At 30.5% G+C, this 57,671-nt stretch carries 54 protein-coding genes and 1 riboswitch (1 of these 55 running past the window's edge); of the genes, 34 read left to right on the top strand and 20 right to left on the bottom strand.

From position 1 onward, the window contains the following. The first annotated feature begins 64 nt into the window (after positions 1-64). Together AC5M21_RS05515 and AC5M21_RS05520 are read left to right on the top strand one after the other, a co-directional pair. Complete coding sequence (locus AC5M21_RS05515) at positions 65-1,072, top strand: YeiH family protein (RefSeq protein ID WP_008787153.1); 1,008 nt, start codon at positions 65-67, stop codon at positions 1,070-1,072. A gap of 71 nt (positions 1,073-1,143) precedes the next feature. Beyond that, the gene (locus AC5M21_RS05520) at positions 1,144-2,562 is read left to right on the top strand and encodes a winged helix-turn-helix domain-containing protein (protein ID WP_373115780.1); all 1,419 of its coding nucleotides are present in this window, start codon (positions 1,144-1,146) and stop codon (positions 2,560-2,562) included. A gap of 36 nt (positions 2,563-2,598) precedes the next feature. Here AC5M21_RS05520 and AC5M21_RS05525 read toward each other — a convergent pair whose 3' ends face one another. The 6 genes from AC5M21_RS05525 to AC5M21_RS05550 form a co-directional block, all read right to left on the bottom strand. Next, entirely contained in the window at positions 2,599-4,728 is a 2,130-nt protein-coding gene (locus AC5M21_RS05525) for a sensor histidine kinase (protein ID WP_008787155.1), read from the bottom strand. 12 nt (positions 4,729-4,740) lie between these two features. Beyond that, complete coding sequence (locus tag AC5M21_RS05530) at positions 4,741-5,436, bottom strand: response regulator transcription factor (RefSeq protein WP_008787156.1); 696 nt, start codon at positions 5,434-5,436, stop codon at positions 4,741-4,743. A 77-nt stretch (positions 5,437-5,513) separates the two neighbouring features. Beyond that, positions 5,514-6,203 carry a TVP38/TMEM64 family protein gene (locus tag AC5M21_RS05535; protein ID WP_008787157.1) on the bottom strand — a complete coding sequence of 230 codons (690 nt, stop codon included), beginning with the start codon at positions 6,201-6,203 and terminating at the stop codon, positions 5,514-5,516. A 178-nt stretch (positions 6,204-6,381) separates the two neighbouring features. Continuing rightward, positions 6,382-7,317: an Rpn family recombination-promoting nuclease/putative transposase gene (locus AC5M21_RS05540; RefSeq protein WP_008787158.1), complete on the bottom strand. Its 936-nt coding sequence runs from the start codon at positions 7,315-7,317 to the stop codon at positions 6,382-6,384. A gap of 212 nt (positions 7,318-7,529) precedes the next feature. After that, positions 7,530-8,111 carry an HD domain-containing protein gene (locus AC5M21_RS05545; RefSeq protein ID WP_008787159.1) on the bottom strand — a complete coding sequence of 194 codons (582 nt, stop codon included), beginning with the start codon at positions 8,109-8,111 and terminating at the stop codon, positions 7,530-7,532. 49 nt (positions 8,112-8,160) lie between these two features. Then, positions 8,161-8,817 carry a YczE/YyaS/YitT family protein gene (locus AC5M21_RS05550; RefSeq protein ID WP_008787160.1) on the bottom strand — a complete coding sequence of 219 codons (657 nt, stop codon included), beginning with the start codon at positions 8,815-8,817 and terminating at the stop codon, positions 8,161-8,163. 85 nt (positions 8,818-8,902) lie between these two features. Between AC5M21_RS05550 and ybaK the strand changes: the two genes are divergently transcribed. From ybaK to AC5M21_RS05575, 5 genes are all read left to right on the top strand, one after another. Further along, positions 8,903-9,385 (top strand): Cys-tRNA(Pro) deacylase, encoded by a 483-nt coding sequence (gene ybaK / locus AC5M21_RS05555; RefSeq protein WP_008787161.1) that lies wholly within the window; start codon positions 8,903-8,905, stop codon positions 9,383-9,385. Between the two features lie 173 nt (positions 9,386-9,558). Next, positions 9,559-11,253 (top strand): phospho-sugar mutase, encoded by a 1,695-nt coding sequence (locus tag AC5M21_RS05560; protein ID WP_008787162.1) that lies wholly within the window; start codon positions 9,559-9,561, stop codon positions 11,251-11,253. Positions 11,254-11,331: 78 nt separating this feature from the next. Next, positions 11,332-12,009, top strand: coding sequence for a response regulator transcription factor (locus tag AC5M21_RS05565; RefSeq protein ID WP_017143957.1), 678 nt, complete (start codon positions 11,332-11,334; stop codon positions 12,007-12,009). Continuing rightward, positions 11,999-13,771, top strand: coding sequence for a sensor histidine kinase (locus AC5M21_RS05570; protein WP_017143956.1), 1,773 nt, complete (start codon positions 11,999-12,001; stop codon positions 13,769-13,771). The genes AC5M21_RS05565 and AC5M21_RS05570 overlap by 11 nt, the downstream gene beginning before the upstream one ends. Before the next feature lie 4 nt (positions 13,772-13,775). Further along, on the top strand, positions 13,776-14,108 hold the full coding sequence (locus tag AC5M21_RS05575; RefSeq protein WP_008787165.1) for a hypothetical protein: 333 nt from the start codon (positions 13,776-13,778) through the stop codon (positions 14,106-14,108). Positions 14,109-14,136: 28 nt separating this feature from the next. Here the strand turns inward: AC5M21_RS05575 and AC5M21_RS05580 are convergent, their stop codons facing one another. The 3 genes from AC5M21_RS05580 to AC5M21_RS05590 are packed head-to-tail and all read right to left on the bottom strand — an operon-like array spanning position 14,137 to position 15,967. Then, complete coding sequence (locus tag AC5M21_RS05580) at positions 14,137-14,919, bottom strand: hypothetical protein (RefSeq protein ID WP_008787166.1); 783 nt, start codon at positions 14,917-14,919, stop codon at positions 14,137-14,139. Further along, positions 14,913-15,611: an ABC transporter ATP-binding protein gene (locus AC5M21_RS05585; protein ID WP_008787167.1), complete on the bottom strand. Its 699-nt coding sequence runs from the start codon at positions 15,609-15,611 to the stop codon at positions 14,913-14,915. The genes AC5M21_RS05580 and AC5M21_RS05585 overlap by 7 nt, the downstream gene beginning before the upstream one ends. A gap of 2 nt (positions 15,612-15,613) precedes the next feature. After that, positions 15,614-15,967: a GntR family transcriptional regulator gene (locus AC5M21_RS05590; protein ID WP_017143955.1), complete on the bottom strand. Its 354-nt coding sequence runs from the start codon at positions 15,965-15,967 to the stop codon at positions 15,614-15,616. A 158-nt stretch (positions 15,968-16,125) separates the two neighbouring features. Here AC5M21_RS05590 and AC5M21_RS05595 point away from each other — a divergent pair, with 158 nt between their 5' ends. The 3 genes from AC5M21_RS05595 (at position 16,126) to AC5M21_RS05605 (ending at position 24,463) form a co-directional block, all read left to right on the top strand. Continuing rightward, entirely contained in the window at positions 16,126-18,033 is a 1,908-nt protein-coding gene (locus AC5M21_RS05595; RefSeq protein WP_008787169.1) for an NAD(+) synthase, read from the top strand. Between the two features lie 141 nt (positions 18,034-18,174). Continuing rightward, the gene (locus tag AC5M21_RS05600; protein ID WP_008787170.1) at positions 18,175-20,862 is read left to right on the top strand and encodes a PD-(D/E)XK nuclease family protein; all 2,688 of its coding nucleotides are present in this window, start codon (positions 18,175-18,177) and stop codon (positions 20,860-20,862) included. Then, positions 20,852-24,463 (top strand): UvrD-helicase domain-containing protein, encoded by a 3,612-nt coding sequence (locus tag AC5M21_RS05605; RefSeq protein WP_008787171.1) that lies wholly within the window; start codon positions 20,852-20,854, stop codon positions 24,461-24,463. Before AC5M21_RS05600 ends, AC5M21_RS05605 begins: the two co-directional genes overlap by 11 nt. A 401-nt stretch (positions 24,464-24,864) precedes the next feature. Here the strand turns inward: AC5M21_RS05605 and AC5M21_RS05610 are convergent, their stop codons facing one another. From AC5M21_RS05610 to asnA, 6 genes are all read right to left on the bottom strand, one after another. Next, positions 24,865-25,248 (bottom strand): hypothetical protein, encoded by a 384-nt coding sequence (locus AC5M21_RS05610; protein WP_008787172.1) that lies wholly within the window; start codon positions 25,246-25,248, stop codon positions 24,865-24,867. 91 nt (positions 25,249-25,339) lie between these two features. Continuing rightward, a complete protein-coding gene (locus AC5M21_RS05615; protein ID WP_017143954.1) occupies positions 25,340-25,759 on the bottom strand; it encodes an ATP-binding protein in 420 nt (139 codons plus the stop codon). Between the two features lie 57 nt (positions 25,760-25,816). Beyond that, positions 25,817-26,743, bottom strand: a complete 927-nt coding sequence (locus tag AC5M21_RS05620; protein WP_008787174.1) for a hypothetical protein — start codon at positions 26,741-26,743, stop codon at positions 25,817-25,819. Continuing rightward, a complete protein-coding gene (locus AC5M21_RS05625) occupies positions 26,736-27,557 on the bottom strand; it encodes an aminoglycoside 6-adenylyltransferase (RefSeq protein ID WP_008787175.1) in 822 nt (273 codons plus the stop codon). The genes AC5M21_RS05620 and AC5M21_RS05625 overlap by 8 nt, the downstream gene beginning before the upstream one ends. Positions 27,558-27,711: 154 nt before the next feature. Next, positions 27,712-28,332: a Crp/Fnr family transcriptional regulator gene (locus AC5M21_RS05630; RefSeq protein ID WP_017143953.1), complete on the bottom strand. Its 621-nt coding sequence runs from the start codon at positions 28,330-28,332 to the stop codon at positions 27,712-27,714. A gap of 161 nt (positions 28,333-28,493) precedes the next feature. Next, positions 28,494-29,510, bottom strand: a complete 1,017-nt coding sequence (asnA, locus tag AC5M21_RS05635; protein ID WP_008787177.1) for an aspartate--ammonia ligase — start codon at positions 29,508-29,510, stop codon at positions 28,494-28,496. 134 nt (positions 29,511-29,644) lie between these two features. On the opposite strand from asnA, the gene AC5M21_RS05640 reads away from it, so the two are divergent. The 4 genes from AC5M21_RS05640 to AC5M21_RS05655 all read left to right on the top strand — a co-directional run bounded on the left by AC5M21_RS05640 (position 29,645) and on the right by AC5M21_RS05655 (position 32,817). Beyond that, positions 29,645-29,962: a hypothetical protein gene (locus AC5M21_RS05640; RefSeq protein ID WP_008787178.1), complete on the top strand. Its 318-nt coding sequence runs from the start codon at positions 29,645-29,647 to the stop codon at positions 29,960-29,962. Positions 29,963-30,126: 164 nt separating this feature from the next. Next, a complete protein-coding gene (thrC, locus tag AC5M21_RS05645; RefSeq protein WP_008787179.1) occupies positions 30,127-31,611 on the top strand; it encodes a threonine synthase in 1,485 nt (494 codons plus the stop codon). Between the two features lie 2 nt (positions 31,612-31,613). Beyond that, positions 31,614-32,504, top strand: coding sequence for a homoserine kinase (thrB, locus tag AC5M21_RS05650; RefSeq protein ID WP_008787180.1), 891 nt, complete (start codon positions 31,614-31,616; stop codon positions 32,502-32,504). A gap of 181 nt (positions 32,505-32,685) precedes the next feature. After that, positions 32,686-32,817, top strand: a complete 132-nt coding sequence (locus AC5M21_RS05655) for a hypothetical protein (protein WP_017143952.1) — start codon at positions 32,686-32,688, stop codon at positions 32,815-32,817. 665 nt (positions 32,818-33,482) lie between these two features. Here AC5M21_RS05655 and AC5M21_RS05660 read toward each other — a convergent pair. Continuing rightward, positions 33,483-35,414: a BglG family transcription antiterminator gene (locus AC5M21_RS05660; protein ID WP_008787181.1), complete on the bottom strand. Its 1,932-nt coding sequence runs from the start codon at positions 35,412-35,414 to the stop codon at positions 33,483-33,485. 218 nt (positions 35,415-35,632) lie between these two features. Here AC5M21_RS05660 and AC5M21_RS05665 point away from each other — a divergent pair, with 218 nt between their 5' ends. The 14 genes from AC5M21_RS05665 (at position 35,633) to AC5M21_RS05730 (ending at position 49,960) form a co-directional block, all read left to right on the top strand. After that, a complete protein-coding gene (locus AC5M21_RS05665) occupies positions 35,633-36,079 on the top strand; it encodes a PTS sugar transporter subunit IIA (protein ID WP_008787183.1) in 447 nt (148 codons plus the stop codon). Positions 36,080-36,081: 2 nt separating this feature from the next. After that, entirely contained in the window at positions 36,082-36,399 is a 318-nt protein-coding gene (locus tag AC5M21_RS05670) for a PTS fructose transporter subunit IIB (RefSeq protein WP_008787184.1), read from the top strand. 96 nt (positions 36,400-36,495) lie between these two features. Further along, on the top strand, positions 36,496-37,596 hold the full coding sequence (locus AC5M21_RS05675; protein ID WP_008787185.1) for a PTS fructose transporter subunit IIC: 1,101 nt from the start codon (positions 36,496-36,498) through the stop codon (positions 37,594-37,596). Positions 37,597-37,645: 49 nt separating this feature from the next. Continuing rightward, positions 37,646-40,369 (top strand): mannosylglycerate hydrolase, encoded by a 2,724-nt coding sequence (gene mngB / locus AC5M21_RS05680; protein ID WP_008787186.1) that lies wholly within the window; start codon positions 37,646-37,648, stop codon positions 40,367-40,369. A 106-nt stretch (positions 40,370-40,475) separates the two neighbouring features. Continuing rightward, complete coding sequence (locus AC5M21_RS05685) at positions 40,476-41,234, top strand: histidinol-phosphatase (protein WP_008787187.1); 759 nt, start codon at positions 40,476-40,478, stop codon at positions 41,232-41,234. Positions 41,235-41,291: 57 nt separating this feature from the next. Beyond that, positions 41,292-41,657 carry an ACT domain-containing protein gene (locus AC5M21_RS05690; RefSeq protein WP_008787188.1) on the top strand — a complete coding sequence of 122 codons (366 nt, stop codon included), beginning with the start codon at positions 41,292-41,294 and terminating at the stop codon, positions 41,655-41,657. A 290-nt stretch (positions 41,658-41,947) separates the two neighbouring features. Next, entirely contained in the window at positions 41,948-42,193 is a 246-nt protein-coding gene (locus tag AC5M21_RS05695; protein ID WP_008787189.1) for a hypothetical protein, read from the top strand. A gap of 11 nt (positions 42,194-42,204) precedes the next feature. Further along, complete coding sequence (locus AC5M21_RS05700) at positions 42,205-43,422, top strand: hypothetical protein (RefSeq protein ID WP_008787190.1); 1,218 nt, start codon at positions 42,205-42,207, stop codon at positions 43,420-43,422. Further along, complete coding sequence (locus AC5M21_RS05705) at positions 43,419-44,318, top strand: alpha/beta hydrolase (protein WP_302280489.1); 900 nt, start codon at positions 43,419-43,421, stop codon at positions 44,316-44,318. Before AC5M21_RS05700 ends, AC5M21_RS05705 begins: the two co-directional genes overlap by 4 nt. A gap of 17 nt (positions 44,319-44,335) precedes the next feature. Beyond that, positions 44,336-45,784: a glycoside hydrolase family 1 protein gene (locus AC5M21_RS05710; protein WP_117768929.1), complete on the top strand. Its 1,449-nt coding sequence runs from the start codon at positions 44,336-44,338 to the stop codon at positions 45,782-45,784. Between the two features lie 101 nt (positions 45,785-45,885). Then, entirely contained in the window at positions 45,886-46,743 is an 858-nt protein-coding gene (locus tag AC5M21_RS05715) for a DUF2262 domain-containing protein (protein WP_008787193.1), read from the top strand. Between the two features lie 619 nt (positions 46,744-47,362). Further along, positions 47,363-48,109 carry an SDR family oxidoreductase gene (locus tag AC5M21_RS05720; protein ID WP_008787194.1) on the top strand — a complete coding sequence of 249 codons (747 nt, stop codon included), beginning with the start codon at positions 47,363-47,365 and terminating at the stop codon, positions 48,107-48,109. 32 nt (positions 48,110-48,141) lie between these two features. Continuing rightward, positions 48,142-48,188: riboswitch (PreQ1 riboswitch) on the top strand. Positions 48,189-48,260: 72 nt separating this feature from the next. After that, positions 48,261-48,737, top strand: coding sequence for a QueT transporter family protein (locus tag AC5M21_RS05725; RefSeq protein WP_008787195.1), 477 nt, complete (start codon positions 48,261-48,263; stop codon positions 48,735-48,737). Positions 48,738-48,814: 77 nt separating this feature from the next. Next, a complete protein-coding gene (locus tag AC5M21_RS05730) occupies positions 48,815-49,960 on the top strand; it encodes an AI-2E family transporter (RefSeq protein WP_008787196.1) in 1,146 nt (381 codons plus the stop codon). Here the strand turns inward: AC5M21_RS05730 and AC5M21_RS05735 are convergent. The 4 genes from AC5M21_RS05735 to AC5M21_RS05750 all read right to left on the bottom strand — a co-directional run bounded on the left by AC5M21_RS05735 (position 49,954) and on the right by AC5M21_RS05750 (position 53,199). Beyond that, positions 49,954-50,595 (bottom strand): bifunctional 2-keto-4-hydroxyglutarate aldolase/2-keto-3-deoxy-6-phosphogluconate aldolase, encoded by a 642-nt coding sequence (locus AC5M21_RS05735; protein ID WP_008787197.1) that lies wholly within the window; start codon positions 50,593-50,595, stop codon positions 49,954-49,956. The genes AC5M21_RS05730 and AC5M21_RS05735 overlap by 7 nt on opposite strands. Positions 50,596-50,608: 13 nt before the next feature. Next, positions 50,609-51,610: a sugar kinase gene (locus AC5M21_RS05740; protein WP_008787198.1), complete on the bottom strand. Its 1,002-nt coding sequence runs from the start codon at positions 51,608-51,610 to the stop codon at positions 50,609-50,611. Positions 51,611-51,737: 127 nt separating this feature from the next. Continuing rightward, complete coding sequence (locus AC5M21_RS05745; protein ID WP_008787199.1) at positions 51,738-52,373, bottom strand: RpiB/LacA/LacB family sugar-phosphate isomerase; 636 nt, start codon at positions 52,371-52,373, stop codon at positions 51,738-51,740. Positions 52,374-52,389: 16 nt separating this feature from the next. Then, entirely contained in the window at positions 52,390-53,199 is an 810-nt protein-coding gene (locus AC5M21_RS05750; protein ID WP_008787200.1) for a gluconate 5-dehydrogenase, read from the bottom strand. Between the two features lie 321 nt (positions 53,200-53,520). On the opposite strand from AC5M21_RS05750, the gene AC5M21_RS05755 reads away from it, so the two are divergent. The 6 genes in view from AC5M21_RS05755 to AC5M21_RS05780 are tightly spaced (at most 50 nt apart) and all read left to right on the top strand, a layout consistent with a single transcriptional unit that may run on beyond the window. Next, on the top strand, positions 53,521-53,943 hold the full coding sequence (locus AC5M21_RS05755) for a PTS sugar transporter subunit IIA (RefSeq protein ID WP_008787201.1): 423 nt from the start codon (positions 53,521-53,523) through the stop codon (positions 53,941-53,943). Positions 53,944-53,957: 14 nt separating this feature from the next. After that, a complete protein-coding gene (locus AC5M21_RS05760) occupies positions 53,958-54,737 on the top strand; it encodes a PTS mannose/fructose/sorbose/N-acetylgalactosamine transporter subunit IIC (RefSeq protein ID WP_008787202.1) in 780 nt (259 codons plus the stop codon). Further along, positions 54,730-55,524, top strand: a complete 795-nt coding sequence (locus tag AC5M21_RS05765; RefSeq protein WP_017143949.1) for a PTS system mannose/fructose/sorbose family transporter subunit IID — start codon at positions 54,730-54,732, stop codon at positions 55,522-55,524. Before AC5M21_RS05760 ends, AC5M21_RS05765 begins: the two co-directional genes overlap by 8 nt. 16 nt (positions 55,525-55,540) lie before the next feature. Further along, the gene (locus tag AC5M21_RS05770; protein ID WP_008787204.1) at positions 55,541-56,017 is read left to right on the top strand and encodes a PTS sugar transporter subunit IIB; all 477 of its coding nucleotides are present in this window, start codon (positions 55,541-55,543) and stop codon (positions 56,015-56,017) included. Between the two features lie 50 nt (positions 56,018-56,067). Next, positions 56,068-57,228: a glycoside hydrolase family 88 protein gene (locus AC5M21_RS05775; protein WP_008787205.1), complete on the top strand. Its 1,161-nt coding sequence runs from the start codon at positions 56,068-56,070 to the stop codon at positions 57,226-57,228. An 8-nt stretch (positions 57,229-57,236) separates the two neighbouring features. After that, on the top strand, positions 57,237-57,671 hold the start of the coding sequence (locus tag AC5M21_RS05780) for a glycoside hydrolase family 35 protein (RefSeq protein WP_008787206.1). 1,335 nt of this gene lie beyond the right edge of the window; the window shows 435 of its 1,770 coding nt (coding positions 1-435); its start codon is at positions 57,237-57,239; the stop codon falls past the right edge of the window.

The following is a 57,671-nucleotide window of genomic DNA, read 5'->3' on the forward strand; positions in this document are numbered from 1 at the left end:
ATTTATAGTTAAATTATGGTAGAATGCATCTGAAGAAAGAAGGATTTATGGAGATGGGAATAGAATGAAAAAATTAAAAGAAATATTGCCAGGTTTTTTAGTATGTTTAGTTATAGGGTTATTGGCACAACAAATTGCTCAGTTTTTTCCTAGTATAGGAGCAGCACTGTTTGCTATTGGAATTGGGATGTTAGCAGGTAATACATTTTTAAATAATGATATATTTAATATAGGAACAAAGTTTTCTGAAAGTAGATTATTAGAATATTCAATTGTCTTAACTGGATTAACATTGCATTTAGCTGATATTATGGGAATTGGATTTGAGGGTGTTGGATTTATTGCTATTCAAATGACATTAACAATTTGTATATGTTATTTTATTGGTAAGAAATTAGGTTTCTCAAAAAAGTTTTCACTTCTTATGTGCGCAGGAAATGCTGTTTGTGGTTCATCTGCTATTGGAACAGTTGCACCGATTGTAGATGCTGATAGTAAAGATAAAGGCATTTCTATTACAATTGTTAATGTAACAGGAACAATTCTTATGGTTGTTCTCCCCTTTTTAACAGCTTTGTTATATAATCATGAAACATTAAGGACATCAGCTATGATTGGTGGAACACTTCAATCTATTGGTCAAGTGATTGCTTCAGCAGTCATGGTTAATGGAGATGTTGTTGAGTTTGCAACAATCTTTAAAATTGTACGTATTATTTTTGTTGTTTTTGTTGCTATATCATATTCAAGAATAAATTTAGAAGAACATCAATCACTATTTGCTAAAAAAGAAGGTATATCAGCAAAGGTAAAAGCAAAAGTTCCATGGTTTGTTATTGGATTCTTTATTTTAAGTTTAATTGTTAGTACTGGTATTATTCCAACAGTTATTTCAACAACTGCCAAAATGATAAGCAGCCAATTTGAGATTATTGCATTAGCAGCTATAGGAATGCGTGTCAAATTTAAAGATCTTATTAAAGAGGGACCAAAAGCTATGTTATATGGCTGTTTAACAGGTGGTTCTCAAGTTGTTATTGCCTTTATTTTAATAGCATTATTATTCCACTAAAAGTATTCACCTTTTGAATACTTTTCTTTATTTTATTTACTAAACAGTATATACTATAAAGGGTATAGGTGGTGATTTGGTTGGAAAAGGAACATATGTTGTATATGTATGTTTATCGTATGGTATTAAGTGATATATATAATGGGAAATATCAATTTCAGGATAAACTACCTACATTATTAGAACTATGCAAAATATATAGTGTGGGACGTAATACAGTGCGTAGTGCTTTGATACAATTACAAAATGATGGCTATGTCATTATGCAAAAAGGAGTTCAGGCAACCGTTTGTTTTCAACTAGATAGTTTTGAAAATCAAAGGCAGTATAAACAAGCTATCCAAGATTCGAGACAGATGATAATAGATATTTTTGAAACAATGGAATATCTTTTACCTAATATTAGTGTGGTTTGTTTGCATCGCATGACACCTGAACAGTTTTTTGAACTTGAAAATAAAGTGAATCAATTTTCTATAGATTGCATTAAAAGTGAAAAAGAGATGATTCAGGAACTATATAATATTTATTTATATGCTTTTTCAATCTTAGATAACAGTCTTTTAAATGACTTATTCATTACATTTATGTCTTCAATTTATCAACCATTGGTTGATACAGAAGATGCTCATAGTGAATTAAAAAGAAATATTAAACTTATCCAAAGAACATTAAAGTTCTTATTAAAATTTGCAAATAGACAAAATGACTTTATGGTGAAACATATAATTGCCATTATGTGTAAATCAAATGCAAAAATTGCCCTTAAATATATTGATGAATTATGTGAAGATATGGATGTACAAAATGAGAAGCAGTTTGTATGGGTAGGTTATCGCAATCAGGATTATCTCTATGTGCAAGTTGTATTAAAAATACTAAGTGCTATTCAACATCAAACTTATGTAAAAGGAATCTCATTACCTTCGATTGCAAAACTATCTAAACAATATGATGTTAGTGAAAAAACAGTAAGGAAAGCTTTAGATGTTTTAAGGGAGTATTGTGTTATTGAGACAATTAATGGGGTTGGGTCTATAGTTATTGTTGATAATCATTATGATAAATCAGTACTGTTCAATAGCCCTTCTTTTCAGGAAAATATGAAAGTCTTCTCTGAGTCATTAGAGCTTATTTCATTAATATTACCAATAATGATGATGAAGGTTTTAGAGAGTGCTTCTTATCAAGATTTGGTAAGTATCAAAGATAAAACAGAAGCTGATTCATTATTAACCTTAGAACCTCTTTATGATTATGTTGCTGCCCATTGTAATCCTTGTCTTAAAACTATTTTTGAAGAACTCAAGAAACCAATGGGATGGAATATATTTGTAGGTCGTGTTGTTCATTATTCAGCTTATGATTTAAAAGAACATCATAATGAATATTTTAATGCTATTCTATCAAGAGATACTTATCGATTATGTCAAATTGTCGATTCTATTTTTCGATCATCATTAAAAACTTTACAGTTACATATGAAATAAGCAGGTATCATTCAGTGATACCTGCTTATTGTTTTACTATTTATAAAAAGTAATAATTGATTTGAAAAGGTCTCCATCTAACTCAACAGTAAAACGTCCACCTTGTAATTCTGTAAAGCTCTTCACAATAGCAAGACCAAGTCCAGAACCACTTGTATTACGCGATTGATCACCTTGAACAAATCTTTCAACTATTTCATTTTCATTAAATCTCATTTCTTCAGCTGAAATGTTTTTAAAAATAATTGTTACAGAATCATCATTTTCTATCACATCAATGTAAACCCTTGTATGCTCTAAGGCATATTTACTAATATTGATAAATAGATTTTCAAATATTCTATATGTTTTTGAACTATCTAGATGACAAATCATCTTTTCTTCTGTAAAAGTCGTTCTTAAATCTAAATTTTTCTCAGATAATTTATCTTCACACTCTAATTGTGCCTGTTTAATTAAAGCAACGATATCAACATCTACATAATCTAGTCTAATATCTCCACTATTTGCTTTACTAACTTCAAATAGGTCTTCAATGAGATTCTTTAATCTTAATGAATTTCTCTCAAGAATCTGTAAATAATGCTCATGATCATCATCAGTTAAATGAGGATTTTTTAATAAATCAACATAAGTAATGATAGATGTGAGAGGTGTTTTTAAATCATGTGAAACGTTAGAAATAAGTTCAGTTTTTGTTTTTTGCGACTTCACTTCCTCTTGCACAGCTTTTTCAAAACCATCTCTAATATGTGAAAACTCATCTTTTAAAGGATTAAAGATTCCAACATCTTCATTAATTTCCACATTAAAATTACCATTAGATAACTGTTGTGTTGCATTTAATAATACTTGATATTGTTCTTTGATTTGATTAAATTTCTTTTGCAGAATAACAAAGATGATAACAGAATAAATACATGCAAAGAATATTCCAAAAACAAAGAATATACTAATACCAGTAATAATAATAAAATTAAATAAAACAATTTTTAATACTGACTTATTCACTTCATCACTTAAATCAAAATCTATAACTTTGTCAATAATCTTTTTACTGTTTTTTATCAACCATCCTGTACACGTATTTTCCATGAAATATCTTTTAAAACCTTTGCAATAAAGATATTTAATCATATAAGCCAAAATCATAAACATGAGATAGAAGATAAACCAAAGTCCGATATTGAAAATAGGTGTTAATATATCAGAGAGATTTTGAATACCAAAGCGAGAAAAGAACTCGCCCATAAGATTTTGTGTAGTTGCTATAACCAAATAAGGAGATATAATGTAAAGCGTTGATGTTACCGTACACCAAATAAATGCCAATATAATAAATTTAATACGAGAAATAAATTGCAGAAATTTATTTTCATTAAGATAATGCATTGGTATTATAAAAATCATACACATCACAATAAATAGACAAGTTAATAAATATGGTAATGAAAATCTAAAATAATCAGTATTACCAGGATTATTTATATATAAAGATAATTGACTCCCAGATTGCAGTGTTTTTGGAACTGCATAGGTTATTGTTAAATTTTTAGGATTATTATATTTAATTGTTGAAATAATTTCATTATCATCTGAATAAAAATTTTCTTCATTACCTGAATGTGATTGATAATTCAATCTCTTCTCATAAGGTATTTCTATCCCATCTTTTGTAAAATTAACAAATAGAGAACCATCTTTATCAAATTGAATCTGAATATACCATTGGTATTTCTCTTGTAGTTCTTTGTTGCTCATAATTGAACTTAAATCATCATTAGTATTTGCAGAGTGAATTTGTGATTCATTATCAACAGCTTGATAATAAAGATCTGTTTGCTTCTCTAATTGACGTATGCTTTGCTTGATTTGATACTGAAAGTTCTCTTTAGCATCCATAACATCTTGAGTATTGTCTTTACCAATAATTTGCAAATACTCTGAAGTATTAAAATCTTTATTCTTTTGTGTTTTAAGTTGATAATCAATTGGATAATTATATTCTGATATCAGATCTACAACGTAAGAGGTTATAGTATTAGCATCTCGATTATCCTTGTTAATTGCTTCTTGTATCATTGGATAACACATATATGTTCCAATACTTGTTGCAAAAAGGATCAAGATCATAATCACATGAACAATATATTTTTTCTTTTTCATAGTTTTCCTGCCTTATTTTTCAATTTTATATCCTACGCCCCAAACAACTTTAAGGTAGCGAGGATTCTTTGGGTCAATTTCAATTTTTTCTCTTAGATTACGAACATGGACCATAACAGTATCTGTACTAATAGCATCTTCTTGCCATACACTTTCATAAATGTTATCAGCTGAAAAAACCTTACCAGGATATTCCATGAGTAATTGTAAGATCTTAAATTCTATAGGAGTGACTTTTATGATTTTTCCTTCAACAGTCACCTGTTTTGTATCTAAATTAAGTTCTAAGCCACCAACAACATAACTGTTTTCATGCTGCTGATCTAAAATAACGTTTAAATAACGAGAATAACGTCGCAATTGAGAGGAAACTCTCGCCAATAATTCCATTGGAACAAATGGTTTTGTAACATAATCGTCTGCACCAATATTTAAGCCAGTAATTTTATCTATATCTTCTGATTTGGCTGAAAGCATGATAATAGGGAAGTCATAGTTTTCCCTAACTTTCATAGTCATTTGTATACCATCCATTATAGGCATCATAATATCAACAATTGCTAAATGAATTGTTTGATTTGAAATAATATTTAATCCCTCTTGTCCATTATTTGCTTTATACACATGATATCCTTGTGTTTTTAAATAGATTTCTATTGCATCACAAATCTCAATTTCATCTTCAACAACCAAAACATTATATTCCATAATCATAATCCCTCACTTTTCTTCCTTATTATACTGAATTTCTGAGAAGAAATGTAGAGGCTAAAACGAAAGAATTTCTAAAGATTATAACCAATCTCTTTCTTTGTAGTTATTTTTCTATAAATATAAATTCCAATTAATGAAACTATTGCTGTGATTACAAAGACTATAATAGAAAATATATAATTTTCTACACCAATAGCATGACCTCCAATTGTACTTGTAATAATGGATGGAATTCTTGCTATGGTTGTAATAAATAAAAATGTAGATAATTTCATATCTGTGAGCGGTATGAAATAAGTCATTATATCTTTTGGTGTACCAGGTATAAAGAAAATAATGAAACATAATATATTTCTTTTTTCTTTATTTTTTAAAAATTCAACTTCATTGACTTTATCTAATCCTATAAGTTTATCAATAAAACGTATACCACATTTTTTAACAAATAAATAAATTATTGATGAACCAACTGCACTACCAATCATACATATAATCATCCCGACTATTGGACCATAGATAAAACCAGCCATAATTTCAATGATTTCACCAGGTAGAAAAACAAATACAACTTGTAAGGTCATAATACCTATAAGTAACAATTGTCCACCAATTCCATAACTTTGTAACTGTGTACGTAAAACTTGTGGGTCTTTAAGAATATCCATTAGTGGTTGATATAATAATAAACATGCGAGACCCATAACTAAAAAACATATGAATATAAAACTCAATTCTTTTTTCTTTTGCTTTAAATATTGCATTGTACATCACTCCTTACTGACAATGTTATTATGCACATTCTTTTGAAAGTTCAACTGGCTAATTTTGAAAAGAAATTCTTAAGAAAAAATAAAGAAAGCGGTTATCACAATTGTATTTTGAAAATAAAAAATCTTATGCCAGCCTATGAGAATAGCATAAGATCTTAATTCTATTTATTTAATTGAAGATATTCATGATATCTTCTTCAGTTCTTGCATTCAGTATAGTAAGTGTTACCTGATTAAGTTCATCAGTTGTACTGTTCTCTAATTTCATAATCAATTCATCTGATATGACTCCAAATTTGCTTTTTAGGAGTGTAAGTAATAGTGAAACTTTTCCCTTCATTTCTCTTTCTTTGACATATTCATCAAATACAGCACACATATTTATTTCCTCACTTTCTTCTTTTTGTATCTTGATACCAAATTTCTTGTTTCCTATAACTGTTGCTACAACAACTACGACTTCCTTTGTTAATATCATATCTCTTAGACTTTCTAAATTCCTATCCCATTGATAGAACTTTTGTACTGCCTCTATCATCATGATATTATCTGGATGATTTAACTGACTGACATCAATATCCTTAATATCATAGATATGTCCATACCAATCGTTTATTAAATACTTATATATGTATGGAATGACCATTCTTTCTGTTAAGGAATAAGGCTGTCTCCATTTCTTATCACCATAGTAAAGAACACAGGTCACAACAGGTATTGGATAGAATGATTTTCTAGAAGTAATGTTTACCATATGAAATTGCTGATTGTATGTAATCGTATCATAAACTAATATCCGAAAGGGCATGGTATAATCAATTGTCTGCTGATTTTCAAGTCCAATCAATATAGGAGCATCGGTATGATTGACTCTCATTATAATATCTCTGGCTTTGCTGACACTGATATTCATAGCTTTATGATGAAAAACAGTAGAACTATTAGAGTCATAGAGAGATAGGTTTTCATTGTACAATATAGTTTGTCCGTGAAAGAGAAGACAGTTGATAAGATCAGCAAAACGATCTTTTCGTTTAAAGAAGTCCTTAAGAGTTGGATCAGGTGTCGTGTCTGATAGAACATTATGATGAGTCACAGTATACATAAATACCTCCTTAATAAAATGAAAGAGGCATATTCTAGATATATCATAACACAAAGATTGCTAAAAGAAAATATATATAGAAAAGAAAATCATGCCTCTTACTATATATATTCATATTTTTTTTGTATTTTTCTTTTTTATTCTGTAAAAAGTTAAAAATAAAAAATGGTCAATCCTTTTACAGTTTGAACCATTATAACATATAAGAAAAATTAGTTTTTACCTTCAATAAAATATGTGGCTTCCATATCAGCAGTTGATAAAGCAAAGGCTAATGGGAACATCTCAAATGCAGCACCAACATTACGAGCATCTTCACTACCTGAAAAGCCCATATGGTAGCGAATTGCAAAAGCTTCTTCCCTTGTTAAACGCATATAGCCGCTAATCATATAGACACTTTTCTCACCATGTCCATATGGTAGAGTATCATTGTATTCAAATGTTGGAACCTGTTTCCATTGACCATTTTCTTTAACATTTCTTGTTCCTTTTTTATAACAATTAATCTTGCACAAATCGTGCAACAAAGCCACAATAGCAATACTCTCATCATTATAATTTAAACCATAAGTTGTTTTAACCCTTGTTCTTTCTAAATAGTCTTTGAGACAATCATAAACATTTAAACTATGTTCAACTAATCCACCATCGTAATTTCCATGATATCTAGCACTAGCTGGTGCATCAAAAAAATCAGAACTATGTGACATTAAATATTCTAATAATTTATCACTACCTTCTCGATGAATATATTTCTTATAAACTTCAATAAATCTTTCCTTATTATTCATGACCTCACATCCTTTTTCAAATTATAACAAATTTAAACAAAAAGTACATCTATTCATATACCTTTTGTTTAGAGAAAATTTGCACTGTTGTTTCTAATAGACTTTCTTGTTTGACCTTTCTAAGGTCTAAATGGAATATCTTTAATGTGAATTGTAGAATGAACCCAATACCAAAAACACAAATAAGAGTCCCTATTCCTACTGGAGCACCCAGCATAAATCCAATAATAAAAACACTTATTTCAATAATGGCTTTAATTGTACCTATAGACATATGATTTGATTTTTTAGCAATTGCGATTAACATCGCATCACGAGGACCTACACTTAAACCAGCACTGGTATATAAATAGACACCAAAAGATTGAATAAATAAACTAGTAATAAGTAATATAATTGCAAGCGGTAACGATGTTATTTGTGGAATAAATTCAAAAGATAAAAATAAATCTGTTGTTTTACCAATAATCATAATATCCAACAATGTGCCAAATCCAATGGGTTGTTTAAGAATAATATCAATGAACAATACAAATATACCAGTTAATAATACAACGGTACCATATTGAATAGGTAATACATTTGTTATACCTAATGCAAATGTATCCCATGCATTAACACCAATTCCTGATTGGATACTTAATGTTGCTCCAAATGCAAAAACAGGCATAGATATCAATAATCTTATAAATCTCTTTGAATACATATTTTTTCTCCCTAATGCTTTCGTTTTTATCTTATCAATATTATAATGAAGGTAATGTAAAAAGCAAGATAAGTAGGTGTAAATAATGAAGAAAGTCAAAACAAATGTATTAAGAATACTTGAGCAAAAACATATTGATTATGAAACAAGAGAATATGATTATGATGATGAACATCTAAGCGGGCAGTATATAGTTTCACAAGTTGATTTACAGGCAGATGAAATTTATAAGACCTTAGTTTTAAGTTGTCATAATGGGTATCTTGTTTGTTGTATTCCGATATTAGAAGAGATTGATTTAAAAAAACTTGCGAAGGTTAGTGGGCATAAGAGTGTATCAATGATCCATCAAAAAGATTTATTCAATGTAACAGGATATATCCGTGGTGGGTGTTCGCCTATTGGAATGAAAAGGACATTTAAAACATATTTTCAAGAAGACATGAGCCATATGAACAAAGTTGCAGTTAGTGCTGGAAAACGTGGGTTGCAAGTGATAATAGCTCCAGAAGAATTAAGGAAATGTGTGAATGGGGAATATGCAGATGTGATGAGAAGAGGAAAATAAAGGTTCTTAAACTGTTAATTAGGTCTTAGACACGAACGAAGTGATGGAGTTACAAATATATATTGATAGAAATGTATAAATGGAGGTTTAAGAAAAATGTTTTTATTTATCATGTTATTTTTATGGCTTTCAATTATAAGCTTTGATATAATTAAACTAAGAGGTGAATAGATATGGATTACAATACAAATTATGAAAGATGGTTCAATTGTGAAACATTAGATCCATCATTAAAAGCAGAGTTAATTGCAATGAATGAAAAAGAAAAAGAAGATGCTTTCTACACTGATTTAGAATTTGGAACTGCTGGGATGAGAGGAATACTTGGAGCAGGAACGAACCGTATGAATATTTACACAATAAGAAAAGCAAATGTTGGATTTGCTAAGTATATTTTAGGTTTAGAAAACGGTAAGGAGAGAGGCGTAGCTATTGGTTATGATAATAGACACATGTCATATCGATTTGCAGTTGAAAGTGCAAAAGTTTTAGCAACGTTTGGAATCAAATCATATATCTTTGAAAGTTTAAGACCAACACCAGAATTATCTTATGCAGTTAGGTTTTTAAAATGCGCAGGAGGTATTATGATTACAGCATCACATAATCCTAAAGAGTATAATGGGTATAAGGTTTATGATGATACAGGTTGTCAATTGATTCCAGAATGGGGAGATATTGTTGTTAAGTACGTTAATGAAGTTGAAGATGAATTGGGTGTAGAAGTTTGTAGTAATGAAGAAGCTTATCCATATATGACTTGGATTGGTGAAGAAGTTGATGAAGCTTATTATAAAGAAGTTATGGGTATTGAGATTAATCCAGGTATGGATAAGAGTGGGTTTAAGATTGTTTTCTCACCACAACATGGAACAAGTAATATTCCTGTTAGAGAATGTTTAGGACGTTTAGGATACGATGTAGTGCCTGTATTGGCACAATGTGCTCCTGACCCAGATTATACAAATACAAAATCTCCTAACCCTGAAGTCGATATGGCTTATGAACTGGCTATTATCAAGGCTAAAGAAGTTGGAGCGGATGTTGTAGTTATTTGTGATCCTGATGGAGATAGATTGGGTGTTGTTGCAAAACATGATGGCAAGTATGTTTTAATGAGTGGTAATCAATCTGCTGCTGTTTATTTGGAGTATATTTTAAGTCAAATGAAAGAAAAAGGAACGTTGCCTGATAATGCAGTGATGTATAATACAATTGTCACTTCTGATTTAGGTGAATTGGTAGCAAGAAGTTATGGTGTTGATGTGGAAAAAACATTAACTGGATTTAAATTTATTGGGGATAAGATTAGAAAATATGAAAAGACTGGTGAAAAACAATTTGTCTTTGGATATGAAGAGTCTTATGGTTGTGTGATCAAAGATTTTGTAAGAGATAAAGATGCTGTTCAGGCGGTTTTAACTGCTGCTGAAGCTGGTAATTATTATAAGAAACAAGGTAAAGATTTAGTTGATGTCTTAAATGAACTCTATGAAAAACATGGAACATTCAAAGAAACGCAAATTGCTTTATCTAAAGCAGGAGCTGCAGGAGCTGCTCGTATTAAAGAGATTATGGATAATCTAAGAAAAGAAGCTCCAACTACAATTGCCAATGTCAAAGTGGTTGCTAGTGAAGATTATCAAGCAAGTATTCGCTATGAAGATGGAAATGAAGTGACAATTGATTTACCAAAATCTAATGTGTTAAAATATTATCTGGAAGATGGTTCTTGGATTGCTGCTAGACCAAGTGGAACAGAACCAAAATGTAAATTCTATTTCTCTATTAAAGGTCATAATGCAGAAGATGCTGCAAGTAAAACTGAGGTTTTCCATAAGGCCGTGTTAGAAATGATTGGTGAGTAAAGGGTTGGATTCCAACCTTTTTCTTTTACACAAATTTTACACAGGTCAACTATACAATAAAGATAGGAGGTAGGGATGATGTATACTATTTTATTAATAGAAGATGATATTGATATTCGTTCTATAATCAAAACATATTTTAAAAAGAGGGATATAGTGATCATTGAAGCAATAGATGGATTTGATGGATTATCAAAGCTAAATAATTCTACTGATCTTATTTTATTAGATATTATGATGCCTGGTATTGATGGCTATGAAGTATGTTATCAAATTAGACAAAGTTCTCAATGTCCTATTGTTTTTATGAGTGCATTAAGTGAAGAAGAAAATCAATTAAAAGCTTTTCAATATGGGGGAGATGATTACATATCTAAACCATTTTTACCTTCAGTTCTTTATGCAAAGTGTTTAGCAATATGTAAAAGACAGCAAAATACACAAAGTGAAACAAAGAATTTTGGAAAATTAAATATCGATTATTTGAATCATCAAGTTTGGCTAGAGAATGAGGAATTATCTTTAACACATAAAGAATATCTTTTATTAGAATATTTAACTAAGAATGCTTATCAACTCTTATCTCGTGAACAGATTTTAGACGCTTTATGGGGTTATGATTATTATGGAGATGCGAGAGCAGTTGATACTTACATTAAAAAAGTGAGGAAAAAACTAGGTAAATATCAAGGATATATCCAAACAGTTTTTAAAGTTGGATATGTATTTAAAGGAGGTGAGGATTGTGAAACATAAAATAAGTGTAAAAATTTTTATTATTATGATGATTGGATTTATATTGATATTAGCAATTTCAATGAAATTAAATATTGATGCACAAACACAGTTATATTTAAATAATGTATCTACATCACAGGATATTAATAAAAAAATGGACGACATTAAGCGTGTTTATGATATTTCGCAAAACACCCCCGTGTTAAGTTATCAAGACATATTAGATAAAGTGAATTCTCAAAAATTTAAGGAAAGACTAAAAACTTATGAATTTTATCAATCAAGTATTTTTATTGTAAGTCATACATTTAAAGATTCGCAATATAATCCTCATAAAATCATAGATTATTCATTGGGATCACCTTATAAGGATAATTATATTCAGATTATAGATAATGTAAATGGAGGATGGATATATGTTTCAATTGAACAATTATCTACATCTCAAAAGTTTAGTTTATTGGATTATTTGATCCTACACTTAAATAGCGATGAAGATATAACTGTAGATTATAGAATAGAAAATAATCAAATTGTTTATTTGAAGTGGGATAAAAGTTCATTTGGAATTGCTTCTCAAAGTGACCAGAAGACTTATATAAATGAATTTTGTATCAAAGGGCAAAGAGTTTTACAAGATCCTGTCACACAGAAGATGTTTATTATAGATGTTAATGAAATGAAATCGCAAGTAGAACAAATGATGAATTTTTCCTATGGAACAGGAATTTATAGTACAGAAATTAAAAAAATTAAGAATAATTATTACTTTTTAAGTGCTTCAGCATTAGGGTGGGATAAAAATAATACATCTGATGCAAGTGTGCATAGTGTTATTGTTAATGTATCTCATAATTTAGATAATTATGTTCTTCAACAGTATCTTCATCAAAATATATGGTTGTATATTATGGCGTTTGTTATTGCTGTATTTATTTCACTTATATTGTCTTATATGATTTCTAAACCTATTAGAAAAGTAGAACAAGCTGCTTTAAAAATTGCGAATCAAGAATTTGATGATGCTATTGTTATAAAATCTAAGGATGAAATTGGTAGTCTTGCACATAGTATAGATCTCATGAGGAAGCAATTAAAAGAAAATATAGTTCAATTACATTTAGAAATTGATAAAGTTAAAGAATTAGAGTCATTAAGGAAAGACTTTATTAATCAGTTTACACATGAAATGAAAACGCCATTAGGAATTATTAATGGTTATAGTGAGTTGATTGATGAAACTGATAACAATGAAGAAAGAGAAAAGTATTTAGATATTATTAATAGAGAAACAGCAAGAATTAATGCTCTTATTCAATCCATGTTAAGTTTATCTCGCTTAGAAGCAGGAAAAGTAGAATTAAAAAAACAAAAGTTTGATTTAGAGGACATTGTCACAGAAATTATAGATGAGTATGAGATTTTATTTATGAAAAAGAATATACATGTCGTTGTCCATAAAAAAGATTCAATCATATATGCTGATTGCCAACTCATTGAAACAGTACTTCATAATTTTATATCAAATGCTATTAAACATACTTATCAAAATGGGAATATTATTATTAATATAGATAATGGAGTATCTGTTTATAATGATGGAGACTTGATATTAGAAGATAGACTTGGTCAAATTTGGTATACATTTGTAACTCATGATAAAGAAGGGAGTGGTTTAGGACTTGCTATTTGTCGTTCTATTCTAGAACTCCATGATTTTGAGTATGGTGTTCAAAATAAAGAACAAGGAGTTGAATTTTATTTTAAAAATAGGAGGTGATGATATGAAAATTCTAAAACCATTCATTTTTGCCTTAGGATTCGTACCAGCAATCTTTTATTTTTCTATCACACTTATGCTTTTATTTAATTCAATACCTTTTTTAACTTTAATTCCTGCTATTATCATTTCAATCTGTTTAATTCTTGCACCTATTTATTTAGTAAAGGATAATCAAGCAAAATGGATTGGATTTATAACTGTTGGTATCATTGTTATAAGTTTATTTATAGAAGCTGCTTCTCCTTATGCTTTTTCATCAAGTTTTTCAGTAGGGATGGGTATTGCAGCCTTGCTGTTTTTTACACTTTATTATTTTATTCAAAAGAAATGTTAAAAGGTCATCGCGAGATGACCTTTATTTTTTATTCAATTTCAATATGATGATCAATTATATAAATTGTTCCAATTGTAAAGAGAACCCCAAATAAAATATAATATAAATTACTAGTTATTAATGTCACAATATCTGTTCCAGCTGACATAAAAGTTGAAGTTGAATCTCCAAATAACACTCCTGATAGCCAGCCTATAAAGAAGTTAATTGCAAAATAAATAATGACTCCAAATATCAATTGATGTTTTCTAAACCATTTTGTACGCACAATTGTTAAAGAGAAGAAGATTCCTCCAACAAGAATTAATAATTCTGCAAAAACCATAATAACATTATTTAAGAATTCAATTGGATAATGTGTTAAATATTCTACAAAACTTTCAAAAAACATTCTAAAGAATTCAAAGAAACTACTAAGATTAAATGCATTTTCTCTAACCGATACAACAACAGCCATCATAGAAAAACCAAGAACCATAACAAACATTGCAATAATAAGCCAAATCATTGTTGTTAACACTTTAGATAAAATAAGTTCTGTCGTAGATACAGGCAATGTTAATGTCAAGTAGCCAGGTCTTTTAAACATAGAACGATCATAATTAACAAATATACTAATAAATAGTGCAAACAAAATACCAATAATTAAAAACGAGAACCCTAACCCAAAGACAACTGATACAATTGGAAGACTTGTGAGAAATCCATCCATAAAAAATGGTAATAAAATGCATCCTGCTAAAAATACAACAAAAGCAATAAAGAAGGTACGCATTGAATGAATAAATTCATATTTCATTAATTTTAACATTTAAATTCCTCCCTAAAGATTTCATCAATCGAAGCTTGTCTTTTTTCTCTTAAACTTTCACTATCTTCATGCAATACAACCAACCCTTTTTTAATAAAGATAACTTCATCAAAAATCTTTTCAATATCAGAGATTAAATGTGTTGATAATAACACAATTGCATCTTCTGCATAATTGCTTAAAATAACATCCAAAATCAGATCTCTTGCAGCTGGATCTACTCCACCTATTGGTTCATCTAAAATATAGATTTTTGCTTTACGAGACATCACAAGTGTTAATTGAAACTTTTCTTTCATTCCTTTAGAAAGTTCTTTAATTTTAACACCTTTTTCTAAATCCATTCTTTCCATTAATGATAGAGCTTTATTAAGATCAAAATCTTTATACATATCATTAAAAAGATTTAAAGCATCTGTTGTTGTCATCCAATTTTCAAAATATGGTTCATCAGGCAAATAAGAAATTAATTCTTTTGAGTGAACTCCAATTGGTTGACCATCAATCGTAATATGACCTGTGTAATCTTTTAATAAACCATTTAAAATCTTAATTAATGTTGTTTTTCCACTTCCATTTGGTCCAAGTAAACCAATGATTTTCCCTCCTGATAAATTTAAATCAACATTTTTCAAAACTTCTTTTTTACCATATGACTTACTTAAATTATGAATCTCAATTAATTCTGCCATACTTATTCCTCCTCATCAAGATATCTTATGATATCTGCTTTACTAATCCCTAACATTTTCATACGTTCAACAAATTGATGAACATCTTCTTTAACTAACTGATTCTTACAATCATCAATCAACTTCTGATTATCTGCCACATATCTTCCTACAGCTCTTTCAGTACGAATAAAGCCTTCTCTTTCTAGTTCTGCAAAAGCTCTTTGTACTGTATTAGGATTGACTCCTAACTCTAAAGCTAGTTCTCTTACAGAGGCTATTTTATCACCAGGTTGCAAAGTCCCGTTCATAATCTTAAACTTTAATTTATTGACAACCTGTAAGTAGATAGGAACATTGGCTTGAAAATCACCCATATCCATCGCTCCTTACTGTATTAATACACTAATACAGTAACACAGAGGTTTATATTTGTCAACAAAATATATAAATATTATCTACATTATTACTACAAACATTATTTTTGTTTATACTAATAATATATGCTATAATAAATGCAATTGGAGGAGATATTATGAAAGACGGATTTGTGAGAGTGGGTTGTGCAAGTTTTGATATGAAACTAGGAAATGTTAAAGCAAACGCTGATCAAATTATTAAATATGCACACAAGGCAAGCGAAGAACATATAAAGATTCTGCTTTTTCCTGAACTTTGTTTAACAGGGTATACAATTGAAGATTTATTTTATCAAAAACGTGTTCTTAATGAAGTCACTCAACAACTCGAACATATATTGGATGCAACATATGAATTAGATTTATTTATGGTTATTGGTGCACCTTTCATACATATGAATAAATTATATAATTGTGCAATTGCACTATGTGGAGGAGAAATTTTAGGTGTTATTCCTAAAACTTATATTCCTACATATCATGAATTTTATGAGGGACGTCATTTTGCAAGTGCACCTCAAGAATGTACTGAAATTATGATTAATGGAGACTATATATCTTTTGGTACTGATATTATTTTTGAATCTTTTCATCATGAACATTTAAAAATTGCAGTAGAGATTTGTGAAGACTTGTGGGCTCCTTTACCACCTAGTACAAAACATTGCTTAAATGGAGCTACCTTAATCTTAAATCCTTCAGCAAGCAATGATCTAACATCTAAGTCAGACTATCGTCGTCTCTTGGTTTCTTCTCATAGCGCAAGGTTAATTTGTGGCTATGCTTATTGTAATGCGGGATTAGGCGAATCAACAACTGATGTAGTTTTCAGTAATCATCATATTATTGCTGAGAATGGTACTTTATTAGAAGAATCCGTGCAATATGAAACTGGGCTCATTTATTCAGACATCGATCTTGATAAATTAGTAAGTGAACGTATTGAAATGTCTACTTATGAGACACGAAATGATCATTATCATTTCATTCCCTTTGAAATAGATACAGAGGATTTAGAATTAGAACGTTATTACAATCCTTATCCATTTGTGCCTAGTGATACTGAGCAACGTGCAATGCGCTGTAAAGAAGTCTTTGATATTCAAATGCATGGATTAATTCAAAGATTAAAAGCTGCTCATATTCAAAAAGTTGTGATTGGTATATCAGGAGGACTAGATTCAACACTTGCTCTCCTTGTTGCAAGTATGGCTTACAAGAAATTAGGTTATCCATCACAGGATATCATCGCTGTTACAATGCCTTGTTTTGGTACAACCTCAAGAACTAAAAACAATGCCTTAAAAATGATGGAAGAATTAAAAGTTACTTCATTAACTGTTGATATTACTGCAGCTGTTAAACAACATTTTAAAGATATTCATCATGATGAAAATGTCCATGATGTGACTTATGAAAATTCACAAGCAAGAGAAAGAACTCAAGTTCTTATGGATATTGCTAATCAAGAAGGTGGTATTGTTATTGGGACTGGAGATTTATCTGAAGTTGCTTTAGGTTGGTCAACATATAATGGTGATCATATGAGTATGTATGCAGTCAATGTCTCAGTTCCAAAAACATTAGTTAGGTATTTGGTTGACTATGTTTCAACACTCTATAAAGGTCAGCCACTAGAATCTGTTTTACAAGATATTTTAGATACACCTGTTTCACCCGAATTATTACCTGCCAAAGATAACGAAATCGTACAAAAGACAGAAGATATTGTAGGTCCATATGAACTTCATGATTTCTTCTTATATCATCATGTCAGATTTCATTATGAGCCTCGTAAACTTTATCGTATTGCCTGTTTGGCATATCAAGAAAAATATGATCAGGAAACAATCAAAAAATGGCTAACATTATTCTATCGTCGTTTCTTTACACAGCAATTTAAACGCTCTTGTATTCCTGATGGACCGAAAGTTGGTAGTGTTGCTTTAAGTCCAAGAGGAGATCTAAGAATGCCAAGCGATGTCAATGTCAACGCCTGGTTAGAAGAATGTGAAAAATTATAAACCTGAAAAGCCAAGGAAAAAAACTTGGTTTTTCTTTATCTAGAATTGAACAACCTCAGGTCATTTTCTTATTCACTTTATTTATAAACTTCCTTTTTCTTTCTGCCCATTTTCATGTATAATAAACAGGAGGTGAGTCATATGCGTGTCATTAATGGTTTAAATTATTCTTATAAATTAAAAGAAATGGTTAAAGAATGTTATGAAAAAGCGATGCAACATCCCTTTGAAATATATCTTTTTATTGCTGAGGATCCAGATATTGTTGAACAGTTATTTTTTCAACATACTCATTATCTCGTTAACATTGAGATTATGTCTTGGTCAAAATTTATTCAACAGTTGATTGTTGAAAATCATTTAACAAAACATCATGTTTTGACACATACTGAATGGGTTTATTATCTTCGTGATATCTTAAATACTGATAAATTCCATTGTTTTAGCAACGATCAGCCATATCCATTAATTGATAAGTTTATTCCTTTAATAAAAGCCTATGATCTGAATCAAACTGATTATTCACAAGACATTATTAAAAATCTTAAACTCAAAGATTTTATTCATTTATATAAAGCCCTCAAAGAACACTGTGATGAATTCACTCATATAACAGCTGAAGGTTTCTTAAATCAACAAGATTTGTATTCATCTTATCAGCATATCTACATAGAAGCAGATCATCATATTGAAGCAGTAAAACAAACCCTTATCCATCAGCTTGCAATACAAAATGATATAACTCTACTTTACACACATCAACCTGACCAGCGTCTTATGAATCTTCCTTTTCATGAATTATGCAAAGAAGCATTAACACTCAATGAACCAACTCATATATCTGAATATCTTTTTACTCAAAAAAATACAGTCTCTTCTACAAATGAACATTATTTTACATTTATTGCACCAACTCCACATCAAGAAGTGAAAAGAGTCATATATTCAATTCAACAAAAAATTGTTGATGAAGGGCTACACTACCAGGATTTTATGATTGTTTATCCTAATTCATCTTATATTCATTTATTAGTAGATACTCTAACAGTTCTCAACATCCCCCATTCATTATCTATGACATCTTCATGTGTATATGATAAAAGTTATCAAAAAATAATATCAGCTCTTGATTGTATCCCAGATTCTTCAATAAGCGATATTGCTCATCAGCTTCATCAAGAAGAATTAGAAAAAGATTATTATGAATATTTAGAAAGTCTTTTTGATTATTTTGATATAATAACAGCTCAAGAATTTAAAGAATTCTTTACAGCGACTTATATTCATAACCATCAGGAAAAGTCTAATACATTAGACCAAATAAAAATATGTACAATCGATAAGGTCAAAACAGCACAACCAAAACATATCTTTTTCTTAGGTTTAAATGAAACAATTTTCCCTGCACTTATTAAAGATACTGGTTTATTGTTAGATGAAGATATTCAATTATTGAGAAAGTTCCAAATCACGACGCCTCTCAATACAACTGAACAACTAGGAGCTCATCATAATGATATCTTAAAAGCTTTACTCCAGCCTGCTATAAGTATGACTTTTTCATATTGTAAACAAACACTCTCAGGAGAAACACTATTACAATCATCACTATATAAAGAATTGGAAAATCTATTGACATTACATCCCGCTTTTGAACTCAACTATTTACCTTTGGATGATTATTATCTTTCAGGTGGGCTTATTACTGAAAAAGAATTGCTTAACAAAAATATTCAAGATTATATACATTCACATAATCAGCCTGTACAATTATCTAGAGAAACTGTAGAAAAACTTTATAGTCCTACTCTGTCTGTTAGTCAAATTGAAACTTACAATAAATGTCCTTTTCAGTATTTTGTTCAATATGGATTAGGTATATATCCTACAAAAGAGTCACAATTGCTGCCTAATGAATTGGGTAGTCTTGTTCACTATGTTCTTTCTATTAATATAGATCAACAAGTTGATATAGGAACTATAGTTGATAATTATATTTTACAAGATGAAAATCTCCAAACAAAGATTTCCAATTCTCATATTAATCAATATTTTATTGAACAACTTAAGAAAGATTTAGAAATGACTTTAACAGTCTTAAAAAGACAATTAAAGATTTCACAATTTCAACTCCATGATAAAGAAAAGAAAGTTCAACATGATATACAGGGGATGCATTTTAAAGGATTCGTTGATAGAATTGATCAATATCAAAACTATGTTTCTATTATTGATTATAAATCAAGTGCCAAAGATATTGATATTAATCTTGCGATTCAGGGATTTCATATTCAAATGTTATTATACTTAAAAATGGTCACTGAACTTTATCAAAAAGATCCAGGTGCTGTTTTATATTTCAACACCAAAAAAAGGATACTTTCTGTGAATCAGAATATGAGTGAACCAGTTGATGAAAATGAGTTTTATAAACAATATCGTTTTGGTGGTTATGTTGTTGATGATGAAAGTCATACTGTTATTTCAGCAATGGATCCAAATTTTGATAAAAAATCAGATATTATTAACGTCACTTATGTAAAATCTAGAAATGAATATAAAGGACAAATTTTGACACCAAAACAACTTAAGCGATTATTAGAAGAAATTGAGAAACATATTTATACACTTTATCAAAAAATGTTAGAGGGATGTATAACGATCACTCCTAAAGGAAGTGATCAGAGTGCAACTCATGCGATAGTCAATCCATGTCGTTATTGCCCATATCATAGTGTCTGCGGTTTTGATGTCTTTTATAATGATTATGATATGGTTAAGTTTTTAGATATTCAATCAATATTAGGAGGGGAAGAAGATGCCGTTTAATGAAGGACAATTAAAAGCTATCCAGCAAAGAGATGCATCTATTCTTGTCAGTGCTCCTGCTGGTAGTGGAAAAACAAAAATCTTAGTGAGTCGAATTGTTGAACTTTTAAAAGAAGGTTATGAAATTTTTGATTTCCTTGTTTTAACTTTCACTCAGGCTGCTGGTAATGAGATGAAACAAAGGTTATCAGAAGAACTTCATCAACTTGTTTCGACTGATATAGATTTAACTTTAAAAGAACATTTAGAAAAACAAATTCTTAATCTTCCTCATGCTTATATGACTAACTTTCATGGGTTTTGTAATTTGTTATTAATGAAATATGGTTATCTTGTTAATGTCATGCCTGGCTTTGAAATTAATAGTGATCCATCAATGATTAAAAAAGCAGTTCTTCAAGAATGTTTAGAGAAATGGATTCTTGAAGAGCATATAAAAGAATTTTTATCATTATATTTTCCTGGTTATTCTCTTGATGCTTTTTCTTCTTTATTATTGTCCATTGATGAACTTTCACATTCTATTGATGATTTTTATGGTTTTGTTGACCATATGAAGAAACAGAATTATGATACTCTCTCATCGGCTTTAGAAGAATGGCCATTATTTCCATATCTCAAACAGATCTTTTATAATGAAAGTGTTTTGGCTTTAAATAAATTAATTGAACTTAAATATTATGCTGAAAATCATAATCTCACAGATTTTTATGAAAGACCTGACGAACAAACTGAAAAGAATCAAGAATTACCAATTCCCTTTGAAGCATATTATGATTATTTGGATGAAAGAATCAAAGTTTTTTCACAACCCATTACATATGATACATTGGTAAGCATGGCTTCTTCATCAGTACCTAAAGCTTATAATATGAACTGGAAAGAAATTGATCCAGATACAAAAAAAACATTTACAAAAATGAAAACAGATATTCTTTTGTCTTATAATAAATCTGTGAAGACATATTTAGAAGAGGATCCAGATGATTTTGTAAGAAAACTCCAAATAAGTTATCAAGCTATTGATATATTAATCAGTGAAGGTCATTTACTCAATCAATTTCAGAATGCTTATCAAGAAAGAAAGAAACAATTAAACCAATTAGATTTCTCTGATTTAGAAAGATATGCTCATCAATTATTAGAACCTCAATATGGTATCGTTGATGTGTTGTATCATCGTTTAAAAGAAATTATGGTAGATGAATATCAAGATACTAACCAAATCCAAGAATCATTATTATTAAAGATATCTGAATATCAGCAACCAGCTATTCCTTTGTTTATGGTTGGAGACATGAAGCAATCAATTTATCGATTTAGACAGGCTGATCCACAAATCTTCTCTGATAAATATGACACATTCTCATTGTCTGATGAAGACTGTCAAAAGACTCATACGAGAAGAATTGATTTGGTGTTTAATTATAGATCTTCTAAGATTGTTTTAGATTCTATTAATTATATTTTTAATCAAATTATGGATAAAGATATTGGTGGTTTAGAGTATTATCTAGATGATAGTGCAAGACTTAATTATGATTATGTAGGGAAAGAAAACAATCAAAAGGAAAGCGCAAGAACCCGATTTTTCTCTGAAAAACATCTTGCTACTGAAATCCTTATTGATATCTATAATCCAGCTTCTTCTTTAGATAAAGAACAATATGAGGCACATATGGTTGCTCAAAAAATACTAAAACTTAAGCAAGAAATGAAAATTCAAAATAAACCTGTTGATTTTAAGGATATGGTTGTTTTAATGCGTTCAACAGTTTCCTTCTTAACCTTTAAAAAGGTTTTTGATTTATATCAAATTCCAAATCATATTGTTTTATCACAAGGTCTTATGAATTCTAATGAGATAGAAAATATGATGACTTTTTTACAGGGATTGGCTCATCCATATGATGATATTGCTTTGTTAAGTATTTTAAGACAGCCATATACAATGAGCAATATTGATATGGAAACAATTGCAAAACTGAGAACTGATCATAAAGAGATATCTCTTTATGAATGTTTAAGTTTATCTTCTGATAAACGTGTTATTGACTTCTTAGATATATTTAATGAACTGAGATTATATAGTTATACTCATTCACCTTATGAGGTTTTAAAAGAAATTTATCGTTTAACTGATTACCCACTCTTTGTTTCAAAGCTTATTAATGGTTCACAACGTAAATCAAATCTTGATTTATTTTTAGAGATTGTTCTTCAGACTCAAGAACAGAATCCTTATCTTGCTGAGTTAATTGAAACATTAAAAAATTCATCAGACTTTGCACCTGCACAGTCATCTTCGGAAAGTGATAATGTTGTTGAGTTCATGACAATTCATAAATCTAAAGGTTTAGAATTTCCAATTGTTTTTGTATGTAATATGCATAAACAATTTAACACTCAAGATAGTAAAGAAAGAATGATGATAGATAAGCGTTTGGGGATCGCATTAAAGCCTCGTATGAGAAAAAACACAGAGAATCTTAATAATTTGATTATTGAATATGAGAATTGTTATAGAAATATGATAGCGAGACGTCAGTTAGATGAATCTATTAATGAAGAAATGCGTATTTTTTATGTTGCATTAACTCGTGCTTCTCATAAATTAATCCTGACAGGTGTGCTTAAAAGTATTGATGAGATTGCAGCCTTGCAAGAAAAACTATTGGTTAATGAAAGTCCCGATATCTATCATCGTGAAAATGCTGGTACCATCTTATTATATGACCGTTTACGTAAAACAAATAACTACTTATCATGGACACTCTCATCAATTCTACGTCATCCTCAGATTATTGAACAATGTCTACAAATTGAACAACTCAAACAAAGAGCACAATTATTAAAAAAGTATCATTTTGAAAAACAAATGACACTTGATTCAACTGAGCATGCTATGTTTTGTTTATTCCTAACCGATGATCAAACAATAGAACAGTCTATTCCAAAACGCCAAAAAGAAAGTTTAACAATGAATGGAACTATACAAGAACACTATCGTTCTTTCAAATATCCATTTGATTTAGAAAAACCAAAAACAATGTCTGTTACTCAACTTCAAGCGATTGCTGATGATCATTATTTATCATTGGCTAAGGATGAAGAAACAGCATTAATGACAGCTACTGACAAAGGAACACTTGTCCATCTTTTATTAAGTCATTTGTCTTTCCAGGAAGATCATATTGAACAACTGATTAATCAGTTATATGAAAACCATTTATATAATGAAGATGGTAGACAAGTTTTACTTGCCTATCAAGACCAAATATATGGTTTTATCCATAGTGATTATTATCAAATGATTAAAGAAGCATCTTATATTTATAAAGAGAAACCATTTTCATATTATGATAAAAATCTTGATCAAGTTATACATGGTATTTTTGACTTAGTTTTTGTCTATAAAGATCAACTCTATGTCCTTGATTATAAAACAGATCGTATTTCTAAAAATAATAGTGAAGATGCATTAATTGAAAAACATAAAGTTCAATTAAATTACTATCAAAGAGTCCTTAAAGATATGTATAAGCAAGATATTAAAGCTATTGTTTATTATTTACATATTTCAAAAGGGGTAGAATTTTAATTAACTTCTTTTTATCAGTAATGAATGAAAGGGAATAGATAATGGCATACTTGAATTATCACTAGAATTATAGTATTATCCTAGTGATGAAGATATAGTCATGGATAACATGGCAAAGGAAAAAACAGAAGTGGTTACTTCTGGTTTTTTTGTGCTTATTCCTGGTTATTATACTCACTTCCTATTCAGCCGCTTACATATGCAATCTACCAATATACCCGTAATTACAGATGTTACAATAGTTATGAGTGAAGATATAATCACTTCAATTAACATGTCTATGATCTCCTCTATTGTGGAGTTCCAGCAACATCATTATTGTATCTTAGAAATAGCTATTACTTGTCGCAAGCTAATTCCTAGCTTTCAATTTATAAATAAAAAAGATACAGATTGTATCTTTAAAAATATCTTCTTCTCTTGTTTTTATAGGAATATTTATATGACATAGATAATGTCGTTTTATTTTGAGAAACTATATATAATCCTATACATTCACATCCTGATATGAGTGCAAGGATAGGTGTAAAATCTGTGAGAATATCTAAATGAAGATTTGAAATACCTAGAATTGTAGCTACAGCAAAAATAACAAGGCTTAAAATCATGCCTAATTTCATCATAACAGTCCCTTCCGATTTTTGTAAACATAAAAACCATAAACCAATGGTAATTCCTATAACGAGTGCTTCAAACACAAGCTTTTGTGGTATTGTTACAAATTGCATAATACTTATAAAAATAATTATCAAATATGGTAAAAGAATACCTACAATTTTATTCATCACAAAACACCTCCATGATATTTAATTATAGTGGAGTTATCTCTATCATGCAAGAAAAAACGCTAAGATTTGACATAACAATAAAAGTCCCTTAACAGGACTTTTTGTTTATAGTGATTGTAAACTTTACACCTCTTGATGTATTTTCTACATAATATCCATAATGATGAAGATCTAAAATTGTTTTGCAAATAGCTAGTCCTAGACCTGTCCCTTCACGATCACTTGAGACATATGTATCCCATATTCTATTCATTTGATCTACTGAAATGAATTCTCCTTCATTTTCAATAGATATAATATTCTCATTATATACAATATAAATATGTTTATTTTTTGGTGTATGCTTAATAGCATTGCTCAAGAAATTCTTAATAACCATTTGCATACGTACAACTATAAAAATCTTGACAAAAAGTTGCCAAACAAAAACTAATAAAATCTCTAGCGTTTTGCTCCCTATAAGGGTGGGGGAAGTTGTCACAAAGATTCTTTGCAATTTCTTTATCATTCGCAAACTCAACTAAATCGGTAATTCCACTCTATAAGTTGCATTTTTCTTCTCTTTTTATGAAACAGCTACAAGAAATCTTTCTAAGCCAATACCACTTATCAAACAGCGTTCTTTTTTATTTCCAAGCATTTGATAAGTCCAGTCAACAAATCCACCGTCAGCCACTTCAACGGTTTCATTTCCTTGTTTGACTGATAATTTGAAATTGATACCTTTATAATAATTATTATCAACATCTTCATTATCAATTGATAACTCTATATTAGGAAAAATAAGTTTGATAGTTTCAACCATTCTGTCGAAAAATCTGTCATTATCTTTGTATCCGTTTCTTTTGCGTAGAGTAATAGATAAATGAACATTTTCTATTTCACTTAATATATCTTTATAATAGTTTAAGTGCTTTTCTAACAACATTTTTTCACAAGTGTAAGACCCTGTATCTATACCAGATGAAACCATACAATATAAGCCAAAATGTGAATATAAACCTTTACCCTCAAAATTTTGTGCTCTTATTACCCTAGCAGTAGTAGCCATGTGGATAGGTATTGTATTATTTTCTTCTTTTCTTTTTAACTTATCAGCAATAATTATTGCTAACATATTTGAGGGGTCTGAAAGTGTTTCTGTCCCTCGTAGAGCACTTACTACGTTATATTGATCTACAGAGCCAAAAACGCTACAGCTACCTAATGGAGCAGAGGGAGAAAGCATAATCGTCTTGATATCCATATTGCGTGCTTTTCTCAATAATTTTGATTCCAAAGTATGAATTTCTTCTGGATCCATACTGCTAGGGAAAGTAAATCTATTTAGTTGGTATGACTTTAGAATATCAGTTGCAGTTAAAGTATTTGCTTGTCTATCAAACACTTCTAAGAGAAGTGAGTTCAAATCTGATTTTGATAGAGCTGATAACTTATCAACTATATTCTTATCCCCAATTTTATTTGTAATTCTACTTAAAATATCACTCATAGTTATCCTCCATACTGTTACTTTCAAAATAATTTTTGAGTAAATCTTGAAAATACTGTAATGCAACTCTTTCAGCTTCAACCTTTTTGACAATAGGACTTTGTGATAATTCTTCTCTTAACTCAAGATACAGATTGATAGTAGCCTGCAATGCATTAACGCAGCTTTCATATTCATGAGTAGCAACCGTCCTTTCTAATGCTTCAATATATTGGGGTGCGTCTAATTCAATTTTTCTAACTCCACGAGGTAATTTACCTAAGAGAAGCTGTATTAATGGGGCAAGTACTGATTGTCTTAAAAAAGATAAAAAATCAATTGTTTCAAATAGTTCTCTACGTCCAATCTTCGTACAAGCGTAATGAACCCAAATCCAAAATCTATCTTCAATCCACTGTAAGTCTGGAGTTGGGAAGTGTGCTTCTTTTTTAGAATAAATTTTTGTTATGCAGTTGTTTTCTTCATAGAGAATAGCTGAATCTTCAACCCTATCTAGTAAACCATCTAAGGTTGTAAACTTAAAATCAACATGAAGAATAGGGGAATCATAGAGGGAAATTATCAATCGAGGTTCTCCAACATGTTCGCCAGTAAAAGCAGAAACTAATGTTCCAAACTGTTCGACAATAAGTAATCTCTCTTCGATAACTTCTTCATAGGATTTATCATCTACTACAATTAGAAAATCCAAATCAGAATACTCATCTAGCGATTTTGTGATATAAGAACCACTAATTGCAAGTCCTATTATTCTACTATCTCTTTTTGAAAATTCTAATACCTTTTGTATCATTTCCTGTTGTGTTTTAGTCATAATATAACACCTCTCACTTTCTTTTATTAACTATCAATCCAACATAATTATGCATAGGAATATTATATAATGAAGAAATAAAAAAAATAGGTCACTTGACCCGAAATAAAAAAATATTGAATAATTATTATCCAATACTTTTTTGAAATTATACTTATGTTGTAGGAAGATTCTTTAATACCTCTTGCTGATTAATTACACTAAATCTTTTGTTTTCATAAGCAATGAGATGTTCTTGTACACATTCATTTATAGCACGATTAATGCTTCTAATTGGAGCGTTTACTTCGCTAGCAAGCTGTTTTTTGGTAAGCAGATTTAATTCACTTCTATAATAGTGTAAAGATATACACCTCAGAAGTCGTTCTTTCACACTTAAAGATGATAATTCTTCAATTAATTCAGCATTTAAAACTAATTTACTAGATATTTCTCGAATCAGAAATTTTGTAGCTTCAAAATCTCCCCTTAACCAGTTTAAAAAATCATCTCTATGAAGTTTATATACATTACAATCTGTGAAAGCGACAATTTCAACGGGTTTTTTCCCATCATTAAATTGTTCCATTTCTCCAAAAAAACTACCACTTCTATAAAGATGAATAGTTGAGATGTTTCCTTTCACATTTAAGATGAATGCTTCTGCAATACCGTCAATCATAAGAATTACATATTCATTTTCTTGCTCAGCAAAAAGAATAGTCTCTTTCTTTTTATACGTTTTTTTAATAAGCTTCTTTTTAATATCTTCATTCATAAAATCAATTAAATGCATATTCATCTCTGGTATATTATAAATGACTCATTTCATTAGTCACTTATAGTACACCTTCTCCTTTCTACTGACCTAGTTATCTGTGGGTGATTACAGTTTAGTTTTACTATAATATGAATGTATGTAAATTGTGTGAAAAAACGATATTCTTAGGAATATCGTTATAATAAATGGATATCATGATCAGCGCATTGTTTCATTGTATCTTCGTCCCATAAAGAAGCTTGAACTTCGCCAATATGAGCCTTTCTTAAAAAGAACATACATAAACGACTTTGACCAATCCCACCACCAATACTGAGTGGTAAAACATGATTGATAATATTTTGATGGTAAGGTAATTCTAAACGATCATTTGCATGAGCTTTTGTTAATTGCTCTTTTAATGCTTTATCATCAACACGAATACCCATACTTGAGATTTCTAATGCATCATCTAACTGTGTATTGTAGACAAGAATATCTCCATTTAATGACCAGTCATCATAATCAGGTGCACGTCCATCATGTTTATGACCAGATTTAAGGATATCACCAATTTGAAGTATACAAACAGCTTTATGTTCTTTCGTAATCATTCTTTCTCTTTGCTTAGGCGTTAAATCTGGATATTTATCTTCTAATTCCTGAGAAGTTATAAAGAAGATTTCATCAGGCAAAATAGATTCTCCTAATTGTGGATAGTGTCTAATCATTAAGAATTCTACATCTAATAAAGCATTGTAAATCTTTGATACAATTGCTTTAAAATAATCTAAAGTTCTATCAACTTCAGAAATGACATATTCCCAATCCCATTGATCTACATACATAGAATGAATGTTATCTAATTCTTCATCTTTTCTAATTGCATTCATATCAGTATATAAACCAGTATGTTTTTCAAAACCATAACGGTGTAACGCATCTCTTTTCCATTTTGCTAATGAATGAATAATTTCTATCTCATCATCATGATTTAATTCAAATGATGTAAAAGATACAGGTTTCTCTATCCCATTTAAATTATCATTTAAACCTGTATTTTTTAATAAAAATAATGGTGCTGATACACGTGTTAAACGTAATTGTTCTGCAAGTCTTCTCTCAAAAGTATCCTTAATCATTTTAATAGCAACTTCTGTTTCGATTAAGTTCAAATGAGGTTTATAGTCTTCTGGTATAATCATCTTGCTCATAGAATTCTCCCCCTTAGATATTTTTACCTATTATAGTCTATTCAGGAGCGTTAGTCAAAATAATCATGAATGATAAGAATATTTTTGAATGGAAATGAATTCATGCTATAATTTCAATGGAAGGGATGATGAACATGGACCGATTGAAAATCATAGTTTCTGCAGCATTATATTTAGGTGATATTGCATTTATATATGGTATTTATATACTTTGCGCACATAAAATACCTTATGCAAAGAAAATAAGTATTGATGAAGCAAATATTAAGGACTTTTGTTTAAGAGAAGGACTTATATTTATGGGGTGGGGATGTCTTTCATTACTTATGACTATTTATATAGCACTCACGAATCATGTTCCTGAAAATTATTTAATTGTTTTGAGTTTTTTAGGTATGTTTATTTTATTGCTTTTGAGAATTAAAAACAATAAACATTATATGAAAGATTGATATGTTAAAACGTATAAACTATATAGGAATATACATTCTTTGATAGGAATCAAATTGGTATAATTCATAAATAATAAAGATATAATGTAGATTTTTTCTAATAATATTGACTTACAAAATAAAATTGTATACAATTAGACAAATAATTGATTGGGGGAGTTAAAATGAAAGAGAAAATGTATTTAAGTACAAGAGGAGATCAAAAGCCATTAAATTTTTATGAAGCTATTTTACAAGGAATTGGAAGTGATGGGGGACTGCTTGTTCCTGAATTTGACGTAGATCAAAAAGATTTAAAAGCATTGCTTCATATGAACTATGTAGATATGGCAACTGAGATTATTTCAACTTTTACACCAGATGATGTGAAGGAAGATATTCGTAAACTTTGTCAGAAGGCTTATGGTGATGGATTGTTTCCAAAAGATGTTGTTCCTGTTGAAAAAGCAGGCGATGTTTATGTTGCTGAATTATTCCAAGGCCCAACAGCGGCATTTAAAGATATGGCATTGTCATTATTGCCACATTTTATGACTTTCTCTTTAAAACAAAAAGGTGAAAATAGGGAAGTGATGATTTTAGCAGCAACTTCTGGTGATACTGGGAAGGCTGCTTTAGAAGGGTTTAAGGATGTGAAAGGAACTTGTATCAAAGTTTTTTATCCAATTGATGGTGTTTCACCTATCCAAAAACAACAAATGATTACACAAACTGGAGATAATGTCGATGTTATTGGAATTAGAGGGAATTTTGATGATGCCCAAACTGCCGTTAAAAAAGCTTTTAACTCTCAAGAATTAAAAGACTTATGTCATCAGCATAATGTTTTCCTTTCATCTGCAAACTCAATTAATATTGGAAGATTAATTCCACAAATTGTTTATTATTTCTATTCATATTTAACTTTAGTTAATCAAAAAGAAATTAAATTAGGAGATGAAATTAATTTTACGATTCCTAGTGGTAACTTTGGTAATTGTTTAGCAGGTTATATTGCTAAAAATATGGGATTGCCAATTCAAAAATTTATTATTGCTTCTAATAAAAATAATATTCTAACTGATTTCTTTCAAACTGGACAATATGATGCCAATAGAGAATTCTATAAAACAAATGCCCCTGCTATGGATATCTTAGTTTCAAGCAATCTAGAAAGATTGGTTTACTTTTTATGTCAAGATGCATCTAAGGTAAATTCATATATGCAACAATTAAATGAAACAGGTGTTTATAAAGTGGATAATGATATCTTTGCAAAGGTTCAAGAAAACTTTGCTGCTGGTTGGTTAAATGAAACTAATGTATTAGATACGATTGGAAGTTGTTATAAAGAGACAGGTTATTTATTAGATACACATACAGCAGTGGGTTATGGTGTATATAAAGAATATCAAAAACAAACAAATGATCAAACAAAAACAATTCTCTTATCTACAGCTTCACCATATAAGTTCCCTAGTTCTGTATACCAGGCGGTTACAGGAGGAATCTTGGATGAATATGAAGCTATTGATGCATTAAATGAAAAAACAAAAGTTGCTATTCCTACACCTTTACAAGGTATTAAAGATAGAGAAGTACTACACAAAAAGGTTATTGATAAAGAAACAATCATTGACTTTATTGGTGATCAAATTAAGGAGTTATAATTATGAAAGTGAAAGTCAAAGTTCCTGCGACAAGTGCAAACTTAGGTCCTGGATTTGATGTGGCAGGACTCGCAGTCACATTATATAATACATTTACTTTTGAACTTTTAGATGATGGTTTAGAAATTACAGGTTGCCCTGAACAATTCTGCAATGCTGAGAATATGACATATCAAGCATTTGTAGAGGGAGCCAAAACTTGTGGTTTGTTGTTTAAGGGTTTGCGTATTGAATGTAGTGGTGATGTTCCTTATACAAGAGGTTTAGGTAGTTCTTCAACATGCATTGTTGCTGGTATTGTTGGAGCCTATGCTTTTGTTGATCGCTATGATGAACGTCAGGAAATTCTTGAATTGGCAACCAAAATTGAAGGTCATCCAGACAATGTGGCACCAGCCATCTTTGGCGGTTTAACTGTATCAGTGATGAGCGATGGTGTGACAACACTCAATATTCCCGTAAAACATGATTATCGTTTTGTTGCCATGATTCCACCATTTACTTTATCAACAGAAAAATCTCGTTCAGTTTTACCTCAAGTTTTATCAAGATCTGATGCGATTGCAAATGTTTCCCATTTGGCATTAATGGTTGCTTCGTTAATCAATGGATATGATGATGGATTAAAATTGGGATTTAAAGATCGTCTTCATCAACCTTACCGTGGTCCTTTAATTGAAGGATTTGATGAAATTATGACAATTTTAGAAAATGATGAGAGAGTCCTAGGTGCTTATTTATCTGGTGCAGGACCAACAATTATGGCTGTTATTGATGCAACCGATACAAAGGGTGTAGTTAGAATCAAGGAAGAACTTGGTGATTTGTTAAAAGACTGGCAAGTTGAAAAACTTGAATTAGATATGCGTGGATATACATGTGATTATGAATAGGGAGAAATCCCTGTTTTCTTTTTGCAAATTTTTATATCGATAAAGTTTGCTCTATGCTATAATGAGGACATGGAATAATCAAACGGTTGGTAGTTATGCCCTGGTCGATGGATCGAGGGTCGTTCACCTTGTTAACATAGATATCTTCTGTAGAAGAAATGTGAGAATGGAGGTGATGCACATGAATGAATATCAGATTTTAATGGTTATGATATCCCTTCTGGGATTGTTTGTACCAATGGTAGGAATGATTGTGAAATTGCTTCTTGTCATTATTGAAAAGAACGCAAAAAATAACTACCCCGACTCGTAGGAAAAGTATGGGTAGTTAAAACTCAGAAATCCAGGGCATAACCGCTAATCGATTATTCCTTTCATCTTTATTATAACTATTTTTCAAGAAAAGTAAACAACAATTATAACTAAAAGCAAATATTTGTTGATAATAAATTTAAAAATATTAGAAGGCACTTAATGATTTATGAAAAGATTGATGAGTTCAAAAACTTGAATAAGATATACATGTAATTCGGAATAAGAAAAAAATATATATTTTCTTTTTGCAAATTTATATAGTGATAAAATTTGCTCTGTGCTATAATCTACACATGGAATAATCAAACGGTTGGTAGTTATGCCTTGGTCGATGGATTGAGGGTCGTTCACCTTGTTAACATAGATATCTTCTGTAGAAGAAATATGAGAATGGAGGTGATGCACATGAATGAATATCAGATGTTAATGGTCATGATATCTCTTTTGGGATTGTTTGTACCAATGATAGGAATGATTGTGAAATTGCTTCTTGTCATTATTGAAAAGAACGCAAAAAAATAACTACCCCAGCTCCTAGGAAAAGTTTGGGTAGTTAATATAACACCAAATCCAGGGCATAACCGCTAATCGATTATTCCTTTCATCTTTATTATAGCTGCTTTTCAAGAAAAGTAAACAACAATTATAACTAAAAGCAAATATTTATTGGAAATACTGATATAAATTCTTCATGAAATCATCAAATGAGTATGAATGTATAATGCTCTGTTGTAATTTCGTATTATTAACAATTTCAATAAATAAATCATATAAATGTTCAATATCTAATTGGTCACCTTGTTTAATAGCAAGCAAGAAAACAATTTGAACTGAATCTTTTTTATTCCAAAGAAGTGGTTTATCCATAATTGCAACAACGACTTTAGTTTCTGTTGACCAGTTTTCAATTGGGTGTGGAATTGCAAATGTTTCATTCATATTGGTATTCGCAAGACTTTCTCTTTTCATGACACCCTCATAAAAATCTTTATCAACGAATTGTTTATTCATTAATAATTGACACATCTGTTGTAGTAAGGATTCTTTATTGTTAATATGATCCAATCTTAAAAATAAATCATTTTCAAAGAATTTCTCTGTCTTTTGCATCTTATCAGAAGAAATATGAGAGATAAATTTTGTAATAGCTTCTATATCTTGATTATTTAAGGAAAAATCAACAGTAATGGTTGGAATAATATCACTTTTTAATGGAATTGTAGAAATTGCGAAGTCAACATATTTTAAGTGAGCGGGAGTATAAGAAGTAAATTCATTATATGAAACCTTATTGACAATTTTAATTTTATCTTGAAAGAAGCCATTTAATCTTGCTTCTAACATTCGCGTTGTTGCTTGGCCAGAACCACAAATTAAAATTGCATTTTTCCTTTGTATCATTCCAGAGAAACATCTTTCAATAGCTGCACCAATATGCAAAGAAACATAGCCTATTTCATCTTCAGTAAGAATATAGGGTTCTTGATTAAAGATTTGTGAAGCAGAGGTATAGGTGATTTCATAGGCTAAGGGGAAGTTTGTTTTAATTGTATTTAACAGAGGATTTCGTTTGTTAATGCTATAAGCTTTGGTTGTGAGAATAGATTTAAAATGATTGAATAAATCTTTGAGTAGAATTTCATCTTTTCTTAAATCAAAATGATAATCACAATAAATCATATCCAATAAATGAATAATTGTCTCTTGGATATATTCATTATTTATATCATGAGAATGAATATGTGTATTAGCAACCAAATGTAAATAAATATATTTTTTCTCTCCCTCACTTATAGTGATATGAAAATGTTCAGATAATTCTAAACACAAATAGTAAATAAAATCATTCATATCTTCAGAAATGATAATAGAATTATCAATATTGATATAGTCATCATTTTGGATACGAGAAATCATTAATGCAAAATGAATAATCAAATTTTTTAAATTAAAATCATCTGTTTTAATCTCATATTTCTTTAAATATTTCATGACAATACCTTTTATATAGTCAAGTTGAATACCATCAAAAAGAGTATATTCCTCTTTTGTAAAACCTGTAATATAGTTTTGGAAATCATGAGATAAGACGTTGTTAATTAAACATTTTCTTTTATTATCTTCATTTCCTATAATCTTAACACCATGATTTGTTTTGGTAATATATTCTAAGGCATATTGAGGTAAGATTGCTTTGATTGTTTTGAGATAATTTTGGAGTGTATTTTTACTAATAAAAACACTATCTGCTAAATCATCAAGAAGGATATAGTCATGACTGTAAAGTAATGTATTTAAAATATATTTCATTCGGTCTTCACTAGAATCAAGTTCTAAAGTCTCTTTTTGTGATTGATTGAGATTATTTAAGAAAGTTTGATAAAGCTGTTGATTATGAATCGCTAAGTAATATCCAGCTTTTCTTTTGAGAAGAATAGAAGCCCCGTAACTTTTTAATATATCATTGATAGCCAATATATCACTTCTAATTGTTCTTTCGGTAATGTGTAGTAATGTTGATAATTTTGTAGCAGAGATATAGTGATGATTAGATATATAATCAAAAATCTCATGAAGCCGTTTATAAGGGAACATCTTCTCACTCCTTAATTATATTGATGATAAATTCATTTTTTATTGTAGACACAATTGTTTTGAAAAGCAATCGAAATAACAAACATCTGATTTCCACTTTTAAATGGAAATGTCTGGAAGATAGTATTTGTCAATTTCCAAATCATGTGGAAATTGGTTTGGTTGTTATGCTTGATGAAAAGGCGTAAACTGAAATTGTCGAAAGGGAGGTGTAATGAATGTTGAATGAAGATTATATTTTCTTAGATGTTGAAGAAAGTACAAAAGAAAATGTTCTTCGCTTTATCTGTGAAAAAGCTAAGCAATTTCATATTACAGATCAAGAAGAAGATTTATATATTGATTTTATGAATCGTGAGGCAGAATTTCCAACTGGGTTGCAGGACGGTTTTGCAATTCCACATGCTAGAACAGAGCGTGTCAAGAAAATTGCAATTATGTATTTAAGAACAAAGCAAGGAATTGAATGGGGAACGTTAGATGACAAAAAAGTCAATTATATGTTTGCATTATTGGTTCCAGCAAATTATGAAGGAAATATTCATTTACAAATGATTTCAACGTTAGCTACTTGTCTATTAGAAGATGATTTTAAAGAGAAAGTCAAATCATCATGTGATAGGGCAGAGTTAAAAAAATATATACAAGAGAAAATGGAGGGATAGTCATGAAAATTGTTGGTATTTCTGCTTGTCCAGCAGGCTTAGCTCATACACCAATGGCAGCAAAAGCTTTAGAAAAAGCTGGGGCAAGTCTTGGGTATGATATTAAGATGGAACAACAGGGAAGCATGGGGCAAGTCAACACAATTACAGAGGAGGAAGCCAAAGCTGCTGATTTTGTAATTATAGCATCAGATCAAAAAATATCGGGTATGGAAAGATTTGATGGAAAGCCAGTGATTCGTGTTGATATTACAACTTGTATCAAGGCTCCAGAAGCAGTGATTAAAAAGTGTGTAAAAGCTGTTGAAAGCAAAAAATAAGCAATCTAACTGTACGGAGTTAAATTGCTTAGACACATAATGAGAAATGTGCACTCTCATTATAACACAAATCAAATAAAGAGAGGATAGGAAAAGATGAAAAAGTTTTTTAAAGAAGCAAAAGGTCATTTGATGACTGGTATTGGTTATATGCTTCCATTAATTATTGGAGCATCATTAGTTGTTGCGATTCCAAAATTAATTGGTGTTGCTATGGGGATTAATAGTTTAGATATTTATGCAGAAAAAGAAGGATTCTTACACATTCTTTACTTGTTAGAACAAGTTGGATGGACAGGAATTGGTTTAGTCAATACAGTATTGGGTGGATTTATTGCCTATTCGATTGCTGATAAACCAGCCATTGGGGCAGGTTTAATTGGTGGTGCTTTAGCATCAAATACAAAAGCTGGATTCTTAGGTGCTGTTGTGGCAGCGTTCATTGCTGGATATGTTGTCAAATGGTGTAAAGAACATATTCATTTACCAGATTCTATGCAACAAATGATGCCACTTGTTATTACACCTTTCTTAGCAACAGGAGCAGTTGCGATTATAATGGGAGTTGTTTTGGCACAGCCATTGGCAGCAATTAATGATGGTTTGGTATCTTGGTTAAGAGATTTATGTAATAATGGAACAAGCCAGCTGTTATTATCTATTACATTGGGGGCAATGATTGCATCTGATATGGGTGGACCAATTAATAAATCAGCTTGGATGGCCGGAAATGTTTTAATGACAGAAGGAATCTATCAACCTAATGTTTATATTAACTGTGCAATTTGTATACCACCACTTGCTTATGCTATTGCAACAATTATTAAAAAGCATCGTTTCTCACCTGCTTTCCAAGAAGCAGGAAAAGGGAACTGGGTTATGGGATTCATTGGTATTACTGAAGGGGCTATTCCTTTTACTCTTGTTAAAGCGAGTCGTCTGGTTCCTATTAATATGATTGGTGGTGCGATTGGAGCAGGACTTTGTTGTCTTTTAGGAGCAACTGCAACAATTCCTCCTGTTGGTGGAATGTATGGTTTTGTTTCTGTTGGCAATGGCTGGGCATATTTAATTGGAATCATTGTTGGAGCACTGTTTATTGCAATTGTTGCACCAATGGTTGTTGATTTCAATGAGGATACTCAAATCAGTGAAGAAATTAGTGAAGATGATATTGAAATAGAAATTCAAATATAAAACAAAAATAGGAAGATAAAAATATCTTCCTATCATTTTTGGAGGGTATATGAAAAGAAAAGTACACGTTGTCCCACATACACATTGGGATAGAGAATGGTATTTTACAACATCTCGATCTAAAGTTTATTTAATGAAAGATTTCAAAGATGTTTTAGATACATTAGAAACAAAAAAAGAATTTCGTTATTTTATGCTAGATGCACAAGGCTCTTTATTAGATGACTATATCAAATGGATGCCAGCAGACAAAGAACGTATTAAAAAACTAGTCAAAGAGAAAAGACTCATAATCGGACCTTGGTATACGCAAAGTGATCAGTTGGTTATATCAGGAGAAAGCATTGTTAGAAATATGTATTATGGAATGAAATGCTGTGAAGAGTATGGTGGATATATGAACATTGGTTATGTTCCTGACTCTTTTGGACAATCAGGGAATATGCCACAGATTTATCGTCAATTTGGCATTGAAGATACTCTTTTCTGGCGTGGTGTCAGTGATGATATGGTCAAACATACAGACTATCATTGGCGAGGTGATGATGGAAGTGTTGTTTTTGCAACTCAAATTCCATTTGGCTATTATATTGGCGGAAATATTCCTGAAGATAATGCTCAGAGTGAAGAATTTTGGCAAAAGGAATGTTTTGAAAAAGCCGGAGCACGTTCAGCAACACGTCATATTTATTTTCCAAATGGTTTTGATCAAGCTCCTATTCGTACAAACTTACCAGAAATAATCAAGCAAAGAAATCAAGTCGATACAGAAAATGAATATGTGATAAGCTGTATTGAAGATTATATCAAAGATGTCAAAAGTGAAAAGCCAAATCTTGCAGAAGTGAATGGTGAATTAGTGATTGCGAAACACATGCGTATTCATAAATCAATATTTTCTTCACGTTCGGATTTAAAAGTCATGAATACACAGGTTCAAAATTATGTAACAAATGTTTTAGAACCATTATTAACATTATCACACCATTTAGGAAATGATTATCCTCATGGCGCATTAGAGGAGTTATGGAAACTTTTATTTGAGAATGCTGCTCATGATTCAATTGGTTCATGTATTAGCGATACAGCCAATGAAGATGTTTATATGAGATATAAACAAGCTCGTGATATTGCAGTGAATTTGGTGGAATTACATTGCCGTCTTATTTCTACACATATTCAACAAACTGGAAATCATATGACATTGACTTTAATGAATACACTACCACAACAAAGAAGTGATATTGTGATTGTGAAGACATATGTACCAGGAAATCATTTTGCGATTATTGATGAGTTTGGAAATGATGTTTATTATACAATGATTGAAAAAAGAGATCTTACTGAGTATGTTTTAAGTCAAACAATACGATTAAATCCAAGTTATGAATTTGAAGTTCCTCAAGTTGTTTATGAAGCAACAATTGCGATTGAAGTGAAAGATATACCAGCATTAGGTTATGTTCAATATAGAGTTGACACATCTCACTCTTCAGATATGACAAAAGAACAAAAAGATTGTTTAGGAAATGAATATTATCATATTCAAGTTGAAGATGATGGCTCTCTTACAATCTATGATAAGAAAAACCAATTGACTTATGAAAATCAGGCTATCCTTGTTGAAAATGGCGATGATGGTGATAGTTTTAATTACTCTCCACCACGTCATGATTTAAAAGTTTATTCAACTCAATCAAAATCAACATATGAAATCACTGGTTCATCATTATATCAAGAAGCGACTATTCATTTTGATATGATTGTGCCAGCTCATTTAGAAGAAAGAGCAAATCAGCAAGTGAGCACTCATATGCCTGTCAATATGAAAGTCAGGTTAAAGAAAGGTTCTCCGATTATTGATTTTACAGTTCATGTTGATAATCATGGCTTATCACATCGTTTATGTGTTCTTTTTGATGCACATATAGCAACTCAATTTAACTATGCTGATCAACAATTTGGGTCAATTCGTCGTCCCAATATTTATCAAAAAGAAATGGAACTTTATTTAGAAGGTTTAGGTCAACAAAAAGAAGTCCAAACAAAAGGTGTCATTGAACTTGCCAATTGGGCAAATGATCAATCATCTTGGCAGGAGCCACCAATTTCGATTGAGCCAACACAAAGTTATGTCACATTAACAGATGGTAAAAAGGGAATGGCTGTTCTCCCTCAAGGTGTAAGGGAATATGAAATTATTGGTGAACATGGAAATCAAATTTGTTTAACATTGTTTAGAACTTATGGATTTATGGGAAAAGAAAACTTGGTTTATCGTCCTGGTCGTGCATCAGGTGAAAGAATTATTGAAACACCAGATGCTCAACTTTTAAAAGAAATGGATTTTGATTTTGGAATGATGACATATTGTGGTGATATCAATCACTCTCAAGTTGATTTATTCGCAAAGCAATATAATACAAATATAGAGGTTTATGGTTATGCACCTTTTCTAAATGGACGTCTTATTTTCTCCCAAGAAGAAGTGAAAGGGCAGTTACCAAAACATTATTCAATGTTTGAAACCAATCAACAATTGGTAGTCAGTACCATTAAAAAGGCTGAAGATCAAGAAGGATATATTATACGTCTTTATAATGGAAAATATCATCAAAGTGTACAAGAAACATTAACTTTCCATTTTGATATCCAAGAAGCTTACTATACTGATTTAAAAGAACAAAAAAATGAAGAGATTCAAATTAAAAATAACACATTAACTTTAAAGCCATTAAATCATTGTCAGTTTATAACAATTTATGTGAGATAAAATGAGGGAAGAATATTTTCTTCCTTTTTCTTGTTTCATAATATAAAAATATTGTGTAAAACTATAAAATAGGTATAGAATATCAATAGAGATATGGAGGGATATTATGAAGAATTATCACACACATACAAAACGATGCTATCATGCGATAGATAATGAAGAAGAATATGTCAAAGCAGCTATACAATCAGGTTATACAGAATTAGGGTTTAGTGATCATACACCTTGGCATTATGAGACTTCCTATCATTCAACAATGCGTATGGAAGAAGATAAATTAGTGGGATATGTTCAAACATTATTGAATCTTAGAGAAAAATATCAAGATCAAATTTCTATAAAAATAGGATTAGAGTGTGAATACTTTCCAAAATATATGAATTGGTTAAAACAAATTCTTAAGGACTATCCAATTGATTATATTATTTTAGGAAATCATTTTGATGAAACAGATGAAACAGGTATTTATTTTGGTAGGCCTTTAAATAAACAACAATTAACAAAATATGTTGAGAGTTGTATTGCTGGAATAAAAACAGGTTTGTACAGTTATGTGGCTCATCCTGACCTGGCTTTTTATGATACAGATGATCCTTTCTATACACAAGAAATGACAAGATTATGCCAAGCTGCTAAAGAATATCAAATGCCTTTAGAATTTAATTTATTAGGATATGCAACGCATCGTCAATATCCAAATGAAACATTTTTTAACATTGCAAAAAAGGTAGGAAACAAGGTTATTATTGGAACGGATGCACATGAAAGTTCAGCACTATTGGATATGAATACATATCAATTAGGAAAACAGTGGTTAGAACGATTAGGTTTAGAATTAACTGAGGATATCAAATTTCTTATTTAACTATAAATGATTAAAGAAAGATTATATAGAGAATAAATATTTAGGATGGAGGAACTTATGAAAATTGAAGTTATTAAAGAAGAATTTTCAGTATGTAAAGTTAATGATTATCAGGGTATTAATTTAACAGATAAATATTGTTTTATTGGAAAGACTGATGAAGAATGCTCTCTTGTTTGTATGACAGAGAATGTGCCATCTTTCACGATAGAAAGAGAGGATGGATGGAAAGCTTTGAGACTACAAGGAATATTAGATTTTTCTTTAGTAGGAGTTCTTGCAAAAATAGCGACTATATTAGCTGAACATAATATTAGTATTTTTGCAGTATCAACTTATAATACAGATTATGTGTTTATGAAGACAAGTCAATTTGAGAAAGCATTAACTTTACTTAAGGAAAATGATTATATAGTTGAATAACTATTATTTTAATGTTTATTGGAAGTATAAAAGTGTTGAGTTCATGAAGAATTAAGATAAGTCAGTTTTATTTGTGTATATGATTTTCATAACTAATTGAAATATAATAAATATTAAACATGATGAAATGGTAGTGAGCGATGGCATTTATTGATGACAGTGAAAAGATTCTTTTTTGTTGTAAGAATGTTGACTGTCTAAAGTCATCGTTTTTAATATTTAAAAATTTTTTATAAATTTACAAAAAAGACATATAATCATGGTATAATAATAAACAAGGAGTGATAATCATGGAACATGTAACAGATATTAATAAAAAAGAATACATAGATGATTGTAAAGAAATAGTAAAAACAACAATTGCTTTAGAAAATATAGTTTTATCAGATCACGAATTAACAACTTTAACAGAGGAAATCATGGATACATCATTAATGATGGGTGGAGATTATTCAAAAGAGAATATTAGAGCGATTGCAGTTCAATATGTAAGGAATAATTTCCTGCCTCGTTTCCAGTCTGCTCATAGAGAATAGGAGAGTGACATATGGTTTTTGATACAAAAATAATGCAAGATTTTTTAGATGAAAATGAGTCTCATTATGTTGGAAAGTATCGTTTTCATAGTGGGTATCGAGCTGAAGAATATAAATTTAAGAATCATTATTATATGCTTGATCAAAACTTTAGACAAATTGATATTTATGTAGAGATTCAATGTAAAGATCATTTGACTTATACTTTTTCTGAAGATCTGCATGAACAAGAAAAACTTTATATTGTAAAAGATGCTGTTAATCGCATTATTAAAAAATTTGATTATAAAAGTACTTTGCATTATTCCTTGTATGAAAATTATATCAAAACAATATCTACACAGTTAACGGTGTTAGAACCAATTGATTTTTGTGATATTTTAAATTATATGAAATATCATCAAGGAAGTAATCAAAAAACAATGGATGAATATTATAAAATATTTATTCCCTGTTTAAAGATTCATTTAGATAATAAGAATTATAAACAATTTATTGATTCAGTAAACTTATTATTAAAGAGTGTTCTTTATCAATATGAATGGGATGGAACAAATTCAAAATATTTAGATACAGAATATCAGTATCATTTATATTATATCCGAGAGATTGTTCGTATTGTTTATGAAAATTTAGATAAATTCTATAAAAATGTACCTAAAGAATTATTTGAAGCAGTTCATACACTTTGTTTAAATTCAAGATTTTCATTTGCAATTATGACAGATTTTGGATCAATGATTTTATCTCAATATAGAGTAACAAGTGCAATGATAAAGGCTTTAAAAGAAGAGTTAGTCTTGAATGATAAGGATGAAGAAAGGGAAAATGTTAATTTAGTCTTCTCTTATATCTATTATATTTTTCATAATGATTTTGAACAATATTATGCTGTTGTTTTAAAAGTATTAAGAGATGTGATTAATAATATGTTAACATTTGCAAATCACGATCTTGACTTAGCTTTAGGGAATTCCTTAGTGCAATCTGAAGGGTATCAAGTTTTACTTGATTTATTCCATGAAGATTATAATACATTTATCTTTACATGTTTCCCAATTGAGTCTTTTCCTTTGGAAATAAGACCAAAGGTAAGAGAGGAATTAGTTACAGCTATTCAATATTTTGCTGCAAGAATGGGTAGTGATAATTATCGTTTAAGTTCCTTTGAACAAGTTATGAATATAAATAGAATCCTGATGGATAATTTTAAGGAGTGGTATAAATGAAAAAGAAATTCGTTGTTGGAAGTGCTGTTGCATCAACTCTTACTGCATCAACCCTTACTGCTGGGCTGGCATTAGCAAATCAATTTGCTAAAAAGATGCTTTATCGTGAACATTTAAGTAAAGATGATCAAGGCAATTGGTATGAGGATATTGGTGCAAGTAAAGTTAAGATTAAGAATCATAAAGGAATGTTCTTGCAAGCCTATTTAATTGAAAAACAACAGGCGAAAAGGACAATTATTTGTTTGCATGCTTTATTAAAATCGGCACATTCTTTGCAGGCTACTGTTGATTATTTTCAATCAGTATTTCCAGATGAAAATATCTTGATGATAGATGCGAATGCGCATGGATTAAGTGATGGGTATATTCGAGGATTTGGATATCGTGATGTTTTTGACTTGATGTATTTTAATACTTATATTCTCCAAAAGTATGGTCAAGATCATCGTGTCATTATGTATGGTCAGGGAATGGGTGCTAACACAATTTTAAATACTTCTGGTTTAGGAAAGTTAAAGAATGTAGATTTGATTATTAGTGAAGGGGCTTATGATACAGTTTACAATTATCTAGCAATGCGTTGCCAAAAGGAAATGAAGGTAACTAAATTTGTAGCTGGACCAATTATTCGTAAAGTGATTAAAGATGAATTGAAGAGTGATATTAAGAAGATGAATACAGTTGATATGGTAAAGAAAAATGTTATACCAACTGTTTATGTCCATTCTAAGAATGATAAGGATGTTCCTTTTCAAATGGTTTTCCCATTATATAACCATGATGCATCAAACAAGATGTTGTTTCCAATTAAAGAAGAACATTTATATGATTTAAAAGATAAAGAAGATTCTTATTCATTATCTCTCATTGAGTTTATGAATGAAAATATATAAAGCAAAGGAGGAAATCTATGTATTTTAAAGAAACAAAAGGATTCCCTAAAGATTTTCTATGGGGAAGTGCATCTGCTGCTTATCAGGTTGAGGGTGGCTGGGATGCAGACGGTAAAGGTATTAGCAACTGGGATAAGTTTGTAAGAATTCCAGGTAAGACATTTAAGGCAACAACTGGAGATAAGGCTGTTGATCATTACCATCGCTATAAAGAAGATGTCAAGTTAATGGCTGATATGGGGCTTAAGACTTATCGTTTTTCAATTGCATGGTCAAGAATTTATCCAAATGGAAATGGTGAGATGAATGAAGCTGGTTTGTCATTCTATGATGATCTCATTAATGAATTAATTAAGTATGGAATTGAGCCAATGGTCACTGTTTATCATTGGGATATGCCACAGGCATTAGAAGAAGAATATCATGGTTGGGAAGATCGTCGTATCGTTGATGACTATGTGAACTATGCAACAACATTATTTAAAAGATATGGTGATCGTGTCAAATATTGGATTACGATGAATGAACAAAATATCTTTACATCATTTGGCTGGTTAAAAGGAATGCATCCACCAGGAAAAGAAAATGATATGAAAACATTCTATCAAGTGAATCATCATGCCAATATGGCACATGCAGGTGCTGTACTTGCATTAAAAGAACTTTATCCTGATGCAAAAGTTGGTGCAAGTTTTGCGTATAGTCCTTGTTATGCATTTGATAGAAAACCTGAAAATGCAATGGCAAAAGCAGATTATGATGATTTACAAAATTATTGGTGGATGGATATTTATGCTTATGGACGTTATCCAAGAAGTGCGTGGGCATATTTAGAAACTATGGGCGTGACACCAGATATTCAAGATGGTGATATGGAAACATTGCGTAAAGCAGCAGCTTTGGTTAATTTTATGGGTGTGAATTATTATCAAACTTGTGTAGCTGAATACAATCCAATTGATGGTGTCGGTATGAGTAATGCTATGAATACAACTGGAAAGAAAGGAACAGCTCAAGTCCAAGGTGTTCCTGGATTATATAAAAATCCAGCCAATGACTTCTTACCAACAACAGATTGGGATTGGACAATTGATCCAATGGGACTAAGAATGTGCTGTCGTGATATTACATCACGTTATGATTTACCAATAGTCATTTCTGAAAATGGTTTAGGTGCATTTGATAAAGTTGAAGATGGACAAGTTCATGATCCTTATCGTATTGCTTATTTAAAAGCACATATTGAAGAGTTAAAGAAAGCTTGTGATGATGGGTGTCAAGTCTTAGCATATTGTACTTGGTCTTATACTGATTTATTAAGCTGGCTTAATGGATATCAAAAGAGATATGGATTTGTTTATGTTGATAGAGAAGAAGATGAAAACTATGGAACATTAAATAGAATTCCAAAAGATTCTTATTATTGGTATCAAAAAGTCATTGAAACAAATGGTGAAGAATTATAAAGGTATAGCTAGTCTATACCTTTTCTTTTGTTCTCTATATAAACAACAGATTAATCTATGTTATAATATATCTAATAATGGGGCATAAGGAGAATGTTAGAATGAGTTTATTTAAGAAACAATCTTCAGAAATTAAAAAATTTGAGGAGAGATTTGATAAAGAAATAAAAGAAATGATTGTTGTTACAGAAGGAGAAATGTCAGCAGGAAGATCAGGGCAAGATGAATATTGGACTGCATCTATAACTATTTTAGCGTATATTGATGTAAGAAGTGGAGAATTGTTTGAGGGGAAAAGAGGTATAGAATGGTTAGTCAATGATAAAGAATGTCGCAGTAGTAAAAAGATTTATAATCTTAAAGGTCAAAAAATCTATCAACTTATAGTTCGAGAATCTTTACCCTATGAAAATGAATATACACATGATACTTTTGAAAAAGGTCATTGGCTTATGCTTGTTGATGTGAAAAAAAGGAATTGTCATAATGCACAATTAGAAGATGTTTTAAAGGAATATCAAAAAGAAGTTTCTATTCATCCTCAAGGTTGTCAAAAATTAATATTAGATAAATCATTAGGAATATTTAGTGGTGAAGGAAATTGGAATCATGAAGAATGTTATATTCATTTAGATACTGATGGTGAAGGAATTGAAACAGCTGATGAGACTTTAAAAACTTTCCAAGAATTAATGGCGAACGGTGAAGTATGGGATCAAAAGGCAAGAGAATATGCAGCTGATGAATTAACTGAGTTAGCGAATGAATGGGCAGAGGAAAATGATTTAGAAATCACTCATGAAGATTTTGCAAAACGGATGGTCATTAGTGAAGTGTGTGTATCACTAGAAGGTGACTTTGAATTGTTCTATAACGATGATGATATGTTTTATGGACATGTCATTATTGTGAGTGGAAATATTCACGAAGGATTTAAAGATGCTTATATAGCAGGATAAATATCAGAGCAAAAGGATGTTATAACATTCATTATATTCATAATGTTGCCTATTAATAGACAATATCATAAAAAATAAATTCTTGTTGCAAAAACGTTTTTTATTTACTTTGTTAGAGTGTTATATCTTGTATAATTTTTGAAAATTAGAATCAATATGTAAATTATATATTTGCTTATTGCATAAAATGGTTGATATTTATTAAAAATTGGTTATAATATAAATGAAAGGAATAATCAGTAGACGGTTATGCCTTGGATTTGATGGTTAAAATAACTACCAAAGTTTTCCTAGGACCATGGTAGTTATTTTTTGTTTCCTTTTATAATTTCAAGGAGTAGTTTGACAATGACTGCGATAATAGCCATCATTAAAGATAACATTTCATAATCGCTCATGTTTTACCACCTCCGTTGTTTCAAATTTCTCTAATGAGATATCTATATCAACAGAGTTTCCAATCTCTATCTATTGACCAAAGCATAACCACCTACCGTTATGATTATTCCATGTGACTATTATAGCATAAAGCAAATATTTCATCTATAATTATTTGCTAAAAGCTATTAATTGTTTTATCCCTTATCTATGATAAAATATTGGAAAGGATGGTGATTTAATGAAATATAAAAATTATGGTGTTGTTGTGACTGGAGGAGGTCATGGTATTGGAAAAGCTATTATTGAAGAGTTTGTGAGAGAAGGAGCAAAGGTCTGTTTTATTGATATCAATGCAGATTATGGAAAGTCATTGGTAAGTGAATCTGTTTTCTTTTTTCATGGTGATGTTTCTTTAGAAGATGATTTAAATCAATTTATTTGTTTTTGTAAAGAGAAATTAGAAAGAATAGATGTTCTTGTGAATAATGCTTGTGTGTCACACCAAGGAATATTAAATCAATGTAATTACCAGGAATTTCAAAAATCATTATCTATTGGAGTAACAGCACCTTATTATTTGAGTTTGCAATGTCAAGATGAATTAAAGAAAAACAAGGGTTCTATTATTAATATTGCTTCATCACGTGCTTTTCAATCCGAACCAAATACAGAATCATATACAAGTGCCAAAGGTGGTATTGTTGCATTAACACATGCTTTGGCGATTTCTTTGTCAGGGCAAGTACGAGTAAACTGTATTGCTCCAGGATGGATTGATGTCAATGATACAGAAAGTTTTTCTAAAGAAGATGAAACTGCAATTCCAGTAGGAAGAGTAGGAAAGCCAATAGATATTGCTAGAATGGTAATGTTTTTATGTAGTGAAGATGCAGGGTTTATCACAGGTGAAACATTTGTTGTAGATGGAGGTATGAGCAAACGTATGATTTATCATGGTGATCATGGATGGGAATATCATATCTAAGGTTGCAAACATCATTTTGATATGCTAGAATGATTGCACTGGTTCGAGAGCCAAACCCAGTATAAAAAACTAAGGACATGAAAGAATGGTGGCTCTGCCATCTTTTTTCATGTCTGACTTCTAACTGTATTTTAGAAGAGGAGGAACTTAAATGAATAATGGAGTTAAAGAAGTTGCAATCAATGCTATGATTGCTTGTGTTTATGCAGCACTAACAATTGCATGTTCAAGTATTGCTTATGGAGGAATTCAATTTAGAATTTCTGAAATATTAATATTTCTAGCATTCTATAACAAGAAATATATACCAGGTTTAATTATTGGTTGTTTTTTAGCTAATTTACCGTCACCATTAGGATTGGCAGATATGTGTTTTGGAACATTAGCTACTGCAATTACATGTTTAGGTGTATATAAAATTAAAAATATTTACATTGCAGGATTATTTGGTGCAATTGTGAATGGATTGATTGTTGGTGCTGAATTGTACTTTGTTCTTAATTTACCATTTGTCATCAATGCATTTTATGTATTTATTGGAGAATTTGCAGTCTTAATGATTGGAGCGTATTTATTTCGAACATTAGAGAAAAAAGAAGTCTTCATGAAAAAGTTTATTTTAGAATAATGGCTATTGTTAATAATAGCCATTTCTTCATATAAAAGACATAATATTTGACTATACTAATAAAAAGAGGTGGTACAATGAGAACAACAGACAAGATGCGAGATTTAACATTAAAGAATATGATAATACTTGTTACCTATATTGCTATATTAATCTTATGTTTAATGAATTTTGGAACAATTATGAGTTTTATAGGAACATTAATAAGTATTATAAAGCCGTTTATTATAGGTTTTATTTTAGCTTTTATCTTTAATATTCCAATGAAATATTTTATTAAGAAATTGCCTATTGAGAATGATAAAACAAGAAAACTAATATCTGCAATATTGTCAGTATTATTAGTTATGTTGGTTATTGCAATTGTCATTATGGTTGTTTTACCACAAGTTATAGAAAATGTTAGAACTCTTATTGATAATTTACCAGAAATTTTTAAACAAATTGAAGAATGGTTAAATTATTTCTTAAAAGAAGTCAAAATATCTCCTGATATTATGACAAAAGTTGAAGAGTTCCAACAAACATTGGGTCAAACTATCTTATCTAAGTTATCAACTTGGGTACCAGGGATAGCTTTAGGCGTATCACATTTTACAACTGGTGTTATTAATATTTTTATGGGATTTGTTATGGCAATATACATGCTTTTTTCTAAAGATAAATTAATGCGACAAGTCAAAAGAGTGGGAAAAGCATTTTTAACAGAAAAACAGTTTTATCATGCAACAGATGTAGCTCAATTAACTTCATCTACATTTGAGAATTTCTTGGCTGGACAATTAACAGAGTCAGTGATTATTGGAGTTTTATGTTATATTGGTTGTATATTATTAGATATTCCATATGCATCAATCGCAGCTGTTGTTATTGGTTTTACCAATATTATTCCATACTTTGGTCCAATCATTGGAGCATTCATTTCATCAGTTTTAATTGTCTTTGTTTCACCAATGAAAGCAGTTATTTTCTTAATATTTAGCACTTTATTACAACAATTTGAATCTAATTTAATTTATCCACATGTTGTGGGAAATTCTGTTGGACTATCTGCCTTATGGGTTCTGTTTGCAGTAAGTGCTGGTGGCGGTTTGTTTGGAATACCAGGGATGATCTTTGGATTACCAACATTCTCTGTTATATATGAGCTCTTAAGAAGATGGACAAATCATCGTTTAAATCAAAAAAAGCAGCTATCAAAAGCTGCATTGGAATCTCAATAAGAGGTTCCTTTTATTTTTGTGTATTCATTTGCAATCTTTGTGATTTGTTCATATTGACTGTGACTGGCAAGCTGATTCAATTCTCCACCAATACCAATTGCATCAACACCAGCTTCAAACCATTCATGTGCATTTTTAAGATTGACACCACCTGTTACCATTAATGAAACTTGGGGTAATGGACTTTTAATCGCTTTGATATATTGTGGACCAAAAGTACTTCCTGGAAATAATTTAATAATCTCACTACCTGCTTCCATTGCTTCAACAATTTCTCGAATTGTCATACACCCTGGAATATAGGGAACACCATAACGATTACACATTGTTGCGGTCTCCTTATTAAAGGAAGGGGAAACAATGTATTTAGCACCTGAAATTATTGCAAGTCTCGCTGTTTCAGCATCTAGTACAGAACCAGCACCAATCAGAATATGGTTCTTGTTTATATAATCTTTATTTAATTGTTTAATAATTTCATTGGCACTATTATTTGTATAAGCGACTTCAATAGCTTTTAATTCTCCTTGAATGCAAGCTTTTGATGCCTGATATCCTTCTTCAAAGCTATATCCTCTTATCACTGCGACAACACCTTGCTTTTTTAATTCAAGAATAATTTCTGATTTTGTCATAATTCTTTTCTCCTTATCTTGAAATTTCTGAATGATTTTCTAATAAACGATAAATTGTTTGACTATTTTCATACATGTTATCACCAATGACTACACATTTGTAAGTTCCTGATGCGACTGCAAAGTCAATTGTTTCTTGTAAATTTTCTTGATTCATGATTTGGTATAAAAGTCCTGCTACAAAAGCATCACCACTACCCACACGTTCCAATAATGCTGTTTTTAAGATTACTGAATGATAAAGGTGATGGTCATAAGCATATGCTTCATACGAGTTAATCATGTTCTCATCAACATTTCTAATGGTATGAAAAATAGCCTTAAACTGATATGCCGCTTGTAATTCCTGCATACGTTTTTCAATTGTTTTTTCTGTAGCATGTTGACGATCAAACATTGTAAGATCGTTTTCATCTTTCATTAATGGATCAATTCCAAAACAATAATCTGCATATTTGGCAAAGTGACTAAACTCTTTTTTTGCATCTTCAATAGAAATCATCTTTGTACGTAAGTTTAAATCGATTGAAATAATGATTTCTCTTTTCTTTGCTTCTTCTAATAAAACTTGTAAAATATCTCTAACATGCTGAGAAATAGCAATCGTTATGCCGCTAAAATGAAAATGCGTAATGCCATTGAATAATTGATTCATATCAATATTTTGTATATCAATATCATTAATACTGGTATGTTGTCGATCGTAATAAACTTCGCTATTTCTGACACCGTAACCATTGATTAAATAATAAAGACCAATACGCTCTCCACATCTTTGAATATTATTTGAATCAATTTGTGATTGTTTTAAGAAATCAATAAATGAATTCCCAACTTCATGCTCTGGTAATCCAGTGAATATTGCAGTATCTATACCAAAAGCACTCATATTTCTAGCAATATTGATTTCAGAACCGCCATAATAAAGTGTACAATTCGTTTTGTCATTTAACTTCTCATAGAAAGAAGGTGTAATTCTGATAAGTGGTTCACCAAAAAATAATATTTTCTTCATATTTCATATTCCTTTCAAAAAACTGCCACCAAATTGATGACAGTTATTTCTATTACAGTGATCGGCTTTGTTTTTTAAAAGTGAGAGGAAATCAAGATGACGGACGCCTAAATCACGTAATAACATCTTATAATACTGATTGAATATAATCAGCAATCTCTTGATCTTGACAATTGGCAAAGAAATAATCTTTAAATTTTTCTCCAGCAATCGTTTCTTTTAAGAAATCCTGATCAATTTCTTTTAAGATTGTTAACATATCAGTATGTGTAATTTTTTTAATATCATTTAAGATACGAGCATTTCTTTGTTCTGGGATAACTCTTTCTTTCGGATATCCACCACCCATCTCTTCAGCAAATAGTCTTTCAAACATTAATCTTAAATTTAATTCAGCACCCCACCCAAAACCTTTCGCATAAGGAATAGATAAGGCATTTCCACCATTGATTTGTGAAAATAAATAAGCATCTGTAGGTTCAACTGCTAAACCACAAACAACACCTGGAAAACTATTTAAAGCAACCATAGCCCCTTCACCAGTTCCACAACCAGTTACAACAAAATCTACAGCCTTAGCATTTAATAAAATAGCGGCTAGTAAACCATTTTGAACATATGTTAATTGACTCTCTCCATCTTTTCCATACATTCCATAATTAAAAACCTCATATCCTTTTTCATCAGCTACACTCTTTAAACTCTCATAAATAATAGCATTCTTTGCTGCTTGACTATTTTCATTAATTAAAGCAATTCTCATATTCTCTTGTCCTTTCTTATTGTGGCTGTTTACCAATATAGGCCAAAATACCACCATCTACATATAAAACATGACCATTTACAAAATCACTTGCATCACTTGCTAAAAAAATTGCAGGTCCCATTAAATCTTCTGGATTACCCCAACGTGCAGCAGGTGTTTTAGAAATAATGAATTGATCAAATGGATGTCTACTGCCATCTTCCTGTAATTCTCTTAAAGGTGCTGTTTGAGGTGTTGCAATATAACCTGGACCAATACCATTACATTGAATATTGAATTCTCCATATTCAGATGCAATATTACGAGTTAACATCTTTAATCCACCTTTAGCTGCCGCATAGGCACTCACTGTCTCACGACCAAGTTCACTCATCATAGAACAGATATTAATAATCTTTCCATGCCCTTTTTTAATCATCGAAGGAATGACAGCTTTTGATAAAATAAAAGGAGCGTTTAAATCAACATCAATCACCTTTCTAAAATCATCTGCACTCATATCACACATTGGAATTCGCTTAATAATTCCTGCATTGTTGACAAGAATATCAATGACACCAACGTCATTTTCTATTTTATGAATCATATGATTCACTGCTTCTTCATCAGTGACATCACACACATATCCATGTGCTTGTATTCCATTTTCTTGATAAGCTTTTAATCCTTTATCAACCAATTCATGATTGATATCATTAAAAACAATGGTTGCTCCTGCATTAGCATAAGCAGAAGCTATCGCAAAACCAATCCCATAACTCGCCCCAGTGACTAATGCCACTTTACCCGTTAATGAAAATTGATTTAAATTAAAATTAGACATATTTTCATCTCCTCTTTTTGAAGTCATACCTCAATGAATAAAAAGTAAACCGGACTTCTTCATTGAGGTGAACCAGTAAGTCAAAACCAGTACAATCCCATAATAAATTAGTAAACCGGTTTTGTCAAGAAGAAATATGGAATTAATACAGAAAATACGAATGAACAAATGTGAAAATCGTAAATACTATCCTTATATATGTCTTTGTTTTGCAAAAACATGATAATTAATTTCTTTAAAAAATGATTGACAACGCTTTCTTTTGATTATAAAATGAATGTGTAAGTAAACCGGTAAACAAAAAATTCTAAGGAGGGAATTATGAATATACTCATTGTATCTCATCAGGGTGTTGCAAGTGGAATAGCAAGCGCTGCTCAAATGATTGTAGGAGATATCAGTCAAATTCATACGATTGAATTGACTGAAGCAGGGGTTGATGTTTTTGCGGATGAACTTGAAAACTATTTAAAAGAATGGTTATCAAAGGATACAGGCATTGTTTTAGCTGATTTAAAAGGAGGAACACCTTTTAATCAGGCAGAATTGATTTTATCAAGATTAGGATTAAAAGATCATGCAAAGGTGATTGTGGGTGTTAATCTTCCATTGGTCTTAGAACTACTGTTCAAGAAATTGGATATCAACAATCAGAATGAATTAAAAGATTTTGTGGAATCAAGTAGACTTAATATTGATTGTATGGATTTATATAACCAAAATAATGAAAATGAAGATGAATAGGGAGGATTTAACAAATGACAATAGAATGGTGGCAAATTGCTTTATTAACAATTTATGCTGGATTTTCATTTTATGATGGAAACAATACAACGTTTGGAACTGTGAAACCAACAATGGCTGGGTTCTTTGCAGGTTTAATTTTAGGAGATATTCAAACAGGATTAATTGTTGGAGGAACTTTAAACTTATTAGTATTAGGGGTAGGAAATTTTGGTGGGGCTTCTATTCCTGATTATATGACAGGGGCATTATTAGGAACTGCATTTGCAATTGAAAGTGGAAAAGGTGCAGAGTTTGGTGTTACACTTGCGATCCCAATTGGATTATTAATGATTCAATTAGATGTTTTGGCAAGATTCTCAAATACTTACTTTCAACATAGGGCAGAAGCTTATGTTGAAAAAGGACAGTTTGATAAGGCGGGACTTATGAACTTACTTGGATTAATCCCGCAATCATTATCAAGAATGTTGCCAGTATTTTTAGCGCTTGTCTTTGGATCAGTATTCGTACAAGGTGTTGTTGATTATATGCCTGTATGGTTAATGAGTGGATTAAAAACAGCAGGTGGTATTTTACCAGCATTAGGTATTGCGATTTTATTAAGATATTTACCAGTTGCAAAAAATATCACATTCTTAATTATTGGATTTGTATTAGCAGCTTATTTAAATGTACCAGTATTTGGTGTGGCATTAGTTGGTTTAGCCATGGCTATATATATTTTCCAATCAGAAGATGGTGAACAAGTTACAGTGAATAATACAGATGCTGGAGGTATGGGTGATGAGTAAAATGCAATTAAGCAAAGAAACAAATAAAGTCTTTTGGAGATGGTACTTTCTAGGTGGCGCAGGATGGAACTATGAAAAAATGCAAGGTTTGGGATATTATTTCTCTACTTTACCATTGATTAAAAAAATATATAAAAAGGATGATGATTTAAAGAAAGCAGCACAAGTTGAAATGCAATTCTTTAATACAAACAATACAATGGCTCCTATTGTTTTAGGATTGGATTGTGCATTACAGGAAGAAAAAGGTATTGAATCAGTAGAAACTTTAGCTTCATTAAAAACAGGTATGATGGGTCCATTAGCAGGAATTGGTGATACTTTATTCCATGTCATTCCTTCTACTATCATTGGGTCATTAGCTTCTTATATGGCTTTAGAAGGAAATCCAATGGCATTGATTTTATGGATTGCATTTGGATTCTTACGTTTGGGATTTATGAGATCTTTCTTTAAGATGAGATATCGTGAAGGTGCAAAAGTTGTTGGAGAATTAGGAAACAAATTAAAGAAAATCACAAAAGCAGCGAATGTTTTAGGTATAACAGTTATTGGGGCTTTAATTCCTTCGGTTGTCAATGCGAAATTTGCATATACATTTACACAAGGTGAAGTATCTATTGCTGTACAGGAATTAGCTGATAAGATTATGCCTTCACTTGCTCCATGTTTGGTGGTATTATTAACATACTGGTTATTAGGAAGAAAGAAAATGAACTCAACAAGAGTGACACTTTTACTGGTTGTTCTTGGAATCTTAGCCTTTAACTTAATGATCTTTGCATAACAGGAGGAAAGAGAAAATGGAAGGATTTGTACACATTAGAGTAGATGATCGCTTAATTCATGGTCAAGTGGCAACACGTTGGGCAACAGGATTAAAAGTCAATCGTATTATGATTATTGATGACGCTGTTGCTGTGAATGAAACAGAAAAATCAATATTAAGAATGGCTGCACCTGCTGGAGTAAATACTTCAATTTTACAATTTGAAAAAGCACTTGCAAACATTAAAAATGGGAATTACGCTGGACAAAGAGTGATGTTAGTTGTAAAATCACCAGTTATTTTAGTGAAAATGATGGAAGCAGGGATTAATTTATTACCAGTGAATATTGGAAATATGTCAAATCGCCCTGGAACAACTCAATATAAAAAGTCAATTAGTATGACAGAAGATGAAAAAGCAGCTGTTGAAAAATTACTTCAATCAGGAATTAAAGTGACTGCTCAAATGGTTCCAGATGAACCAGATGTCAGTATTGAAAATTTCTTTTAAACAATGAAAGGCAAACATGTAAATGATTGCCTTTTTCAAAAGGAGATCAAATGAACGAGAAAATAATACAGGAATATAAACAATATAGTCAGCATGTAGATAGCAAATTTTTACAAAAAGAAATGAATTGGATTTGTGAGAAACTATTAAAGAATATTGAACGTTTTCAACATCAATTTCCATCAGCATGTACAACCAATCATCAGTATCGTCTCAAGGCAAATGATGATTGGACCAATGGTTTTTGGACAGGTATGTTATGGATGGCATACCAATATACAAAAAATGAGAAATTTTATGCCATTATTCAAGAAAATATCAAAAGTTTTGAACAAAGATTAAATAATCATTTTGTCTTAGATCATCATGATATTGGTTTTCTCTATAGTCCATCACTTGTTATGATTTATCGTGATACTCATGATCAGAGTCTTGAGAAACCGATTATTATAGCTGCTAATAAACTATTGGATAGATTTCAGGAAAAAGGACAATTTATTCAAGCATGGGGACAATTGGGTGATCCCAAAGAATATCGTTTGATTATAGATTCATTAATGAATTTACCATTACTTTATGAAGCTAGCAAAATTACAGGAAATATGAAATATGCTCAAAAAGCTGATGCTCATTATCAGCAGGTTATCAACAATATTATTCGTCAAGATGCATCAACATATCATACATTCTATTTTGATGCTGAAACAGGAAAGCCTGATCATGGAGCAACACATCAGGGATTTAGCGATCAATCATGTTGGGCAAGAGGACAGGCTTGGGCTATTTTGGGAATCCCATTACATGAAAGAATCATACAGGGAAGCCATGATCAAAAGAAGTGGGAATTTGTTTTTGAATATTTTATTGATAAAATTCCTCAAGACTTAGTTCCTTATTGGGATTTATGTTTTGATGATACCAGTCATGAACCAAAAGACAGTTCAGCACTTGCCATTGCAGCATGTGGTTTATTAGAAGTAGAAAAAATAGGATATCGTAGTGATGCGAAAATGATTGCTGAAGGGATGTTGTATGCTTTGTCAACAAATTATACTTCACAAAGTGATGAAGATTATGAAGGTTTATTGAAACATGGAGTCTATGCTTATGCAGAAAATAAAGGTGTTGATGAAGAAAACCTATGGGGTGATTACTTCTATATGGAAGCCATCTATCGTTTATTAAATCCAGAGTGGGAAACATGCTGGTAGGAGAGAATATGAAAACATTTGAAATTAAGGATGAATTTATTGTTGATGGGAAACCCATAAAAATATTGTCTGGTGCGATTCATTATTTTAGAATTGTTCCCAAACATTGGGAAGATAGTTTATATAATTTAAAAGCTCTAGGCTTTAATACTGTAGAAACATATATACCTTGGAACTTACATGAACCTAAAGAGGGAGAATTTGATTTTCAGGGTATTAAAGATGTTGTCTCATTTATTAAAAAAGCACAAGAAATGGAATTGATGGTGATTGTGAGACCATCTCCATATATTTGTGCTGAGTGGGAGTTTGGGGGATTACCTGCTTGGTTATTAACGTATGATAATCTTCATTTAAGAAGTGATTGTCCTCGATATTTAGAAAAAGTTAAAAACTATTATGAAGTTCTTTTACCAATGTTAACATCTTTACAATCAACACAG

The sequence above is a fragment of the Coprobacillus sp. genome (assembly GCF_984815275.1).

Coding starts and splice junctions, on each gene's coding strand:
- ybaK (WP_008787161.1), top strand. CDS start 8,903: ATGAAGAAAGTCAAAACAAATGTATTAAGAATACTTGAGCAAAAACAT.
- AC5M21_RS05710 (WP_117768929.1), top strand. CDS start 44,336: ATGTATTTTAAAGAAACAAAAGGATTCCCTAAAGATTTTCTATGGGGA.
- AC5M21_RS05735 (WP_008787197.1), bottom strand. CDS start 50,595: ATGACAAAATCAGAAATTATTCTTGAATTAAAAAAGCAAGGTGTTGTC.
- AC5M21_RS05740 (WP_008787198.1), bottom strand. CDS start 51,610: ATGAAGAAAATATTATTTTTTGGTGAACCACTTATCAGAATTACACCT.
- AC5M21_RS05540 (WP_008787158.1), bottom strand. CDS start 7,317: ATGTATACTGTGACTCATCATAATGTTCTATCAGACACGACACCTGAT.
- AC5M21_RS05655 (WP_017143952.1), top strand. CDS start 32,686: ATGAATGAATATCAGATTTTAATGGTTATGATATCCCTTCTGGGATTG.
- AC5M21_RS05620 (WP_008787174.1), bottom strand. CDS start 26,743: ATGAGTGATATTTTAAGTAGAATTACAAATAAAATTGGGGATAAGAAT.
- AC5M21_RS05595 (WP_008787169.1), top strand. CDS start 16,126: ATGAAAGACGGATTTGTGAGAGTGGGTTGTGCAAGTTTTGATATGAAA.
- AC5M21_RS05675 (WP_008787185.1), top strand. CDS start 36,496: ATGAAAAAGTTTTTTAAAGAAGCAAAAGGTCATTTGATGACTGGTATT.
- AC5M21_RS05580 (WP_008787166.1), bottom strand. CDS start 14,919: ATGTTAAAATTAATGAAATATGAATTTATTCATTCAATGCGTACCTTC.
- thrB (WP_008787180.1), top strand. CDS start 31,614: ATGAAAGTGAAAGTCAAAGTTCCTGCGACAAGTGCAAACTTAGGTCCT.
- AC5M21_RS05530 (WP_008787156.1), bottom strand. CDS start 5,436: ATGGAATATAATGTTTTGGTTGTTGAAGATGAAATTGAGATTTGTGAT.
- AC5M21_RS05770 (WP_008787204.1), top strand. CDS start 55,541: ATGGAAGGATTTGTACACATTAGAGTAGATGATCGCTTAATTCATGGT.
- asnA (WP_008787177.1), bottom strand. CDS start 29,510: ATGAGCAAGATGATTATACCAGAAGACTATAAACCTCATTTGAACTTA.
- AC5M21_RS05665 (WP_008787183.1), top strand. CDS start 35,633: ATGTTGAATGAAGATTATATTTTCTTAGATGTTGAAGAAAGTACAAAA.
- AC5M21_RS05690 (WP_008787188.1), top strand. CDS start 41,292: ATGAAAATTGAAGTTATTAAAGAAGAATTTTCAGTATGTAAAGTTAAT.
- AC5M21_RS05565 (WP_017143957.1), top strand. CDS start 11,332: ATGTATACTATTTTATTAATAGAAGATGATATTGATATTCGTTCTATA.
- mngB (WP_008787186.1), top strand. CDS start 37,646: ATGAAAAGAAAAGTACACGTTGTCCCACATACACATTGGGATAGAGAA.
- AC5M21_RS05525 (WP_008787155.1), bottom strand. CDS start 4,728: ATGAAAAAGAAAAAATATATTGTTCATGTGATTATGATCTTGATCCTT.
- AC5M21_RS05730 (WP_008787196.1), top strand. CDS start 48,815: ATGAGAACAACAGACAAGATGCGAGATTTAACATTAAAGAATATGATA.
- AC5M21_RS05670 (WP_008787184.1), top strand. CDS start 36,082: ATGAAAATTGTTGGTATTTCTGCTTGTCCAGCAGGCTTAGCTCATACA.
- AC5M21_RS05605 (WP_008787171.1), top strand. CDS start 20,852: ATGCCGTTTAATGAAGGACAATTAAAAGCTATCCAGCAAAGAGATGCA.
- AC5M21_RS05760 (WP_008787202.1), top strand. CDS start 53,958: ATGACAATAGAATGGTGGCAAATTGCTTTATTAACAATTTATGCTGGA.
- AC5M21_RS05700 (WP_008787190.1), top strand. CDS start 42,205: ATGGTTTTTGATACAAAAATAATGCAAGATTTTTTAGATGAAAATGAG.
- AC5M21_RS05545 (WP_008787159.1), bottom strand. CDS start 8,111: ATGAATAATAAGGAAAGATTTATTGAAGTTTATAAGAAATATATTCAT.
- AC5M21_RS05575 (WP_008787165.1), top strand. CDS start 13,776: ATGAAAATTCTAAAACCATTCATTTTTGCCTTAGGATTCGTACCAGCA.
- AC5M21_RS05625 (WP_008787175.1), bottom strand. CDS start 27,557: ATGACTAAAACACAACAGGAAATGATACAAAAGGTATTAGAATTTTCA.
- AC5M21_RS05550 (WP_008787160.1), bottom strand. CDS start 8,817: ATGTATTCAAAGAGATTTATAAGATTATTGATATCTATGCCTGTTTTT.
- AC5M21_RS05640 (WP_008787178.1), top strand. CDS start 29,645: ATGGACCGATTGAAAATCATAGTTTCTGCAGCATTATATTTAGGTGAT.
- AC5M21_RS05765 (WP_017143949.1), top strand. CDS start 54,730: ATGAGTAAAATGCAATTAAGCAAAGAAACAAATAAAGTCTTTTGGAGA.
- AC5M21_RS05535 (WP_008787157.1), bottom strand. CDS start 6,203: ATGCAATATTTAAAGCAAAAGAAAAAAGAATTGAGTTTTATATTCATA.
- AC5M21_RS05615 (WP_017143954.1), bottom strand. CDS start 25,759: ATGATAAAGAAATTGCAAAGAATCTTTGTGACAACTTCCCCCACCCTT.
- AC5M21_RS05560 (WP_008787162.1), top strand. CDS start 9,559: ATGGATTACAATACAAATTATGAAAGATGGTTCAATTGTGAAACATTA.
- AC5M21_RS05755 (WP_008787201.1), top strand. CDS start 53,521: ATGAATATACTCATTGTATCTCATCAGGGTGTTGCAAGTGGAATAGCA.
- AC5M21_RS05695 (WP_008787189.1), top strand. CDS start 41,948: ATGGAACATGTAACAGATATTAATAAAAAAGAATACATAGATGATTGT.
- AC5M21_RS05775 (WP_008787205.1), top strand. CDS start 56,068: ATGAACGAGAAAATAATACAGGAATATAAACAATATAGTCAGCATGTA.
- AC5M21_RS05600 (WP_008787170.1), top strand. CDS start 18,175: ATGCGTGTCATTAATGGTTTAAATTATTCTTATAAATTAAAAGAAATG.
- AC5M21_RS05725 (WP_008787195.1), top strand. CDS start 48,261: ATGAATAATGGAGTTAAAGAAGTTGCAATCAATGCTATGATTGCTTGT.
- AC5M21_RS05585 (WP_008787167.1), bottom strand. CDS start 15,611: ATGGCAGAATTAATTGAGATTCATAATTTAAGTAAGTCATATGGTAAA.
- AC5M21_RS05715 (WP_008787193.1), top strand. CDS start 45,886: ATGAGTTTATTTAAGAAACAATCTTCAGAAATTAAAAAATTTGAGGAG.
- AC5M21_RS05590 (WP_017143955.1), bottom strand. CDS start 15,967: ATGGGTGATTTTCAAGCCAATGTTCCTATCTACTTACAGGTTGTCAAT.
- AC5M21_RS05630 (WP_017143953.1), bottom strand. CDS start 28,332: ATGCATTTAATTGATTTTATGAATGAAGATATTAAAAAGAAGCTTATT.
- AC5M21_RS05705 (WP_302280489.1), top strand. CDS start 43,419: ATGAAAAAGAAATTCGTTGTTGGAAGTGCTGTTGCATCAACTCTTACT.
- AC5M21_RS05515 (WP_008787153.1), top strand. CDS start 65: ATGAAAAAATTAAAAGAAATATTGCCAGGTTTTTTAGTATGTTTAGTT.
- AC5M21_RS05660 (WP_008787181.1), bottom strand. CDS start 35,414: ATGTTCCCTTATAAACGGCTTCATGAGATTTTTGATTATATATCTAAT.
- thrC (WP_008787179.1), top strand. CDS start 30,127: ATGAAAGAGAAAATGTATTTAAGTACAAGAGGAGATCAAAAGCCATTA.
- AC5M21_RS05685 (WP_008787187.1), top strand. CDS start 40,476: ATGAAGAATTATCACACACATACAAAACGATGCTATCATGCGATAGAT.
- AC5M21_RS05720 (WP_008787194.1), top strand. CDS start 47,363: ATGAAATATAAAAATTATGGTGTTGTTGTGACTGGAGGAGGTCATGGT.
- AC5M21_RS05745 (WP_008787199.1), bottom strand. CDS start 52,373: ATGAGAATTGCTTTAATTAATGAAAATAGTCAAGCAGCAAAGAATGCT.
- AC5M21_RS05750 (WP_008787200.1), bottom strand. CDS start 53,199: ATGTCTAATTTTAATTTAAATCAATTTTCATTAACGGGTAAAGTGGCA.
- AC5M21_RS05610 (WP_008787172.1), bottom strand. CDS start 25,248: ATGAATAAAATTGTAGGTATTCTTTTACCATATTTGATAATTATTTTT.